Raw genomic sequence first — 57,671 nt, 5'->3', positions numbered from 1 at the left:
TAACGAGGGTAAATCGCTTTGTGGTAATGGCTGGCTCATAACGTCGCTTCCTGCGCATCATTTTTAGTGTTTTTAATAGCATTAGCTGCTTTAACGTTTTGGCCTTGGCGCAAGGTTTGCACCCCTTCAACAATCAGTTGATCATTAGGTGCTAACGCGCCAGAAACTAATAAACGACCACTTAAACGTTGCTGAATTTGTACATCAACTTGTTTGGCTTTGCCATCTTCGGCTAACCAAACATAAGCGCTAGTTGCGCCCCACATTAATGCCGCTTCAGGAATAACAGCATACTGCTCTTGGGCCAGTTGCATAGTCACTCGAAAACTCATACCTGGGCGATATAAGTCGTCTGCATTATCTAACAAAGCCCGTACCCGAAAACTTCGGTTAGCCAGATTAATACGTGAGTCAACTTCCACAATTTGCGCATCTATGGTTTTGGCTTGACCTTGCCAAGGCTCTAATTTCACACTGGCATTACCTTGTAATATGGCTAAGGCCGTTTCTGGTGCATTAAAATTAATTAACAGCTGCTTACGATCATCAATAGTCGTAATTGCGGTTTGCACATTAATTCTGTCGCCTCGCTGAACATCGGTTAAGCCTACTACACCGGAAAAAGGGGCTCTTACCGTTCTATCGTCTAGTTCCGTTTTTACTTCTACTAGCTGCACTTTTAATAAGTCACGCGCAGTAATAGCATCATCCAGCTCGCTTTGCGCTATAGCGCCTTTATTACGGCTTTCTTGCAAACGCGTTACCGTACGCTCTGCATCGGCTAATTGAATAGTCACCCTATCTAAAGCAACTTTTTGCCGCCGCGAATCTAACTCGACTAAAATATCATTAGTCATCACCTGTTGGCCGGGAACAAAATGTACCGCAGTGACTTTATCGGCAACAGCAGGATAAACAACAACTGAATGAATAGCTTCAGCTGTTCCTACCGCTTCTACTTTATTGATTTTTTGTTCAAATTTAATAGGGGCCGTAATAACCTGAGCTGCGCGTCCAGCTCGAGACTCTTGAGCTTGTGCTGTGCCGACTGAAGTTAGCGTTCCAATTGAAAGCATAAATAAAAGCCAGACTGCATGGCGTTTCAATAGCATTTTATGTCCTTTAAACGATGAGATTTTTTGATTGGATCTTAAAAACGCATTGCTACATTTTTAAATACGTCAATTATCTGGCTAACTATACGGATTTTTTTCCCTAATTCATCATCAGCAACTGTAAATTTACGGTAAAGCCGAGGCAAAATGGGATAATTGCCTATCAAGTGACTATTTAACCTAACTATTTGGCCTTGTAGCTTATTTAAACTTGTTTATCGTCTAAGCTGTCCACATAGTTAAATTAATAACCAATACTTAACGCACTATGGCAACATAGCAAATAGCTAAGGAGCATTTATGTCGCACATATATACGCCACCTAAAGTTTGGACTTGGGATAAACAAAACGGAGGCAAGTTTGCAAGTACAAATCGCCCAGTCTCTGGCGCAACGAAAGAGGTTGCCGTACCAATAGGCAAACATCCTTTACAGCTTTATTCTTTAGCTACTCCTAATGGCATAAAAGTAACCATTATGCTTGAAGAGTTGTTAGCCGCAGGCCATAACGCAGAATATGATGCTTGGTTAATTGATATCTCACAAGGGGATCAATTTGGCAGCGGCTTTGTAGACATTAACCCTAATAGCAAGATCCCCGCTTTAATGGACCATAGCACTGAGCAGCCAACACCCGTGTTTGAATCTGGTTCAATCCTAGTTTATTTAGCTGAAAAATTTAATGCTTTTTTACCTAGTTCTGGTCTTAAGCGTACTCAAGTCATGAATTGGTTATTCTGGCAAATGGGCAGCGCGCCTTTTGTTGGTGGTGGTTTTGGCCACTTTTATGCTTACGCCCCTGAAAAATTTGAATACCCTATTGATCGCTATGCAATGGAAACTAAGCGTCAGCTAGATGTATTAGATAAACAACTGGCAAATAACGAATTTATTGCCGGTGATCAATACAGTATTGCTGATATGGCTATCTGGCCTTGGTATGGTGGTTTAGTCTTAGGCCGTTTATATGATGCGGCTGAATTTTTAGAGGTACAAAAATATAGCCATGTGCTGCGTTGGGCTAAACAACTAGACGCCCGTCCAGCGGTGAAACGAGGTTATATTGTCAATAGAAGCTTTGGTGATGGCCCGCAATTAACAGAGCGCCATAGTGCCGATGACTTTTTACCCTTTAATTTGTAATAGCTAACTGAGCGTTAACCGGCGCTTTTGGCTAAGCATCTGTGCTAGAATAAGCGCCGTTTTTATATGTATTAGGTAATAACAACTATGCGTTTTGTCTTTAAATTTATTCGACTTATTCTAACCCCTTTTATGCTGTTATCAGAAAAGTTAACCACACCTAAGGGCATTGAACGCGATCTAGCGAGCCAAGCTAAAGTAGATGCTGACTGCCAACAACTTGCCTTATATGAATTTAAAGCTTGTCCATTTTGCATCAAGGTGCGTAAAGAAATGGCAAGATTAAGCCTGAATATCAAAAAATGTGATGCCCAGAATAACCAAACGCATCGCCAAGCATTAGCAGGAGGGGGCGGCCGAGTAAAAGTGCCCTGCTTACGGATCAGCGATAATAACGGTGATGTACAGTGGTTATATGAATCAAATGATATAATTGCTTATTTACAGCAGCGTTTTGCCAATAATTAAGCTTATCTTCTTAACTAAAATTAATAGGGCTAACAATGTCTGAACAGTTTGCATTTTCCCAAGCCTGCGAGAATAACAAAGCACCTATTTTAGATGTGTTAGCCCCTATTTTGCAGCACAGTCGACGCGTATTAGAAGTTGGCGGTGGAACCGGACAACATGCCGTATTTTTTGGCCAACACTTTGCGACTAAGCGCAATGCGGATCAAGAGCCGCTAATATGGCAAAGCAGTGATCAAGCTGCTTATTTACCAGATTTAGCAGCCCGTATTAACCATGCAAATTTATCGAATTTGCTAAGTCCAATTGAGCTTGATGTTACAAGCTCAGCCTTTACAGTTGAAAAAGTTGACGCCGTTTTTAGCGCTAATACCTTACATATTATGTCGTGGCCGGTGGTACAGCGTTTTTTTCAACGCCTAGATGAGTTTTGTCACAAGAAAGCCCAATTGTGTATCTATGGCCCTTTTAATTATCAGGGGCAGTTTACCAGCGACAGTAATGTTAATTTTGATCAATATTTAAAACAGCGCGATCCATTAATGGGGATCCGCGATATTGAACAAGTTATCGCTTTGGCGCAACAGCTAGGTTTTACGTTAGAGCAAGATTATGCTATGCCAGCAAATAACCGGCTATTGCACTTTAAAAGGTAGTTTTTGCTTAACTTGTTGGTAATAATCAGTCACTGCAGCCCGCTCTTGCGCTATGTAGTTAGTGATTGCCGGGGTTAGCGCATTAGGTTGAAACTGATAAAAGCCTGATCGTATTACCGGTTCAAAACCGCGTTGAATTTTATGCTCACCTTGAGCACCGGCATCAAACACCTGTAACTGACGCTCAATACAGTATTCAATACCCGCATAATAACAACATTCAAAATGCAGTCGGTCAAACTCAGCCTTAGCCCCCCAATAACGGCCGTATAAATGGCTATTATCTTTAAAGCACAATGACGCCGCGACTATTTCACCCTCGTATTCGGCAACAAACAGCACTATTTTGTCGGCCATCGTTTGCCCCCAGCCAATAAAGGTTGCTTGGCTTAAATAACCTTGGTGGCCCGAGCGTTTTTGATAGGTTGCACTATAAAACTGATAAAATAGCTGCCAAATCTGTGGGGTTAGCTGTTCATTGGTTAAGGTGTTAATACTAATATTTTGCTTGGCGACTTTAGCTCGCTCTTGTTTAATTTGTTTGCGTTTTCTTGCAGTTAAATGCTGTAAAAAGTGGTCAAAATCTGTGTAATTTTTATTATGCCATTGAAACTGCACATCGAGTCGCTCTTGATAACCTAGCTGACGGTAAAGTTTCTGCTCAGCTGGCTCTGGATATAAAGCTTGGAACTGACTAAAGCCAAATTGCTCTGATAACTGCTCAATACCTTGAGTTAAGATTGCTAACACCGACGCTTTATCATAATTAGAGGCTACCGCAAAACGTGGCCCTTGGGCTGGTGTAAATGGAATGGCATTGACCAGTTTTGGATAAAATTCAAATCCTGAATGGTGATAGGCCTTAGCAAATTGCCAATCAAACAAATACTCGCCATAAGAATGTAACTTAATATATGCCGGCATAATAGCTATAAGCTGTTGATCGTGTCGCAGTACTAAATGCTGCACTAACCAACCGGAGTTTTCACCAATACTCGCGCCCTGCTCTAATGCGTGTAAAAACTCATATTGGCAAAATGGATAGTCACTATTAAATAAATTATTCCAATCCCTAGCATCAAGCTGGGCCATACTAGAGATAATTTCAAGCTGCATCTAAGATCTCAACTAAAAGCGCAGCTAAAAGTTAACTGCGCTTATAATATTTAAGTTAACCAATTAAATTGTTTTTTTAACCTCTTTAATCCAGTTATCTACTCGTTTTTCTAACACATTAAGCGGCAAAGCACCTCCACCTAACACGGTGTCATGAAAACCGCGAATATCGAAGTCTTCTCCTAACTCCTGTTCAGCTTTAGCACGCATTTTTAAAATAGCTATCATGCCAATTTTATATGCTGTTGCCTGGCCTGGCCAAACTATATAGCGACGAACTTCCGATTTAACTGCGCCTTCTGCAATGGGCGTTTTTGCTAAAAAGTACTCAACTGCTTCTTGTTCTGTCCAACCCTTGCTGTGCAAGCCTGTATCAACAACTAAACGCACTGCTCGCCACATTTCGGTAATTAAACGGCCAAAATCAGAGTATGGGTTTTTATATCCGCCCATCTCTTTTGCTAACAGCTCTGCATATAGCCCCCAGCCTTCACTATAAGCCGTAAAACTGGCTTGAGTTCTAAAAGTAGGTACTGTAGTAAGCTCTTGAGCAATTGATATTTGCATATGGTGTCCAGGATTACCTTCATGGTAAGCAATAGCTTCCATCTCATTTTTAGGCATAGACTTCATATCAGACAAATGGGCATAATAAATACCTGGTCTTGAACCATCAGCGGTACCTGGGAAGTAATGTTGCGCGGCTCCTGGTTGTTCTCTAAATGCTTCTACTCGCTTAACAATTAAGTCGGCTTTTGGAAGTAAACCAAAGTATTGTGGTAATTTTTCATTAATAGCAGCTAAATATTGTTCAGTATCAGTAATGTAGGCTTGGCGGCCTTCATCAGTATCTGGGTATGTAAATTGCTCATCTGTTTTTATAAAGGTAAAAAACTCTGCTAAGCTGCCTTTAAATCCGACTTTATTTTTAATTGCAATCATTTCATCGGTTATGCGCGCGACTTCATCTAAGCCTATTTGATGAATTTCATCGGCCGTTAGTGCTGTTGTCGTTGCTGCTTTAAGCTGATAATTATAAAAAGCCGTGCCATTAGGTTGCTTACCAACACCAGTAGCTATTTGGTCACTCTTTGTCATATCCTCTTCAAGCCATTGTTTAAGCTCGGTATAGGTAGGCAAAAAGTATTGCTCTAAGTGACTCTTTGCATTGTTAGTCAGCTCAGTTGCTTCTTTATCTGATACCTTATCATTCGCGACTAAGTTTGCAATTTTAGCTTTGGCATCTGCCCATAATGGTGAATCTTCGCTGCTATCGGTAAAGGGGGTGCCTGATATTAAATTAGTGACTTGCTCAATTACGCCACTATAGGCGAACTCAGGTGGTCTAACTCCTTTGTCAGCATTATGTTTAGCCCGTTTTAGTAATTCAGACATAGCCTGAGTAATACCAATTAAGCGTTTATTATAGGCTTGCATATCCTCCAGACTATCAACCTTATGGAAGTTGATCATAATTTGCGGTAAAAGTGAGTGCACCCCTTGCATTTGAGTAAAGATATACTGGTTATTTCTGAACTTAACACCTTCTTTCGCTAAATTATATTGATACAGCCAGATATCATAAGAGGTTTTTGCTTCTAAAGTTAACTTTTCATAATCGAACTGGCTGGTCATTTCTTCCACAGTCGCACCCAGCCAAGCAAGTTGTTTATCTTCAGCGGCTACAGAGACATTATCAATTTGATCATATTTATCCTTACGGCCTTGAAAGGTCATCTGAAGTGGACTTTGCTGCAGTTGCTCTTCGTACTTTTGTTCAAACCACGTATTTATGCGAGCCGTTTCTTGTTGGATTACGCTTTGATCAGTGATAACAGATTGACTTTGTTCAGATGAGGTTGAATTTATAGGATCAGAAGCAGTACTTGGTTCACAAGCACTAAGTAATCCGACAACGGCTAAAGCTATAAGTGATTTTTGCATAAAAACGACCTTATTAATTTATAGAAGTAACAAAACTCAGACTACGCTGAGTTTTGTATTTCGTCTAAATTAATTTGTAAGTATCTTTTACTAAAATAACATCTCTTATAAAGCTTATGCACTTACCCGCTTATATTGACGATATTCAGGGCGCCAGAAGTTATCTTCTATCCGCTTGGTTAACTCTTCATCATCAATACCTAACGCTAAACCTTGTTGCTGAGCCACTTTAGCTACGTTAAAAGCTATTAACTTGCTAAGCTCGGCTAATTCAGTAAAAGGTGGTAGTAAACCGCCCTCTCCGGTATTCGCTAAAGGCGACGCCCCTGCTAAAGTCTTACTGGCTGCTCTTAACATTTCATCACTAATTAAACGCGCTTTAACAGCTAAAACACCTAAACCAATACCTGGGAATATATAACTATTATTGCATTGCGCTATTGGGTATTGCTTATTATTGTAACTAACAGGTGCAAATGGACTGCCAGTGGCGATAATGACATCGCCATCTGTCCATTCAATAACCTGCTCTGGAGTTGCTTCAACTTGTTTCGAAGGATTACTTAATGGAAATATAATCGGCGTATCACAGCCTTGTTTCATGGCTCTGATGACCTGTTCAGTGAATAAACCTGCCTGACCAGATACCCCAATCAAAATACCAGGTTTAGCACAATGCATTACATCTAATAAGTTAGGGTAGTCGCCACTGTAACTCCAGGTTGCAATATCCTCGCTACGCTGCACTAACTGTTGCTGAAAATCGCGTAAGTTAGGCATAGTATCAGTTAATAAACCAAAACGATCGACCATATAAACTTGCTGTCTGGCTTGGCTTTCACTAATTCCCTCTGCCACCATTTGACTAATGACCTGCTCGGCAATACCGCAACCGGCAGAGCCAGCGCCAACAAAAGTCACATTTTGTGCCGAGAGCTTAACGCCTTTACTACGACAAGCTGCTAATAAAGTGCCTACGCTTACAGCTGCAGTTCCTTGAATATCGTCATTAAAACAACAAACTTCATTGCGATAACGGTTTAATATTGGCATAGCATTAGGTTGTGCAAAATCTTCAAATTGAATAATGGCATCAGGCCAACGCCGTTTAACCGCCTTAATAAAGACATCTACAAATTCATTGTATTGCTCACCCACAATACGTTTTTGCCGCAGCCCCATATACATAGGATCATTTAGCAAGGCTTCGTTGTTAGTACCTACATCAAGCATTACCGGTAATGTATAGGCTGGGCTTATACCACCACAAGCGGTATACAAAGACAGCTTACCTATAGAAATGCCCATGCCACCAATGCCTTGATCACCCAGACCAAGCACACGTTCACCATCGGTAACAACGATCACTTTTACTTTGCGTTTAGTTGCATTACGCAGTACATCATCTAATTGATCGCGATCGTCATAACTAACAAATAAGCCTCTAGCACTGCGATAAATATCGGAAAACTGCTCACAAGCATCGCCTACAGTAGGTGTATAAATAATCGGGATCATTTCCTCTAAGTGGCGCTGTAATAGTCGATAAAACAAGGTTTCGTTATTATCTTGAATCGCCCGAAGATAAATATGCTTGTTAATAGCTTCATCAAAGCTTTTGTATTGCATATAAGCGCGCTCAACCTGCTCTTCTATGGTTTCATAACGTGGGGGGAGCAAGCCGGTTAAATTAAATGCTTGTCTTTCTTGGGCGGTAAAGGCATTACCTTTGTTTAGTAATGGTGTTTCAAGTAAGGCGGAACCAGAATAAGCGGTATATAAAGCAGATTTGACTTTTGAACTGCGCATGTAAATTTCCCACAGTAGTTGCTAGCTAAGCCAGAGCTAAAGCTAGCATAAATTTAATAGATAGTGCTGATCCTCGGGTTAAGTACTGACAATAAAAACAAGCCTTCTGTGTTACAAAAATCAATGGCTTTAAGCACATCTGATTGGCTTAAATTTAGCAACTCTAACACAAGAGGATCAATTAAGTGTTTGGTTTGATATAACTCAGGATGTTGATTAGCTAAAGCTAATTTCACAGCTAAATGAATAATTAACTGTGGCAAGCGATTATGATCAAATTTCACACTATTTTGCAGCGCTATTGGTTCAACTATTATATCGGGTAATTGCCAAATGTTTAGGAGTTCAGCACCACACTCAGCGTAAGTAAAACCCAGTTCGTCGTGTTGTAACTTCCAAGGAAGCGTTTCTGAATCATAAGCTTGACAGCGAAAAGCGAGTTCAGGGTCATTTTGTAGAACAACTAATTCACCAATATTATGCAATAAACCCGCAACATAGAAAGACTCACTTGGTTTAACACCACAACAATCAGCTAAATACTTGCCAATTAAAGCTGCATTAACGCTTTGCTCCCAAAAACGTTCTAAATCAATAACAGACGTATCTAACTTACAATAAGCCGCAGCAACACCAATACTCAATGCTAAATTATAAACTTGGTTTTGTCCCACAACTAATAAGGCTTTATTAATAGATGGAACCTGGAATGAGAAATTATATAAGGCACTATTAGCAAGCTTAAGGAGTTTCGCTGTTAATATAGGATCAAGTGAAATTACCTCAGCTATATCATCTAAGCTAGCCGTTTTTGAATCCATAAGCTCTCTTAACCTGATGCAACTTTCTGGTAAAGCAAGCAGGTCTGACGCATTTTGAGCATATTGCAAGGCTTTCATTAAATGAAATCTCCCCTTGTTAGCAAACGTTTTGCTGTCGCTAACATTAAGTTTTACTACAACTTATGATTTTACTCGTTTTAGCTAAGATTTATTAGTCATTTTTACTATTTAACGTTAATAAAATAAAAAAACCGAACAAGATCGGTTTTTTATAAATTAAATATGCATTTAATTAACTTTCATTTGTTATTCAACAGAACTACGTAACATCCATGCTGTTTTTTCGTGCACTGTCATGCGTTGAGTTAGTATATCTAAGCTAACTTCATCAGAGGCATTTTCAGCAACAGGAACAATACTGCGCGCAGTTTTAGCAATTGCCTCATGGCCTTTGACTAAATCTTTAATCATTTCTTCAGCGCTTGGAATACCTTCAGCTTCTTCTATTGTGGTTAATTTTGCAAACTCTTTATATGAGCCAGGTGCAAATTCACCTAAAGCACGAATACGCTCTGCAATATCATCAACAGCTACGGCTAACTCTTGATATTGCTCTTCAAACAAGGTGTGTAAAGACTGAAATTGTGGGCCAGTAACATTCCAATGATAATTATGTGTTTTTAAATACAATGTATAAGAGTCTGCAAGTAATACCGCTAAACCCTCTGCAATTAATTTACGTTGCTCTTCACTAATACCAATATTTACTTTCATAAATCGCCTCTTTAGATTAATCAATATTTACAATAATAAACTCGTACAGGCTCCTGCTGATAGAATAGCCCAAAGTAACTTAATACTAAAGACTAGTTTATATTGACCTATTAAAGATATGGAGATGATTTTAGTAAAAACAACCCTTTACTAAATAATGGTTTAAGAAACGTAAAGCGAGTATTTAGATAATACCTAACCCGGTAAATTAAGCGACCTTGTTGGTGAATTATTTATTACCAACAAAGCCGATTTTACACCTTAGTTTAATAACTAAGTTTGATTAGTTTGCTTGTGCAACAAGATACTCTTCATAAGTACCAACAAAGTTACGCACATCTTGGTCCGTAATTTCAATGATACGGCTTGCTAATGAAGAAACAAACTCACGGTCATGACTGACAAATATTAAGGTGCCTTTATAGTGCTCTAAGGCAAGATTTAATGACTCAATAGATTCCATATCTAAGTGGTTAGTTGGCTCATCCATCACTAATATATTTGGCTTTAATAGCATTAATTTACCAAATAACATCCGGCCTTTTTCACCACCCGATAATACACTGGTCGATTTTTTAATATCATCTTGCGAAAACAGCAAACGACCTAAAATACCTCTTACAACTTGCTCATCATCTGTTGGGCTTTTCCATTGGCTCATCCAGTCGAACAAAGTCATATTGTCTTTAAATTCATACTCATGATCTTGCGCATAGTAGCCCACTTTGGCATTTTCAGACCATTTAACCGTACCAGATTCTGGGCTTAACTCACCCATTAAGCATTTAAGTAAAGTTGTTTTACCAATACCATTAGTACCTAGAATAGCGACTTTCTCACCCACTTCTATGGTTAAGTTTAAGTTTTTAAATAACTGCAGTTCATCGAAACTTTTGTTTAAGCCTTCAACTTCTAAAGCTAAACGATATAACTGTTTTTGTTGCTCGAAGCGAATAAAAGGATTAACACGGCTAGACGCTTTAACTTCTTCTAGCTGAATTTTTTCTATTTGCTTAGCCCGTGACGTCGCTTGTTTAGCCTTAGAAGCATTAGCAGAGAAACGACTAACAAAAGTCTGAAGTTCTGCTATTTGCGATTTTTTCTTGGCATTATCGGCCAATAAACGCTCGCGAGCTTGAGTTGCAGCAAACATATATTCATCATAGTTGCCAGGATATAAACGTAACTCACCATAATCTAAATCAGCCATATGAGTACAAACACTGTTTAAAAAGTGTCTATCATGCGAAATAATTACCATAGTACTGTTACGTTCAGTTAATACGTTCTCTAACCAACGAATTGTATTAATATCTAAGTTGTTCGTAGGCTCATCTAGCAACATCACTTCTGGCTCAGCAAATAACACTTGAGCTAACAATACCCGCAATTTAAAGCCAGGCGCTATAGATGACATTAAGTCAAAATGTTGCTCTACAGGGATGCCAACACCTATTAATAATTCACCGGCACGAGACTCTGCGGTGTAACCATCCATCTCACCAAAAGCGACTTCAAGATCGGCGACTTTCATGCCATCTTCTTCGCTCATCTCAGCACTGCTATAGATGCGGTCGCGCTCTTGTTTAACAGACCATAATTCAGCATGGCCCATTATTACAGTGTCAATAACTGTATATTGCTCAAAGGCGAATTGATCTTGGTGTAACTTAGCAACTCGATGGTTAGGTTCAACAAAGACATTACCCGCGCTAGGCTCTAACTCGCGGCTAAGAATTTTCATAAATGTTGATTTACCGCAACCATTAGCGCCAATTAAGCCATAGCGGTTACCCTCGCCAAATTTAATCGAAATATTTTCAAATAACGGCTTAGCGCCGAATTGCATGGTAATGTTTGAAGTTGAGATCACAGTGTGTTCCAGAACAGGTTAAGCTAGACAGCCAAATACAAAAAGTGCGTCACTATACGCACTTTGCCAGCTAATTTCAAAGCTTCAGCCTACTTTGTCTACTTTGTTCTATGGCCTTTACCACTTTAGGCATTAAACCAAGATGCTTAATTATTAATTGTTAATTGTTAATTGTTAATTGTTAGTATGTTTAGTTATTGGCCAATTGAATTGCTGCGGCACTTAATTCGGTTATGCGTAACCAATTTTTATCCGTAATTAACTGCTTTGTCGTTAACCAAGAGCCTCCAACGCAATCAACGTTAGGTAACGACAAATACGCCTTAGCATTATTAGGGGTAATGCCACCCGTTGGACAAAACCTAACCTGTGAAAATGGTCCATAAAATGAGGCTAAAGCTTTAACGCCACCAGACGTTTCTGCTGGAAAAAACTTAAAATGGTTATAACCATATGCAATGCCTTGCATTAATTCAGAGCTAGTCGCAATGCCAGGAATTAGTGGTATCGCTGCGGCTTTACCTGCTGCAAGCAACTCTGCAGTTAAACCTGGGCTGATGGCAAATTTAGCGCCAGCAAAAATTGCCTGTTGCAACTGTTGTGCATTAATTATGGTGCCCGCGCCAATGATAGCGTCTGGAAATTTTTCTGACAGCAAACGAATAACATCTAATGCCACTGGTGTACGTAATGTAACTTCTAAAACACCTATACCACCGTCAATAATCGCTTGTGCCATTGGAATAGCATCGGCTAAATTGTTCACTTCCACAACAGGGATCACTGCGCTTTGTTGAAATAAAATATCTGGTTGTAAGGCCCAGTTAGCAAATGCCATAGCTTATTCCTTATGCTTATTAAAAATATCTTGTTCCGTAAATAAGCTACAGGCACCTTGCTCTGCCCCTGTTAATTGACTACGCAGAGCTGCAAACATTTCTCTGCCCATGCCATAGATAACACTAGGGTTTTCTGCATGGTCAAAGCGAGCGGCCTCTCTTTGCTCAAGCTCAGCTTCAGATACCAGCAATGATAATTGACCAAGTTCAGCATCAACTAACATCATATCGCCAGTTTGAATTTTAGCTAGTAATCCGCCATCTAATGCTTCAGGCGTAACATGAATAGCTGCAGGCACTTTACCTGATGCGCCAGACATACGACCATCGGTTACTAAAGCAACTTTAAAGCCTCTATCTTGTAAAACGCCTAAAGCGGGAGTGAGCTTATGTAGCTCAGGCATGCCACAGGCTTTGGGGCCTTGAAAGCGCACAACCACAACGCAGTCTTTATCTAATTCGCCAGCTTTAAATGCAGCCTCTAATTGATGCTGATTGGAAAACACTACTGCAGATGCCTTTATTAGTGAAGCACCTTGACGTAGCGCAGAGGTTTTCATTACCGCGCGGCCTAAATTACCTGATAATACTTGTAAACCACCATGCTCTTTAAACGGCTCAGTACTAGAACTTAAAACGGTTAAATCTGTTGAAATTGCAGGCGCATCTTGCCAAATAAGTGAACCGTCTTTTATTAACGGCTCTTGGCAATAACGACGCAAACCTTCACCTGCTATGGTATGCACATCCTCATGGAGTAAACCCGCATCTAATAATGTTCTAATTAATACCGCCATACCACCCGCTTGTTGGAAATGATTAATATCTGCTTGTCCGTTGGGATATATACGCGTTAATAACGGCGTAGCAGCTGATAGCTGCGCAAAGTCATCCCAATTAACAATATAACCAGCAGCACGGGCAATCGCGATTAAATGCATAGTATGATTGGTAGAACCACCAGTGGCTAATAGCCCAACAATACCGTTAACAATCGCTTTAGCATCGATTATTTTACTGATAGGTAGATAGTTATCGCCTAAGTCAGTTAACCGTGTTACTTGCCTAGCCGCAGCTTTAGTTAAGGCATCACGTAATGGCGTACCAGGATTAACAAAAGATGCACCTGGTAAATGTAGCCCCATAATTTCAACCACTAGCTGGTTAGAGTTTGCTGTACCATAAAAAGTACAGGTGCCTGGTGCATGATAAGATGCAGTTTCAGCAGCTAATAGCTGCTCTTTTGTTACTTTACCCTGGGCATAATTTTGCCGTACCCGTGCTTTTTCCTTATTTGGGATCCCTGATGGCATAGGCCCTGCTGGTATAAATACGAAGGGTAAATGGCCAAAACTAAGGGCCGCTAATAACAAGCCAGGGACAATTTTATCGCAAATCCCCAACATTACGCCGCCATCAAACATATTATGAGATAAACCTACAGCAGCAGACATTGCAATAATATCGCGGCTTAATAAGCTTAACTCCATACCCGGTTGGCCTTGGGTTACACCATCACACATCGCAGGCACACCAGAAGCAAATTGGGCTACACTGCCAACTTCACTAACAGCCTGCTTAATTAGCGTTGGATATGTTTCGTAAGGTTGATGGGCTGATAAGATGTCGTTATAGGCTGAAACAATACCAATATTAGCTTTGATTAAACTGCGTAAATCAGCTTTATCTTGGGCATTACAAGCCGCAAAGCCATGTGCTAGATTTCCACAGCTTAATGTAGCACGATGTGGCCCTTGCTGACGAGCTTGCTCCATACGCTGTAAATACTTAGCTCGACTAGCGCGGCTACGCTGAGTAATATTATTAGTGACTGTTAGAATTTCTGGATGCATGGCGTATTTAAATTCCTTAATGTCATACTAACTGCGACTAAAGCACACTCATTGTTCAGCGTACATTACCTCTACGGTTAGACATGGATGCTGTAAAAACGCCCGTATTGGCATTTCCATATGATCGTCACCTTGCATGGCCTTATCTAATACTGTTTTCTTACTACTCCCTACTAAGTGCAAAAACAGATGACGCGTATTTTCAAGTCTCGCCTTAGAAAGGCTGATCCTTTCATAGGGTGCTGTTGTTGGTTTAACAGCTAAAACAGCTTGTGACTCATCAGCTAGACCAGCAGCAATCTGTTCGCTACAAGGGAATAAAGACGCTGTATGGCCGTCTTCACCCATGCCTAGAATAACAGCATCAAAAGTTGGTAGGCTTACAATACGGTTTAATACCTGTTCGGCCCCTGCAAAGGCAGACTCAGCATTGCTATATAAACTGATAAACCTAGCTTTAGCAGCTTTATTTTGCAGTAAAGCCGTTTTTACTAACCGCTCATTACTATCTGGGTGACTGTTATCTATCCAGCGATCATCAGCTAATAACACTGTCACTTTTTGCCATTCTAGATCTGTTTTATTAAGTAGGCTAAATAAAGCCTGAGGAGTACGACCACCAGAGACGACTAAATAAGCCTCACCTCGCTGTACTATAGCCTGTTTCATTATGCTAATTAGTTTAGCCGCAAATTGGCTATTTAGCTCAGCACTATCGGCGAACTGATTAAATTTCATCATCATTATTCCTCCCAATTTCGATTATCACGCGCCATCATCGAAATTGATGCCACTGGCCCCCAACTCCCAGCAGGATAGCTTTTAGGCGGCTCATTACTTTGCTGCCAGGCATTCATAATGCTATCCACCCACTTCCATGCCTGCTCAACTTCATCACGTCGAACAAATAAATATTGGTTACCTAACATAGCCTCTAATAACAAACGCTCATAAGCGTCGGCAATGCGTTGTGATTTAAAGGTTTCATCAAAACTTAAATCAAGCTTTGATTCTTGTAACCGCATGGTTTCACCTAAGCCTGGAATTTTGTTTAAAACTTGAATTTCTACCCCTTCATCGGGCTGCAAGCGAATAATCAACTTATTTGCTGGTAAATGCTGGTAGGTTTCATGAAAAATATTATGTGGTTGCGGTTTAAAGCAAATGACCACTTCACTTAATTTACTGGCCATACGCTTGCCTGTACGCAAATAAAACGGCACGCCAGCCCAACGCCAGTTATCTATATCAACTTTTAACGCCACAAAGGTTTCAGCACTACTATTAGCTTTCGCCCCTACTTCTTGTAAATACCCAGGCACAGCATTGCCTAAAACAAACCCAGCAGCGTATTGACCACGCACTGTTTTTTGTTGAATATTACTGGCATCAATTCGACGTAAGGCTTTTAATACTTTAAGTTTTTCGTCACGAATACTATCTGCATCTAATCTAGCCGGTGGCTCCATAGCAATTAGGCTTAGCACTTGCAATAAATGGTTTTGCACCATATCACGCATTTGCCCTGCATCATCGTAATAGCTCCAGCGCCCTTCCACACCAACCGCTTCGGCTACCGTGATCTGGACATGATCAATCGAATTATGATCCCAATTACTTGCAAAAATGGCATTGGCAAAACGCAAAGCTAATAAATTAAGAACGGTTTCTTTACCTAAATAATGATCAATTCGATAAATTTGCTGCTCGAAGAAGTATTGAGCAACGTGATCATTAATTTGTTTAGAAGATGCTAAGTCGTGGCCTATCGGTTTTTCAAGCACAACACGTGTTATCGGTATAGCCAGTTCAGCTGCTGCTAAGCCTTTACAAATAGCCGCATATAGGCTCGGTGGTGTTGCAAAGTAGCACACGGGCACACGCTGCGTAACATCGACTAGATTTTTTAACTTGCTAAACTCATCCAGGTTATTTAAATCAATTTGGCGATAAATTAATTTTGTTTGTAAGGATTGCCACACCTCTTGTTCAATAGGCTGTTTTATAAACTGCTGCAAGCTATCAAATACAAACTGCTGATATTGCTCAGTTGATAAACTATCTCGGGCAACACCGATAATCCGCGTATCAGAACAAAGTAAATTTGCTTTTTCTAGTTGATATAATGCGGGTAAAAGTTTGCGCTTAGCTAAATCCCCTTTGGTACCAAACAATATAAAATCTGATGCAGCGTTTTGCGCTGTAGTTGCTGCCATAATGGCCCCTTATGTATGTAACTTTACAACATATATGGTATATAAAGCCCAGTAAAGGCTGTTGTAAACTGCACTAAATGTAAGTAAATTACAGTTAATATTTTTAGCTATAAGAATATGGCAAACTTAGCCATAAGTTAACCTATTCCATCAGAACTTAGGTACATTCGCATGAACGTGTTAGAAAAAATCATAACCAACGGTCAAAGCTTTAGTAAGTCTGAGCGTAAGGTTGCCGAAGCCATTTTACAAAATCCTCAAGCGGCGATTCATAGCAGTATAGCCACTTTAGCTAAGGTTGCTGATGTAAGTGAACCTACTGTTAATCGCTTTTGTCGTCGACTTGATACTAAAGGTTTTCCAGATTTTAAGCTACACTTAGCGCAAAGCTTAGCTAACGGCACCCCTTATGTTAATAGGCATGTTGAAGAAACCGATGGTCCCGAAGCCTATACTGCAAAGATTTTTGAATCAACAATGGCGGCTTTAGACAACGCTAGGCAAAAAATAGATATTAATAATATTAATCGTGCCGTTGATATATTAACTCAAGCTAACAAAATTTCATTCTTCGGTTTAGGTGCCTCTGCTTCAGTTGCTCATGATGCGCAAAATAAGTTTTTACGTTTTAATATCCCCGTTGTCTGTTTCGACGATATTGTGATGCAACGAATGAGCGCAATTAATAGTACCGAAGCAGATGTTGTTGTATGTATCAGTCATACTGGTCGCACCAAAAACTTATGTGAGATTGCTGCTATTGCTAAAGAGAATGATGCTACCGTAATCGGTATAACAGCAGCAAACAGCCCTTTAGCTACAGAGTGTTCATTAGTCTTATCGCTTGATGTATCTGAAGATACCGATATGTACATGCCTATGGCATCTAGGGTGGCCCAACTTGTTCTTATAGATATTTTAGCCACGGGTTTTACCTTAAGACGCGGTGCTAAATTTCGTGAGAATTTGAAAAAAGTAAAAGAAAGTTTACGTGATTCAAGATTTGAAAAGAAATCGCCTTAACTCAGTACAAACAGTAGCTTTCATTTAGTGCTTCACGATACAATGTAATAAAATTACAACAGTCAATTGCTAGTCTATACACTGTATTTTCGCCATAATCAGGAGTCCTCCATGCACAGAAGAACCAAAATTGTTGCTACACTTGGTCCAGCAACTAACAGCCTTAACGCAATTGAAAAACTGATTAAAGCTGGCGCTTCGGTATTTCGTCTTAACTTCTCTCATGGCAATGCTGATGATCATAAAGAGCGTGCAGCTATGGTGCGCCAAGCTGCTGAAAACCTAAAAGTCCATGTTGCCATCTTAGGCGACTTACAAGGCCCAAAAATTCGTGTTTCTACCTTTAAAGACAACGCGGTAACCTTAGAAGAAGGACAAGCCTTTGTTTTAGATGCCAAGCTGGCGAAAGGCGAAGGTGATCAGCATCAGGTTGGTATTGATTATAAAAAATTACCACAAGATGTGTCTGCTGGTGACTTATTATTACTTGACGATGGCCGCATTCAGCTTCAAGTAGACAGTATAGAGGGCGATAAAGTACTCACCACCGTCACTGTAGGCGGCGTACTTAGCAATAATAAAGGTATAAATCGTCAAGGTGGAGGGTTAACTGCGCCGGCCTTAACAGAAAAAGATAAGCAAGATATTTTAACAGCCGCAGAAATTAAGGTCGACTTCTTGGCTGTGTCTTTTCCTCGTAGCGGCGATGATATGCGCTTGGCTCGTGACTTAGCACAAAAAGCAGGTTCAAATGCCCGCTTAATGGCTAAAATTGAACGTGCTGAAGCCGTTGCTGATGATGAAACCTTAGATGATATTATTCGTGCATCTGATGCAGTAATGGTTGCGCGAGGTGATTTAGGTGTTGAAATAGGCGATGCCGAACTAGTTGGTCAGCAAAAGCGTATTATATCTCGCTCACGCCAATTAAATCGTGTAGTAGTTACCGCTACTCAGATGATGGAAAGCATGATTGAAAGCCCAATGCCAACCCGTGCTGAAGTTATGGACGTTGCCAATGCAGTCTTAGACGGCACAGATGCTGTTATGTTATCAGCAGAAACAGCAGCAGGTAAATATCCAACAGAAACCGTACGAGCCATGGCCAGAGTATGTGAAGGGGCAGAAAAACACCCAAGCGTGCAAATTTCAAAACACCGCATGGACTCTGCTTTTACTGAAGTAAGTGAGACCATTGCATTATCAGCAATGTATGCAGCAAATCATCTAAGTGGCATTAAAGCAATTATTGCCTTAACTGAGTCTGGCTACACAGCTAAACTAATGTCACGTATTACCTCACCACAGCCTATATACGCTTTATCGCGTCATGATAAAGCGCTTAATCAAATGGCCTTGTATCGTGGTGTTTATCCTGCTTTCTTTGATAGTACAACTGTTGGAGATGAAGCTTTAGCCGATGCCGCTATTGATACCATTAAGCACAAAGCAAATTTGCAAAGTGGTGATCTAGTTATTATCACTCATGGTGACGTTATGGAAACCGTAGGTGCATCTAATACTTGTCGAATTGTTCAAGTTAAATAAGCCTAAATAGTTAAACTTAACTCACTGCTTATATCTTTGTATTTATCAGGAAAAACAGCGGCAATTGCCGCTGTTTTACTTAAAGCACGTCTCGTTGTAATTTTCTAACTCGCCTAGCCGCTCGATACTCAACAAACTGTGGTGCTAAAGCTGTCACTGCCGAGCCGGTAACCACTAATATAGCCCCTAGCCAAGACCAAATATTTAATTGCTCTGGCTGAATAAAATCAGGCCAAATAAAAGCAATAATATTGGCTGATACAATTGTTACTAAAGGCGTTAAAGCTAATACTGCACTTACTTTTGAAGCTTCCCAGTGGTGCAAAGCCTCCGCAAAAGCCCCGTAGCCCACTACAGTATTTAAACAACAGAAAATCAACAAAGCCCAGTGCAGAGCTGTCATCGTTTGTAACGGGCTTAACTCTGCAACAGGGAAAAAACAAATACTGCCAGCAAAATATAGTATGTACATAATTTGTTTTGAACTAAAGTTAACTAATAATTGCTTTTGGGCTAAAGCATAAGCCGCCCAAGTAATAGCCGCAGCTACAATAGACAAGACCCCTAAGGTTTCACCACTAACTTGACTAACAAGTTCAATTAAACGTTGATTAAAAAATAATAACAAACCAGTAATTAATATTACCGCACCAACCTTCTGCCACAGTAACAACCGCTCTTTAAAAATATAAACACCCCCTATTAACATTAAAAAAGGAGCCAGTTGGATCAAGGTTTGCCCTGTTTCTGCGGTTAAAAACTCAAGACCGGTTAAATACAAAATATAATTAGACAATAAGCCAATAATAGCAACGAGCATTAATACACTAACTTTTAACTGTTTAAACACGGCTAAAGAAGGTAATTTACCTCTTGCGGACAGCCAAAGCCCAACAATAATGGCTGCGGCCAAAAAGCGAATAAAAGTAATCGTATTGGCGGTTAACACACTTAATAGCACTTTTAACGCTATAGGTAACACACCCCAAAGCACAGCTGTAGTAAGGGCTAATAAAAAACCTGCTAGGCTTTTGCCAGTAATTTCGTGCATGAAGTCGCTTCCAGTGAGTTAAAGTGTATATGGCTTAAAATGGTTTCAAGTGCTTAGGCAATGATTACCTAAGCGGTTGTCTATTTTCGCTTATTTAATGGCATACTGTCTTTAGTTTTATAACCAGATACGACCAATAGACATTCAGTTGCGGCATATCAATTTAGTTAGCTTAAATAACACCTATACTGCGCTTAGATATTAAAAGCCAGGTTAAACGGAGTTTATATGATCAGACGTATTGGTATTTTAACTTCAGGTGGTGATGCACCTGGCATGAACGCCTGTATTAGAGCCATAGTACTTACTGCTTCAGCTTATAACCTTGAAGTCATTGGTTTTCATCATGGGTTTAATGGTTTATTAGAAGAAGATTATCAAACCTTACTGCTCCATCATGTGCAAGACATTATTCAACGCGGTGGCACTATTTTAAAAAGTGCCCGCTGTAAAGCCTTAAAAACCAAAGAAGGTGCAGTTCAAGCCGCTAAGGTGCTACAAAAATTACATCTTGATGCTTTAATTATTATTGGCGGTGACGGCAGCTTTAAAGGGGCTTTAGCTATAGCTGAGCATTATCAAGGCCAAATACTTGGCGTGCCTGGCACTATTGATAACGATATTGATGGTACTGATTACACTATTGGCTTTGCGACTGCTATAGACACAGCCTTAGATGCTATAGATAAAATCCGTGATACCGCTGATGCCTTTGAACGTATATTTTTAGTTGAACTAATGGGCCGGCATTCTGGTTACATTACCTTATCGGCCGGCATAGCCGCCGGAGCCGAACAAATTATTTGTCCTGAATTTGCTACCGTCAATAAAAACCAGCTTTCAGCGCTGGTTGGCCCTATTCAAAATGCGCAATTATTACGCGGCAAAAGTAGCTATATTATTGTAGTGGCAGAAAATAGCTACCCTGGCGGCACTACAGCCTTGGCAGATGATTTAGCCGCAGAGCTTGGCACCGAATGCAGAGCTTGTATTTTAGGCCATATGCAGCGTGGCGGAAGACCTGTAGGAGCTGATCGCATTTTAGCCACTAAGTTAGGCGCTTTTGCTGTAGAGCAATTAAAAAATGGGGCTAACTTAATGATGGTAGGCGAAGTTAATCAGCAAGCCACACTGTTCCCGCTTGAGAAAACCTGTGAAAGAAATAAGAAAATTGATCCCTACTTAGTGCGCTGGCAACAGAGGATTGCTCGCGACTAAGCAGAATCAGAAAGAAAATAACTTATTGATTAAAAACCTGCTTAACGCGATCTTTATAGCTGCGGCTTACTTTTACAGCTTGGCCATTGGTAAGCATTATTTGGTGCTCACCATTAGCTAACATTTGCAGTTTAGCAATAGTGTGGACATTAACAATAGCAGAGCGATGTACCCGAACAAAAAGCCTAGGATCTAACTCTTGCTCCAACTCTTTCATTGTGCGACGTAAAATATGAGTTTGCCCATCTTGAGTATGAATACACATATAATCGCCAGCAGCATCGACCCATTCAATAGCGGTAACAGGAACACGGGTAATTTCACCACTATCTTTAATGCTAATTGCATCAGGATAACGCTCATTTACCACAGGCTCTGCATTATCTAACCGGTTTAATATCTGATTGGCATCATCGCCCGTTAGCTTCGCTACCGCTTCAGCAAGCTGACCTTTATGTTTATGCGTATCTTGGGCTTGGTGCAGTTTAATTACCTTTTCTACTGTTTGCTTTAACCGCTCTGGTTCAACTGGTTTTAATACATAGTCCAGCGCATTTACTTCAAAAGCATTATAAGCATAATGATCATAGGCGGTAACAAAAACAATATAGGGTAAATTTACCTTATTGGCTTGAAGTTTTTTAAGTACAGCAAAGCCGTCCATCCCTGGCATTTCAACATCTAAAAACACTAAATCAGGCTCTAACTCGCTAATACAGCTAACTGCTTGATCACCATTACTGCATTCAGCAATCACTTCTAGCTGAGCAAACTCAGCCAAACGAAAAAGCATGCCCTTTCGAGCTAAAGGTTCATCATCAACTACTATTACCTTAAGCATATGTCAGTTCCATTTATTCTAGTTGTAGTGGAATACGAATATTTACTTTTAAACCGGTTGGCTGATTATGCGTTAAAACTAAGGCAAAATCATTATCATATAATGCTGCTAAACGCTCTTTTGTATTAACTAAACCAACACCACTTTCAGAGTTAACATTCTTTACATTATTTTGCGGTAAACCATTAATTATAGCCATACCAGGGCCATTATCTGCTACTTCTAACAGTAAATCATTGCCAAATCTTTTGGCTGTAATCGCAATTTCACCACCATCGACTTGACTGGCAACGGCATATTTAATGGCATTTTCAATTAAAGGCTGCAAAATTAAACTAGGTACTTTCGCTTTCTCTATGCAGGGTTCAATATCAAACACTATGGATAACCGCTCTGAAAAACGCACTTTTTCAATCTCTAAATAAAGCCTAGCTGCATATAGCTCTTGTTCTAGAGCAACTTTATTTATCGGATCTTTATACAGAGAATAACGTAAAAAGTCGCTAAGTCTTGAAAGCATTTTATTTGCAGTATCAGACTCATTAATAAGCACTAAGGTAGAAATAGCATTTAAAGTATTAAATAAAAAGTGCGGGTTTAATTGATACCGCAACATTTTTAATTGGGCCTGATGAGCCTTATTGGTCGCCGTAAGTGATTTTTGTTTTTCTAACTGTAAAGTCTGGTAATACTTAATACCAAAATATAAACCACACCAACTTAGAATGACATAAAAGGCAACAGGCGTATCACGAATATATTTCACCCAGTCGCCAGGTCTGGCGCCATGACGGTAAATTTCCCAGTAATTAAAGTTACGTACTGCTGTCCAAACGGCCGCAACTAAGAAAGCCATTAATAGAACAGAAATCACCATCTTCCAGGGTGGCCAAAACCAAATTCGTTGAAAAGCATAACGAAGCGGAATAGTAATTAGCCAGCCAACATAAGCGTCTAGAGCAATGACAATTAAATAAGCATCACGGGTTTCTTGTACTAAAGAGCCTAAATAATTAACAATAGCAAAACCTAGCCAGCCTAGGGTATGTAATAGCCAAAATTGCCGAGCGCGATCTTCAAAAAATTTATACAAATCAATTATCCGCAGATAAATTCAACTAATTAATAGACAGATTATAACCAAAGCTAAGCTTTACAACCCAGTGACTGAGCCTATTTCATCTTGTGTTAATCGCATTCTTTATATCAAATCTTTTAATAGTTAATATTAAAACGACGATAAATAAATCCTAACAACCAAGCTGGGCCTATAAGCAAAAACTGTACATCTTGAAAAAATGACGGCTTTTTACCTTCAATTTTATGGCCAATAAACTGTAGCACCCACATAACAACAAATACTATTAACGACATTACCCAAACATCTAAGGTGAAGCTCTGCTGATACCAGCGCAGCATCATTACACATAAAGCTGTAAATAGGGTCATGCCCACGCCAAGTGAAAAAGATAAATTAAAATAAAATAATAAAATAGGCCCAGCAATGATTAATGACCAAGTGACTTCTTGCTCAGCAAATGTAGTAAAAGGCATAGGAATTTGCCACAACAAGCCTAAAACACAGAAATAAATAACCGGTACCGCTAACCAGTGAATCGCCTTATTAATACTGTTTTTATGGCTATGGCCATATTCATCGAACCATTGTTGTGCTGTTTTCATCTTAACGCCTCTCTACATGCTTAGCTGGCTATGAAGTTAACTATGATAACACTGGCGTCGGTTTACGATCAGGGCCAAGCGCAACAAAAGTAAAGTTGCCAGAGATGGCTTGGTGCTGATTATCGTTATACATATGCTCAACAAAAATATCGACTTGCACCTTAATACTAGTGCGGCCAACGTGCACCACTTTTGCCACGATTTCCACAATAGTGCCAGCGGGAATGGCTTCTTTAAAATCCACTCTATCTGAGTTAATGGTAACTAAAGGCTTACGACAAAAGCGGGTAGCAGCAATAAAAGCAGCCTCATCCATCCATGCTAAAGCTTCACCACCAAAAAGCGTATTATGATGATTAGTACGCCCAGGAAACACAGTGCGTGTTACACGGGTAATAGCATGCTCCATTCGTTTAGCAATTAAGGCTTCATTTCTCATTGATGTCTCCAAATTTTTATCTAGTAGCAGTTAAAAGGGCTAAACATTAGTAATTATATTAAACCGTCTCTGCAATAGCCCCTTTACCTACCCCTTCATAAGCAATCACTTTATAAGTTTTGCTGGCATCAATTTTTTTTAGTTCAGCAACAATATACTCAGCTAAACACTCAACCGTAGTGTCCGTATTCATTATTTCGCAATGCACTTTAGGCATAGTTAACTCAAAAGGCCCCTGTTCGGCTTGGTAACGAAAACAAATATCGCTATCTAGTTCAGGATTAATCATTTTTAGTTGTTCAGGAGTACAAACATCTTCAGTACTACCTAAATAGATATCTTGCCAACGCTCAGACCAATATTTATTTAAGCGCGGCGATAGCATACCGTCAGCATAAATTTGAATAGTAGAACGATGGCCGTGGGCAATACGCTGACAATTCCCCTGATGCTTCTTTAAGCCATGACTATAATGATAATAAAAACCACTAATAGCTTCTGGGCGCAATGTAAACACCAACTTTTCTACATTAGCTGGCATTAAAGGCATAATATGCTGCATTAAAAAGGCAGTAATACTATTAGGAACTATGGTCTTTGCTGCAATTGAAGCTATCGCTTCTGCTGGCGCCGCCATATTAATTTGGCCCCGTTTTGAGTTAAATTTAAGCCGTGTGCCTTGTTCAGTTACATCCAACTCAACACCTGAAGCTAAAGTAGGTATTGCTAACTTATGATCTACTAATTGATCTATAGCGTGTTTAATGGTTTTTTTCACTAAAGAAAAATCAAGTACCATTGAGATCTCATCTAATTTGCCGTGTAACTCAACATCAACAATATAGCTTTCACCTAACATACCGCGCTCTGTACATAGATAAGAAAAATCAATTACGGTTAAGTCACGCACAAACAAAATCATTTACAGCTCTCTGGTTTATTTACTATCTAGGACACTATTATACCTAGCAATGCAGTTGAACTACAGTCTAAAGCCGCTTTAATCTTATTAACGTTTATGATCAGTCAACCAAGTATGCAACAGACCTACTTGACCACATTTATGCGCCGCATACATTAGCCTAATAGCGTTACTTAATAATAAACTGTCATTCCAATCTGTTTTCTGTTGGATCTCGTTATAACAAGCTAAGGCTTCTGGAGTTAAGTAGCCTCTGAGCTCCTTTTTACCCGATTTTTTTTGTTTTGAACGATAGCGTTGCTGTTTTTCAGCATTAGTTAAAGGCTTACCTGTAGTATCCGTCATTGGGCTACCCTTTTTGAATATTAACAAAGCTAAATAGTGAACTTTACTGCAAATATATTAGCCATTTTATCAAATGAAATAGAAATCGGACTTGTTTAGCGTACAAGTGTTCGCTAAAGTGAGCCAGAATTTATATTGGATTAAACATACATGACAAAGAATAGCTTTACAAAAGAAGATTTAATTGCCTGTGGTAATGGCGAATTGTTCGGCGAAGGGAACAGTCAGTTACCTTCAGATAATATGCTAATGATGGATCGCATTACCCATATTTCAGAAGAAGGCGGTTTATACGGCAAAGGTCAAATTATTGCTGAATTAGATATTACGCCAGATCTATGGTTTTTTGCTTGCCACTTTAAAGGCGATCCAGTTATGCCAGGTTGCCTTGGCTTAGATGCAATGTGGCAACTGGTAGGTTTCTTTTTAGGTTGGTCTGGTGGCCCAGGCAAAGGCCGTGCTTTAGGCGTAGGTGAAGTTAAGTTCACTGGCCAAATTGTGCCTACAGCAAAAAAAGTAACTTATACCTTAAATATGAAGCGGGTTATTAAGCGCAAATTATTTATGGGTATTGCTGATGGCGTAGTTAGCGTAGATGGTCGTGAAATTTATACAGCTCAAGATTTGAAAGTCGGTCTTTTCCAAGATACATCTAGTTTCTAATAGCTGACTTTTAGCTTACCTAAACGACAAAAGCCCCGTAATTGCATCGGGGCTTAGTTGTTAAATTAGCTATAGAAAGTTATAGCCCTCGGTTAAACAAACCAACGTTTCGATCTTCAATTGCATCGCGCCACCCTCCTAACCATTGCGAGCGCGTATCTAAATTCTGATAAGGGCAAAGTTCTTTAGATCGTCCCGTAACACCAGCACGATAACCTTGAGCATGAGCACGTTCTAGACGATCACGTTTTTGTCTTTTCATACGGCAGTCTTCCTCAACTTTATTTAATAGAGTAACCGAAATGGCGGATAATTAACTATCCTATGAATGTATCTCTCGGTCACCTCTATATTGATAGCCCAGACCTAACAAAGGTTCAATAACAATTATTAACTTTAACGCTTGACAAAAGCTAACAACATGAAGACTTGAGACATTTAGTTTTATTATTTTTTGTTTATTTTAAAACCAAGGCTAACATAGCGCATTATGCTAGGCTTTAGCATAAAAATTAAACGGGTGAACAGTGAGAATTAAAATAAAAAAGCTACTGTTAATAAAGGTGCTGTATCGCCAATATTAGCGATAACAACCTTTATTATTCAGTAGCTTTATTATTGTACGCCAGTTTTTTACAAATTTAGCGGCATATTAACGCTGTAAACGGCGCCAACCTATAAAGAAAAAACCTAATAACCAGGCAAATGAAAAGCTACCACTTTTACGCTTGTAGCTAGTATCATCTCCAGAACATACTTCAGCTTCACCATTAGCAATTGGAATTAACTTTACTGTCGTCGTAACATTCTCTGTTTGTGCTACACCATTGCTATCAAGAACAATTTCACCTTTAATATCTCTTAGTGATTTTTTCACAATAGCTGTTGCTAAAATTTCACCGTGGTTATTAATAGAGTTAGCGTCTACTAAAGTAAAAGGCGAATCACAGCTTACTAATGTATTGAGATCTACGAAGCTATTATCAGTTAAATCCATAACAAAAGCGCGTGGACGACGGATCAATGTATTATTTAAAATAGCTTCAGTTGTACCTACAGCTATATTATTATCATTAATATCTCGAGGGAAGGTATTAGCGCTAGCAAAAAAGCTTTCAACAAAGTTTGTAGTTCCAAGATTATAATCGTGGATAAACATCCTAGTACGTACTTCATTGTTTATTACTTTTAAAGCACCGCCAATAATAATGTTATTATTATTGATGGCAATTGCACTACTGCGGAGCCAGTCGTTCGGTTCAACTAAAGGTAACGCTTGACCATCAGTAAATAAGCTTGCATGAAAGGTTCTAAAAATACCCTTAACATAATTACCGTTAACGGTCTGGTCTAAATAAACTTCTTGAGTTGAATCAGTATATACTGATGCTCCAACTGCTAATCCGTTATCATTAATATCATAGGGTGTGCTAAAGTAGCTTACTCTGTTAAGTTCTTCTCCATCAAAAGCGATGCCCGTATTTAAATCTCCCAAAAAGCCAAGCATTGTTGGTTCGCTTAGCATATTATCAGCAAAGTGCCACATCATTCCTGCAGGCTGATAATAATGATCAGATAGCAACAACCGTCCTGTCTGCTGGCCTGGACTTAACGGGTTAATAACGACAGGTGTATTCATGATAAGTTTATTGCGACAAAATGTTTCTGATTCATTTTTGCCATCACACTTTTCAGCTATTTTAGCTTCATCAATAATGGAGGTACTGGCCATTCCAACGATATAACCATTATTATTAATAGCATAAGCTAACGAGTATCCTCCACCTGAATTTTGATATGGAGCTGGAATTGTTGTCACTATACCGTCTTTTACGACCGAGCCTAACACCATGGGTCCGTCAAACAGCCACTCATACTTAGTGGCGGGTTCTGGAACTGCTTCAGTTGGCTCTGGCGTAAAGCTTTGCCGCGTAAATGAAGTGGATGCAACGCCTATCGCTACAGATTGATTATTTATGTCGTATAGATACTCACTATTTCCGCGCATAGGTGCAGTTGTTTCATCTCTCAAAACAACATTTTCAGCTTCCGCATTAACAGTTTTTATATAGGGTAAAGCCAAACCTATAGGTTGCAAGGCTGGATTGTAATTAAGCAAATAATTTAAAGTGAAAGCATCGGTTACACCGTTTTGCGCATCTGCTAATTGCTCATCTGATAACGCATTTTTTATAATTTCAGATGTAAAATCTATTAAGCTTAAATCTAATGGAAAATTATAATACCCATTAGCGTCACCTGAGGAGAAGCGCTTATAGGTATATCCGGCTTCAGTTGCTGCAGATGTACTGTACTCACTAATACCACCATTAAAAACCACTTCACCTGCATCGTTAATTGCCGCTGCAGCAGTTGTTTTAACCTCTGCTACATCGCCTACTTCCACAACATCATATACTGCAGCCTGAACTGCGCTTAGGCTTAACATGGGTATTAGCGCTATGCTAATAACTGATAACTTCATTCGGTGCCCCTAAATTTTACTTCTAATTATGCGTCTAATTCTTCCCAGCGCGCAAATGCTTGCGCCAGCTTCGACTCGGTTTCTGCTAATTGGTTCAGTGTAGCTTGTGTTTGCTCTGCACTGCCTTTAAAAAACTCAGGCTTATTCACCTCAGCTTGCAGCTTAGCTAAAGATTGCTCTAGTTGTTCAATTTGCAAAGGTAAAGATTCTAATTCACGCTGCTCTTTGTATGATAACTTCTTTTTAACTGGCTCAGTAGTTGTAGCTTTAGTTACTGTGTCAGTTTTTTGTGAAGAAGTGTTAACCTTAGTGGCTGATTTAGCTGTTGATTGGCTAGCCGCTTTCGCTTGTTGTCTTTGCTGATAGGCTAACACATCATCATAACCGCCGGTAATTTCTACAATTTTACCATCACCTACAAATAACAATGAACTCGTTACCGTATTATTAACAAACTCTCGGTCATGGCTAACTAATAACACGGTACCTTGGTATTGCTGCAATATATCTTCTAGTAGCTCAAGTGTTTCAACGTCTAGATCGTTAGTTGGCTCATCCAGAATAAGTAAGTTACTAGGCCTAGCAAATAACTTGGCGAGTAATAAACGGTTTTTCTCACCACCCGATAACGCCTTCACCGGTGTTCTAGCACGTGCGGGTGGAAATAAAAAGTCTTGTAAGTAACTTAATACATGCCGCGTTTTACCATTTTGAGTAATTTCTTGTTTACCGTCAGCTACGTTATCTTGCACTGTCGCTTCTAAATCAAGTGCCATCCTGTGTTGATCAAAATAAGCTACTTCAATATTAGTGCCGCGTTTTACTTCACCTGCTGAATGGGTGTAATCACCAAGCAACAACTTGATTAATGTCGATTTACCTACACCATTAGGCCCCACTAACGCGATACGATCGCCACGCATCACCAGTAAATTTAAGTCTTTTATAACTTTATTATCACCAAATTGCTGTGAAACAGCTTTAGCTTCAAATACCAGCTTGCCTGATCTATCAGCCTGCTCAATATTAAAATCGACTTTACCCAGTTTATCTAATCGTGCTGCTCGCTCTTTACGTAATTCTTTTAAAGCGCGCACTCGACCTTCATTACGGGTACGCCTAGCCTTAATGCCTTGGCGGATCCACACTTCTTCTTCAGCTAAACGCTTATCAAATAAGGCATTATGTTGTTGCTCATCTTCGAGCATTTTTTGCTTACGCTCTAAATAAGTCTCGTAATTGCCAGGGTGTGAGGTTAATTCACCGCGATCTAAGTCAATAATCCGCGTCGCTAGGGCACGAATAAAGGCCCTATCATGCGAAATAAACATAATAGCACCGTTAAAATTCAATAAAAATTGCTCTAACCATTGAATGGCAGCAACATCTAAATGGTTCGTTGGCTCATCAAGCAACAGCACATCTGGCTTAGCAATTAAGGCCCGAGCCAAAGCGGCTTTACGCAACCAACCGCCAGATAAAGTACTTAAACTGGCTTCTGGGTCCATATTGAATTGCTGACAAATATCAATAACTCGAGACTCTAAGCTCCAGCCGTCACGCGTATCCATTTCAGACTGTAATTGTTCAAATAAGCGATACTCAGCATCACCTGCGCCATCAAGGTTTTCAGATAAAGTATAAAACTGCTGCAATTTTTCGGCTAAATCCCCCGCGCCTTCACGAATAAAATCAGCTATTTTAACATCCATTTTGGCCGGCGGATCTTGCTCTAAGCGGCTTAATACCACCCCGGTATTAACCACTATCTGACCATCATCTAAATTTTGCTGTCCGGTCAGCAATTTCATAAATGAAGATTTACCGGCGCCATTACGACCCACTAAACAAACGCGCTCACCACTAAAAAGGCTAAAATCAACATGATCCAATATAGGATGGGTACCAAAAGCCAAACACGCCTGTTGAAAACGTAATAATTCCACTATTTTACTTCCTTAAGCCAAATTGCTAATTGCTCAGCATCAAATGGCCAATTTAATTCTTTATCTCCTGCGCTAATAACAGGAATAAGTAATCGATATTTTTCAAATGCGTTAGCATCATCAACAATATCCACTACGGTATAAGTTTGCTCTACTTGTTTTAATAGTGCCTCAGCACTGTCACATAAATGGCAGCCCCAAGTGCTATATAAAATAATTGATTGCTTAGTGCTCATTTTGTCGCTTATCGGCTTAATTCAAAACAAACATGAATATGCGGATTACGCTTATAGTCATCCGGTAAAGTTGCCGCAGAAATATCTTTTATCTGCCAACCAGCGTCAATCAGCTGCTCGGTATCTAATTTAAACTTACGTTTATTATTAGAGAAAATCACTTTGCCGCCCACAGCTAAACGTGGAATCAATTTATTTAACAAACCAGCATGATCACGTTGCACGTCCCAGCTGTCTTGCATCCGCTTCGAGTTAGAAAACGTTGGCGGATCAACAAAGATTAAATCAAATTGCTCGCGACAACGGCTTAACCATTGCAAGCAATCTGCTTGTTCAAACTTATATTGTGAGCCCGTTAAACCATTAATAGTAAAGTTCTTCTTAGCCCAGTCTAAATAAGTATTAGACATATCAACGGTAGTAACACTGCGCGCCCCACCAATGGCAGCATGCACCGACGCTGTGCCCGTGTAAGCAAACAAGTTTAATACCGATTTTCCCTTAGCCTGTTGCTGGATCATGCGTCGCGTAATGCGGTGATCTAAAAACAAGCCGGTATCTAAGTAATCGCGTAAATTAACTAAAAACTTAGCGCCATACTCAACCACTTCTTTATATTGGCCCGCTTTTTTCGCTAAGGCTTGATACTGCGAAGTGCCCTTTTGCTTTTCACGCACTTTTAAAATCATATTATCTGATGTAATACCTAATACCGGCGGCACTTGGTTTACAACATCAAATAAACGTTTTTGAGCAACTTGTTCATCAACCGTACTCGGCGCGGCGTATTCATGCACCACAACCTCACCGTCGTACCAATCAACAGCAACGTTATATTCAGGGATATCGGCATCATATAGCCGATAGCAATTAATTTGCTCACGCTTAGCCCATTTACGCAGCTGCTTTAAATTCTTAGCTAACCTATTACCAAAGGCACTACTTTCTTGGAAAAATAAAGATGGCGCATCAGAGCTTACGGCGACTTGTTTTTCAGTTAAGTCAAATAAGGTAAACTCACAATCTAAAGGCCCATTGGTAAACTTATAAGTTTTAGAGCGTGATAAACGCAAGGCCCGCAGTAAGTCAGCGTTCGAGGTAATAATAGCTAAACGCCAGCCTTGATAATGCTGTTTTAAGGCAACAGAAAACTGACTATACAACGGAATTAAAGTAGGTAACTCACCTAAGCGCTCACCATAAGGCGGGTTAGTAACAATCATACCTGCACTACTAGACACTGCCGTATTTAACTTAGTGGCATCGCCATAACTAAACTGGGTAATTGAACTAATACCAGCCTTAGCAGCATTTTGTTTCGCTTTAGCTAAAGCCCGCTCATCAGTATCAGAGCCATAAAACTGAATGCTTTCAGGCAATGGCTTTTCAGCCGCTTTGGCTTCATCTTTTAGCTCACGCCATATAGCATCACGATGGCCAGGCCAGCTTTCAAAAGCAAAGCGCTCACGGGCTAAGCCCGGAGCCTTATTTAAAGCAAATAAAGCCGCTTCTATTACTAAAGTACCGCTACCACAAAAAGGGTCAAAAAACGGCTGATCAACTTGCCAACCTGAACGTTTAATTAAAGCTGCCGCTAAATGTTCTTTTAACGGTGCTTCACCCTGACCACTTCTATAACCGCGCTGGTGTAAAGACGGGCCCGAGAAATCTTGTAAAAAGTGGAAATGGTTTCTATCTAAACGCACCTGAAAACGCACATCCGGGTTCATCCGGTCAACATCTGGTCGATGGCCAGTTTCTTCACGAAACTGATCAACAATGGCATCTTTTAAGCGAATAGCACCAAATTGGGTATTATCAATTTTGGCATGCTTACCTACACAATCTACTGCTAAGGTATTTCTAAGCGCCATCTGCTGTGGCCAATCTATTTTAGACGCCACTTGGTATAAATCGCTATCGGCAGTAATCGGCTCAGACTGGATCAAACGCATAATACGCGTAGCCATACGCGACCATAAACATAATTGATACGCAGTACGCAGCTCCGCTTTAAAACGTACTACACCCATCGTCATTTTAATGACCTCACCACCGTGCAAACGTATTTCATCTGCAACTAACTCTTCAACACCTTTAGACGTTAACGCCCAGAATTCCAGCATGCTAACCAAACCCTTATTAAAATTGGCAATTAGTATATCAGAATGTACCAGCAACACAGATCAAGTTTTGCTATTCACATCAAAAATGTACAAACAAAAGCCAATTTGCACACAATTTCAGCAAACGAATATAATTACCATAATAAAACATGACAAAGGCTTGCAAGGTGTTAATAAAACCAATACTATGCGCTCCGCAATGACGGACGCGGGATGGAGCAGCCTGGTAGCTCGTCGGGCTCATAACCCGAAGGTCGTCGGTTCAAATCCGGCTCCCGCAACCAATTGTGACTTGTTTAGCCTAAAGGTCATAAATTAACGTCTTGCAAATCAACACATTACCTTCTCTGCTCAAGGGTAATACATGGACGCGGGATGGAGCAGCCTGGTAGCTCGTCGGGCTCATAACCCGAAGGTCGTCGGTTCAAATCCGGCTCCCGCAACCAACTTTCAAGATTCATAAATCATTGAAAAATAAAGCATTCCCTTTAATGGGAATTTTTTATGCCTGAAATTCGTCATTCTGTGACAAATCTGTGACAAAATTTTCCAGTGTTTCAAAATTCTAATTTTTATTTGTCCCCATAAAAGCTGTTTTTTGACCTTTACATTAAAAGCCCCAACCATAAAGCATTGTCACAGAATTCTGTGACAAAATAATACTTTAATTGCCCTTAATAGATATTAAATACAATAGCTAACTCTCACTAAATACGCATAGTAATTAATAACTTATGCTATTGAGGGGCTTTTAAGGCGGTGATTTTAACGGGTGCGGTTTTGTGACAAAGTTGAACTAAAACAAGCTTTACAAGTAAATCCCCTACTCGAGGGTTAGCCGGGATTCGGGAAATTTCTCATATAATGATGACTAAGAATATGTTTTTTATGAAATTCATTATTTCGCCATTTACTCACTTTCAAACCGATGCTCCGAGTACAGTCTGCTTCATCTGGGAGCAAACATGATCACTGCCATGCCTGCGAGCATTAGCACCACGCCAGCCAGATCCCAGCGGTGTGGTTGAATGCCATCTACTCCCCACAACCAGACTATTGCTATTGTTACGTATACTCCGCCATAAGCCGCGTAAACACGTCCAGCAGCCGTTGGGTGAAGCGTTAACAACCAGGCAAATAATGCCAGACTGATTGCAGCAGGTAACAGCACCCAGGCTGAAGCTCCTTTTTTCAGCCACAAGTAAGGCAAATAGGGGTTTTGCGCCCATCCCCTCGAAATTAACCTTAGCTTGAATTTTCACGCTTAGAGTAACTTTTCGTACCATTGGACTTCACCCCTTGAATAACACAGTTTGTATTATTTAGCCCATCCCCTCGAAATCGGCATTAGTATTCTTAAGTAATAATACACAGTGGTAAACTATCTTATGAAAAGTTTACCACTTTAGTCGCTTAAATCGGCTTTATGGTAATGTTAAGCAGTTGACTGGTAAACATTAACCTCATTGATTAAGGTATGCTGATTAAAAATAACAAGAAAGGCTTACCACTATTTCTTCATCAAACACCAAGCGTATACAAATACTCAGCGAATCAGAAATCAACGAACTCTATGCCTTACCCAATTTTAACCGTAAAGATCGTGATGATTATTTTTCGTTAGATAGTGAAACTCAAAGGCTCGTCAACGAATTAAGACGTATTGAAACCAGAGTGTATTTTATCTTACTGCTTGGTTACTTTAGGTCACGGCCAATAGTATTTAATTTCTCATTTACTCAAGTCAGTAATGATTTAGATTATGTAAGATCCAAGTATTTCAGCGATAAAGATATGTCTCTTGAGGATTTATCACCAACAACAAAAACTAAGCTGATTAATAAGTTATTAAAATATACAGGGTTTACAGCATACCAAAGCAAGTTAGATAAAGAGCCGCTATTAAAAAGGCTTAACGATGTTGTAAAAATCAACCTTGAACCAAGGTATGTTTTTGATGAATGTATTGCTTATTTTGGTCAAAACAGAATAGCGCTAGCTGGTTATACAACGCTGCAAGACACTATTTCTACGGTATTATCAAATGAGCGTAACCGAATTGAAATGGTGCTGCTTGATAGTTTGTCTTCAGGTACCAGAAAAACATTACTTAAATTACTTGAGTCAAATAATACCTTTACTGACTTAGCCAAGTTAAAGAAAATGGCTAAGGACTTTTCAACGAGCCAAATCACCCAAGAGCTGAAGACGCATAAAATTATACGCTCGCTTTATCCAGAAATTAAGTCACTGATTGCTGAACTGGAGCTATCACCTAAAAATCTTGAATACTATGCTTCACTGGTAAAGCACAAGTCCGTTTATAAGCTTAGAAAACACGCAGATAGCCAAACTATTTTATATCTCGTTTGTTACTTGTTCTTCAGGTACCGAGAGACTAACGACAATCTTGTTGCTGCATTTATTTACTTGGTAAGGAAGTTAACCGAATCAGCTAAAGGCTATGCAAAGCAGCGTATTGTTGAAGATGTAACCATTGTAAGAACCAAATTAAAATCCGCTGGTAGTTTATTAAAGTACTTCATCGATACCGATATGGACGATGATTTAAGCTTTGGTGATGTACGTAAAAAAGCCTTTGAATTGATCCCTGCTGACAGTATTAAACTGTTAAGTGATCACTTAGATAATAACGACTTTGATGGCCGTCAGTACGAATGGCAATTTATTGATAAACAATCCAGTAAAATTAAAAAACTTATCCGCTCATTATTTATGTCTATCGATATTGAGTTCATTCATTTAAAGGATGAACTCCATGAGCAGTATGTTATGGCACATTCTGAACTTAGTGAATTAAAGGCTATCCAAACCCATTAACATCGATGTGGTACCTAAACATGACCGAGAGTATTTAGAGGGAGAAAATACCAAATTAATTGCTAATCGATTTGAGTATTTCCTTTATCGTAAAGCCGAACAATTATTTCACAGTAATAGCTTAACGGTGAAAGAAAGCGTTAATAACCGTAGTTTAACGTCAGATCTTATACAACCTAAAGAATGGCAGCAAAAAGAGACAATCATTGAAAACACTGGCCTTGATAAGCTGGCAACACCGATTAACCAAACACTCGCAGATAAGAGCCAACAATTAGAAGTTAAGCTGAAGGAAGCAAGCGAGCATATCTTTAGTGGTGATAATAAGTATGTTGAGTTTATTCCTGGCAAAGCCGAACTCAAGTGGTCAATTCCTAACAGCCGTTGGCAACAAACAATTGAAAACCCGCTCTACAATCAAATTCAACACATGGGTATCGTTGAACTCATGTTGTTTGTTGATCAAAAGACAGGTTACTTAAATTCATTTACACACATATCAGCAACTAAAGAAAAATCACCAGTAAATAAAGAAGATCTGATCGCCTGTATATTGGCAAACGGCACCAATTACGGCCTATATAAAATGGCGAATATCTCTGACCGTTCAATGGGTAAATTACGCAGTGTAGATGATAGTTATGTCAGATATGAAACACTCAAAACGTCTAATGATCAGGTTTCTAATGCTATAGCCACGTTGCCAATATTTGCCTATTACCATGTGGACGATAATCAGTTGTTTTCAAGCATTGATGGTCAAAAATTTGAGTGTCGCATAAATACGTTTAAGGCTCGGTATTCGTCTAAGTACTTCTCCAAAGGTAAAGGTGTTTCAGCATTAACATTGGTTTCTAATCATGTTCCGGTGAGTACGCAAGTCATTGGCGCTAACGAATATGAAGGTCACTTTGCTTTTGACTTACTCTATAACAACTCTTCAGATATACAGCCTAATACCTTATCGACCGATACGCATGGTACCAATAATGTTAACTTCGCTATATTAGATTTCTTTGGTTACACATTCGCCCCTCAATACGCGAAAATGAAAAAGGTGTTTTTTGAGCTATTTGAAGTGACTGAAGAGAACGGAGGCCGTATTCAATTAAAGAAAGATATTAATCATAAGCTAATTGCTGAAGAATGGGACAATATTCAGCATATTGTTTGTTCATTGAGTCGTAAAACCACCACTCAAAGCACAATCATTAGAAAGTTGAGTAACGGCAAGAGCCGAAGATTGTCAGCATTGCATGAGTACGACCGTTTAATTAAATCTATTTATGTTTTGGAGTATGTTGATAATTCAACGTTGCGTCATTACGTCCAGCAAGCCTTGAACAGAGGTGAAGCATACCATCAGTTAAAACGTGCTATTACTTCAGTTAATGGCAATAAATTTCGTGGGGGGAATGATTACCAAGTATCACAATGGAACGATTGTGCTCGACTCATTTCAAATTGCATTATTTATTATAATTCCGCGTTACTATCGGCATTTTTACAAATCCAAGAGAGGAACGGTAGGCAAGATGTGGTTGATGTTATTTCTCGGCTTTCACCTGTTGCTTGGCAACACATTAATCTAAATGGGGAATATGCCTTTAATAAAGACCGCAAAGAAATCGACTTAGCTGGTTTACTTAGTGATGTAGAATCAATAAGTTAAAGAATGCCATCTGTTTGTATTTCTAATTCAAAAGGTACTGCGCATCAAAGTGCCATTAAAAATTGGAGGTGTTGATATTCTATATGCTTGATATATACAAGCTAACATTGATAGAAAACAGATAAGCTAACAAGTTTTTAGTCGAGCCATGAACTGTTCTATAATTGTTCTAATTGCAAAACTCTTCAATTTGGTTTGTTACTAGATTTAAAAATACTTTTCTATGCTCGATTTTAGTAAGTAGCAGCTTTTGGATGTCTTCAGGAACTTTTCTTTCTCCTGCATCTATTGCCATTAGTAATGGCTTGATATCAACTACAAGAAGACCTGCCGCCCTTGCTGCTCGAATGAACTTTAATCTCTTTAATGCACATAAGCCGTAAAGTGAATGGCCTGACTTAGTTTTTTCTTCGCAGTGTACTAAGTTCTCAAGAACATAATTTCTTACCGTATGGACAGATGTTTGTGCAGCTAGTGCCAGTTGAGAAATACTCAAAGGAAAATCCAACGCATCATCATCACTACTAATGAACTTATTGATGTCAGGTATCTCTGTCAAAAAACTGACTTCACCAACAGGAATGTTTTCAACCTTAGATTTAATCATGATTTAGCATGCTTCCAATTTGTGTTGTTAATGGAATGCCTTAAGATATCTTGATTACATTCAATCAATTGGCACTCCATTAACATTTCTGTAAGTACATTACCGTTAAATGATTACCCTGCGCAGCAAGATAGCTCTTTAACGTCTTTGCTAAAGGTTTGAGCGCATAACTTCAATCCTTCAACCATCGTCAAATACGGAAATAGTTGACCTGCCAATTCTTCGACTGTCATTTTATTATGAATAGCAAGAGCCGCACTTTGAATCAGTTCTCCGCCTTCATGGGCTAAAATTTGTGCGCCTATCAGTTTTCCCGTGGATTCTTCAGCTACCAACTTGATAAAACCATCCGTTTCAAAATTTGCTAAAGCTCTTGGTACGTTTTCCATATCAAGTACACGACTTATCGTATTTATTCCTACCGCTGAAGCTTGTACTTCGGTTAGACCTACCGTAGCAACTTGTGGGTCGGTGAATATAACAGCAGGCATGGTAGATAAGTCGAGTTGCGCATTTCCACCTGTCATATTAATTCCAGCCCTACTTCCGGCAGCAGCAGCAACATAAACAAATTGTGGCATATTGGAGCAATCTCCAGCGGCATAAATGTTAGCTGTTGATGTTTCCATCATACTATTAACAACAATGGCACCACTTTTATCTGTTTCAACACCAACATTTTCTAAACCAAGCTTTCCAGTATTTGCATGGCGACCCGTAGAGATAAGCAATTTTTCAGCGATTAATGTTCCTTCGTTAGTTTCCAATGAAAAACCATTGCTATCATAAGAAACATGACTTGCTTGCGTATTATTAAGTACCCTAATACCTTCTTTTTCAAAGCACTCTGCCAGTTTTTCACCTAATAACGGATCTTCAGCATATAAAAGGGTATGTCTGGCTAGAATTGTCACACGGCTACCTAAACGGGCATAAGCTTGCGCAATTTCCAGAGCAACAACGGAGGAGCCGATGACAACTAGACTACTCGGTAACTCTTCTGCAAATAAGGCTTCTGTTGATGTCCAATAAGGTGTATCAACTAAACCCTTAATTGGCGGAATGCTTGGTGTAGAGCCTGTTGCAATTAAAATGCGATCTGCAACCAGCTCTTCTTCACTACCATCAGACTTGTGAACTAGCAAGGTATTTTGATTTTTAAAACGTGCATAACCTTTAAGTAAAGATAGCGCGGGATTACTCTCTAAAATACGTTGATATTTAGCATCGCGTAGTTCTTCGACGCGAGCGTTTTGCTGATGTGCTAATAAGGAGCGGCTAAGTTGTGGCTGAATATTTTCTAAACCATCAAACGGGTTAGTACGTTGCTGATGCGCTAATTGCGCAGCACGGATCAATATTTTTGAAGGAACACAGCCGACATTTACACAGCAACCTCCGATTACATCGGCTCCTTCAATGATAGTAACTCTTGCTCCGCCTTCTGCTGCTTTAATCGCACAGGCAAAGGCCCCTGAACCACTACCAATAATGGCTACATGTAATTGTTCTGGCTGGATGTCATTTGACGAGCAACAACTATTCGTTGACATATTTTATTCCTCTTAAAAAGTTAAGCGGTACAAGTTTCATCATCACAGCGTTTATTCGCAGGAGAAACCATGTCCCAAATTGATACAGCAACCATTAGTCCTAGCCCCGTATAAGTAACGTATGAACTCCACCCGTACTGGAACCAAGGGTATAAAGAGAGTAAAACCAAAATGGGGCCAATTGAACCGATAAAACTACGGTGCCATTAACGATGGCTAAACCAGCCTAAGATATTCATTGCCAGCGCTAATACTGCAAACAGTGGTAACAACGTATTGATAAATACCCCTTCCCACTGACTAAGAAATCCCATCCCAATTGCCGCACCAAGACTAGCTATCGCGGGAAAACACATGGCGCATCCCATTGCCGAAACAAGTGCACCTATAGAGCCTGCTTTATCTCCGATACGCGTAACTAGTTCTAAGGGGCTAAACATTACTTATTTTCACTTTTTAAATTTGAAGGGTAGCCAGCGTTGGTAGTCGCTGCAATTAATGCATTGATGTTGGTTTTAGTGTCATCAAAAGAAACAACAGCTAGCTTAGGCTTGTAGGTAACTTTCGCATTTTCAACGCCATCAACATTTTCTAATGACTTTTTAACTGTGATTGGACATGTCGCACAGTTCATCGTTGGCACTTCCAGTGTAACTGTTTTTACTTCAGCAAAAGCACCAAAACTAGAAAGTGAAAGCAGTGCGGTTAATAATAATTTTTTCATAATTAGCTCCAAATTTTAAAATGTTATAAATTTCTTGATCTGTATATTAAGCAAACAAAAGTATCCAATAATTACTGGTCACTAAAATTGTCGCAACTATAGCGCTCAGCCAGAAAATGACTTTTCGTTGTTGCTGTTTCTTAGGAATTGCACAGGCCGTTCCCGGCTCACACTCTTCTACAGGACGGTAAATTTTCCAACCTGAGTAACCAAACAACAACACTACAAATGCGATAAATAATGGCCTATAGGGTTCAAATGCAGTTAAATTACCAATCCATGAGCCACTTACCCCAAGTAATAACAGGAGCAAAGGACCTACACAGCATACGCCTGCGCCTAATGCTGCTATGATGCCTCCTATCATTGGAAGGTTTGATTCTTTTTGATTCATATAGATACCTCATTAAGTGATAATGCAAGTGTATTGCATGTACCTAAGTACGGAGTCAAGGGTGATTTATAAAAAATTTATCTTTGATAATCTGCTACGACAGATACGGGGAATAAGCTAACTTGAATTAAGGCGCAGAAGTAAAATTGGATATGCTGTTTTAGTGGGAAATGGTAGTTAAGTGAATCATTTACTTCGGTTGCAACGAATCAATTATTGGGCAGTGGCTATCGTCATCATTATTTTGGCATTGTCCTAAATGTTCTTCCAAAGCGTGTTCTAACAACAACAAGTCAGCCATCTTTTTTTGTACTGCGATCAGTTTTTTATTAGCTAATTCTTGTACTTTACTACATGGACTATCGTTTAACGCAAGTAACCCTTCAATCTCATTTAGCGTAAAACCTAATTCTTGAGAACGCTTGATAAAATGTATTCTATTTACCGTTTCTTTCGGGTAATGTCTATAGCCCTGCATAGGCTTTGGTGGTTGTTTAATTAAGCCTTTGCGTTCATAAAAGCGAATTGTTTCGACATTTACACTCAGTTCTTTAGCCAACATACTTATGGTTCGTTTAGACACGTTATCAATTACCTTACTGACTTTTTGTTTACTTACTTTATATCTAATTAAAGTGACCATCAATGAATACCAGTTTAAACATCGCTAATTGATTTTGTTTTTTCTTCTATTAAATAAGTAAAGTTACCGTTGTTACAACAATATTAAACCACAACATTTAGATCTACCAACCAGTCATTTAACATTTGGCAGTTTTCCAAGTGATGATTTTATGAGATCAATACTTAGTGCTATTAATAATATGCTGTTAGAAATATTAGCGGCCAGTGCATATAAAGAATATCGAGAACGTGAACGTAAGCAAAAAGAAGGTATTGTAAAAGCACAGCAAAAGGGACTTTATCACGGTCGTCAGCCTGATTTAGAGGCTCATGATAGGATTGCCTCGTTTACTGAAGCTGGATTTAGTATTAATAAAACGGCTGAAGCAGTTGGAGTTAGTCGAAGTACGGTAATTAGAGTTAGAAAAAAGCTTAAAAATTTAGACTAAGGTTAATTTCGAGGGGATGGGCGCAAAACCCCTATCTGGCGCGGCTTGCAGAAATAAACGCGCAGTTGTGCTGAGGTTTCGTAAAACATTAACCAAAATAAATAAGGTGAAACCAATAGAAAGCAAAGGGTCAAGGATAGGCCAATCCACAAATTGCAGCACAATAGCCACAACCAAAACTGCAACCCACCCAAGAACGTCTTCAAGCAAATGCCAATTCAGCACTTTTTCATTCAGTGTATTTCCTTTGCTCAAGCGGTAAGCGGCAAAGCCATTGACTGCAACACCCAGCACAGCTAAAGCCAGCATTCCCTCTGTCACTGGCATTACCGGGTTAGCCAGCCGCGGTATTGCCTCAGTCAGTACCCAAACCGATCCGGCAATCAATACCAAGCCGTTAATTAAGGCGCCAAACAATGACAATCTGCGGTAGCCGTAAGTAAATTGTCGGTTTGCAGACTTTCGGCCAAGCCGGTTCAACAGCCATGCACTGCCAATAGATAAGCTATCACCCAGGTCATGCACTGCATCTGCCATAATTGCTGTGCTGTTGGTTAACCAACCGCCGATAAACTCAATTAGGGTAAAACCCACATTAAGAAAAAAAGCCATAGCGATCCGGTTGTCGCTGTCGTCTTTGATATGTGAATGGTTGTGCTGGTGCATTAAGACTCACCTATTTATTGCTGATAACAACTTAGTTGGTTTGACTAACGGCTTCATTCAATTGTTTTAAAATACCACAGTGCTCTACCGTGCGCTTCGAGTTGCAGCTAAGACGTAAAGCCTTTAGTTGTTTATTAAGCTGCGTTAAATCCGCAATGCGACGTTCTACCTGCTCGATATGCTGTTCAATCATCTGATTAACATCATCACACTGCGACATTGGCGAGTCATTCAAACTCAGTAACTGACGAATTTCTGCCAAACTCAGATCTAAACTCCGGCAGTGTTTAATAAATAGCAACCGCTCGATATCAGCGTGATCGTAGAGGCGGAAATTACCATCGCTACGTAATTTCGCCGCAAGAAGCTGCTCCTTTTCATAGTGACGGATGGTTTGCACAGAACAGCCAGAGATTTTTGCCAGCTCTCCAATCTTGATCATCTCGATACTGCCTATTGACTCTATAGTAACTACAGAGTTTAAACTAGGTTTCATATCAACCCAAGGTTTATCGGTTATGAATGCAAAATGCTGTTCCAATGATAAGTGTAGCGAAACGGGCAACAGTGAAAATAGCGCCGTTGATGCACCTGATAAGCATGCAAAATATGCCTACCTTAGTGAATTTAGGGTGCCTAAAATGGACTGCCCTGCCGAAGAGCGTTTGATCCGTATGGCGCTGGAAACAGTTGAGCCCGGTGTTCTGTTACAGTTTGATATCCGACAAAGGCAGGTTCGCGTTTTTCACACGGTGAATGCCAATGAAATTACAACAAAAATGCACAGCTTAGGGCTGGGCGCATCGCTGACAAAGACCGGGCCGGTGAAACCCGAAGAGGTAACGCAGGCCAGACAATCCACAGCATCAGGTTCGCTGCGTGAGGAGTTAATTTTAAAATGGTTGCTGGGCATTAACGCGGTGATGTTTGCAGTAGAGTTTGTGACCGGTTGGCTGGCTCAATCAACCGGGTTAATAGCCGACTCTTTGGATATGTTTGCCGATGCAGCGGTATACGGGGTTGCGCTATACGCAGTCGGGCGTAGTAGCAAGGTTCAATTAAACGCCGCACAGCTTGCCGGCTGGCTGCAATTAATTTTAGCTTTTGGGGTGATCAGTGAGGTGATACGGCGCTACCTGTTTGGTAGCGAGCCTGTGTCGACGTTGATGTTAATTATGGGCGCTATTGCTTTGGTTGCTAATGTGATCTGTCTTTCGTTAATTCATCAACAAAAAGAAAGCGGCGCGCATATGAAAGCCAGTTGGATTTTTTCTGCAAATGACGTTATCGCAAATGCTGGGGTGATTTTGGCCGGATTATTAGTCACCTGGACCGGGTCACGCTATCCGGATCTGGTAATAGGGTTCATCATTGGATTAGTTGTACTCAATGGTGCGCGCAGGATTTTACAGCTAAAAGCGTAGCTTGTTGTTAAGTCGCAATAGCGCTACCTTAGCGCTAACTTACTGAGGGATTTATGTTAGGTCGTACATCAGGCTTATTATTACTGTTGCTGATTATGCTGGATCATGCCGTGATGGCCTGTGATGCGTTAGTTATGCATTTGCCTGATCATGCCCATGCCTACACTGACCTGCAACATGAACACTGCCACTCAGATACCCTTTTCGACGTAAGCAGTGAGCAAGTCACTGCACATAACGTTGCACATAACTCTGAGCATGATGCCGACGAACACAGTAATCATGCTCATGTGACCTGCTATATCGCTTTTTTTCAGGGCATGGAACTGCTTAACTTCCGTGACAGTGTTATAGCCGCTACCCAACCAGGGTTAAACCTCATTAGCTATCGCCCACCGGTGCCGCCGCCAAATATCTGATCCTGCTTGTTTATCTTTTTTTATTAACGATTAACTTTCAGGAGCATACCCATGCGTATGAGACTAATGCTGCCAGCAATACTGGCGGCGGTATTTTGCGCGCTTCCGCTACGTGCAGAGCCGCAAGCACTGACATTACAACAGGCAATAGATAAAACACTGCAACACAACCCGCAGCTGCATCAGTTTAAATTTACCCAACAGCGACTGCTGGCAGAGCGTGATGTGCAAAGCCTTAAACCCGGTTATCAACTCGGTGTAGAGCTTGAGAACGTTGCGGGCACCGGAGAGGCCAGAGGGCTGGCCGGTGCTGAGCTGACAGTCGCCTTATCTTCCGTGATAGAGCTGGATAACAAAGCTCAGTGGCGCGCTGCGGTAGTAGACGCCAGGCTCAATACTCTTGATTGGCAGCAACAAGCGCAAACCCTCGATGTGCTGGCCGAACTTACCCGCAACTACATTAATCTGCTAGCCAGCCAGCAGGAATTGACACTGACAGAAGAGGCAGTAGAGCTCTCAGAAGCCCTGCTGCAAAGCGCTGAAAAACGTGCCGCCAGCGGTGCCTTGTCAGATGCTGAAATCATGCGGGCAAAGGCGCAACTGGCTCAGGTTCAGATCGGGCGGGACGCCCTGTTGCAGCGCATTGAGCGGCAAAAGATAGCCATAGCACGTTTTTGGGGTGATACCAGCGCCAACTTTAACGTTGTGGCAGGTAATTTGTTTGCTTTTGGTCAAAGCCGCCCTTTTGCCGAGCTGTATCAGCGGCTGCAACAATCGCCGGCGTTAACCATTTTTGCCTCTGAACGTCGGTTAAAAGACGCTGAAGTGCGACTGGCGCAAAGCCAAAACCGCGCAGATCTGAGTTGGCAAGTAGGGGTAAGACGCTATCAGGCCAGTGACGATACAGGCCTTACCTTTGGTATCTCAGTGCCATTATTTGCTGAACGTCGCAATAGTGCAGCCATCGAAGCTGCGCTGGCAGAGCGAAACAATGTCGAGTATCGGCAGCAGGATAGCTTACTGATCCTGCATGAACGCTTGTTTGATGCCTACTCGCAACGACAGCAATTTATTACCAGTCACCAACAGTTGGCGCAGTACGTGATCCCCAACCTGGAACAAGCGCTGGATCTTACGCGTGATGCATACCAGCGCGGGCGCTCAAATTATCAAGATTGGCTTAATGCCCAGCAAGAATTGTTGCAGGCAAAAAGACAAATACTGGAAACCGCCACTGCGGTGCTATTGAGCCAGGCGACGATTGAACAGCTTACCGCCGAGCCGGTAACGCAGTAACTGACAAGATTATTGCCCCGGTGCCGCACTTCATTAACTGTGCGACGTGGCAAACAGAATATACAGGAAGATAGCATTATGAAGTCACATCTAACACTGGCAATGTTTATTGCAGCCTGGCTGATGCCGATGCAAGTAATGGCCGCCAATGAGCAAGAACATGCGCATGTCCATGCCAAAGAGCAAGCGGTAAAACCGCAATCTGACGCTAAGAAAAATGAAGAGCACGAAAAACACGGCGAGAACGAAGAACATGAAGAACATGAAGAACACAATGAGCATGAAGGGCACGACGAAAACGACGAGCATGAACACAATGAAACCCTGAGCAGCCGCATTAGTGATGATATGGCTACGGCGGTAAATATTGTCACAGACCGTGCTGACAGCCAGCGATTACGCCAACATCAGGTTGTTTATGGCAAGCTTAGCGCTGATCCAAACCGCATCAGCCATGTTAATGCCCGTTTTCCCGGTATTCTTACCTCGGTGAAATTCTCGCTGGGTGACAGCGTAAAAGCAGGCGATGTACTGGCCGTTGTTGAGTCAAATGAGAGCTTAAATACCTATGCCATTAAAGCACCAATTGACGGCGTTATTATTCAGCGCAGCGCCAATGTTGGTGAGGTCGCACAGCAGCAGACGCTATTCAGCATTGCTGATTTTGGCAGCCTGTGGGCAGATTTTCGCCTGTACCCGTCACAACAAGTTGCTGTCGCGACAGGACAAAACGTGGTCATTCTGGCCGCTGACACTGAGATTAACGGCGTAATTGCACATATCATCCCGTCATTAACCCAGCCCTATCAACTGGCCAGAGTTAAGCTGGATAACCGTGACGGTAAACTGTCGTCCGGGCAATTAATCGAGGGTGCTGTAATAAGCGGTGAATTCAACGTTGAGCTTGCCGTTAAAAAATCGGCCATTCAAATACTGGACAATCAAAGCGGTGTCTTCGTGAAAAACAATACCGAATATGTCTTTACCCCATTGCAGCTTGGCCGTAGCGACATGGATTATGTCGAAGTGATTGCCGGTTTAAAGCCCGGCCAGTGGTATGTCACTACAAACAGCTATCTGTTAAAAGCGGATCTTGAGAAATCTGAAGCCGAGCACGCGCATTAAGGGGGCACTATGATTGAATCCATGTTGCGCCTGGCTATTGCGAGGCGGTATCTATTTTTAACGCTGACACTGTTGATTATTGCCATTGGTAGCTGGAGCTACCAACAGTTACCGATTGATGCAGTGCCGGATATTACTAACGTTCAGGTGCAAATAAACACGGCGGCGCCAGGTTATTCGCCACTTGAAGCAGAGCAGCGTATTACCTATCCGGTAGAAACTGCCCTGTATGGCTTACCCAATTTAAGTTATACCCGCTCATTGTCACGCTATGGCTTGTCACAGGTAACGGTGGTGTTTGAAGAAGGCACGGACATCTACTTTGCCCGCAATTTAATCAACACCCGGTTGGGCGCTATCAAGGATATGTTGCCTGAGGGCATAGAGCCTGAAATGGGCCCTATTTCAACCGGGCTTGGTGAAATCTTTATGTATACCGTGCAGGCCAAACCGGGTGCACTGCAACAAAATGGTTCACCTTACGATGCCATGGCACTGCGGGAAATCCAGGACTGGATAATAAAACCTCAGCTGGCACAAGTTAAAGGTGTGGTGGAAGTAAACAGCATTGGTGGCTACAACAAGCAATACCATGTGTTACCCGACCCACTGAAACTGCTTAATTATGGCCTGAGTATTAAGGATGTTGAACTGGCCCTGCAAGCCAACAATGACAACCGGGGTGCCGGTTATATTGAACGTGAGGGCATGCAACTGCTGGTACGCTCGCCCGGTCAGTTAACCTCTCTGGATGACATTGCTAATGTCATTATTACGCAATACGACACCATACCGGTAAAGCTGAGTGACGTTGCCGATGTTGCCATTGGCAAAGAGCTGCGAACCGGTGCGGCAACTCAGGATGGTAAAGAAGCTGTGCTGGGTACAGCCATGATGTTAATTGGTGAAAACTCACGCACAGTGGCACGCGATGTCGCGCAAAAGCTGGAGCAGATCAAAAGCTCTCTGCCAGAGGGTATTATTGCTGAAGCCGTATATGATCGCACCACCTTAGTGGATAAAGCCATTGCAACCGTCAGTAAAAACCTGCTGGAAGGCGCATTACTGGTGATCGTAGTGTTGTTTATCCTGCTGGGCAACCTGCGGGCGGCGTTAATCACTGCGGCGGTGATCCCGCTATCAATGCTGATGACCATTACCGGCATGGTACAAGCCGGCGTTTCTGCCAACCTGATGAGCCTGGGTGCGCTGGATTTTGGCTTAATTGTTGATGGTACGGTGATTATTGTCGAGAATGCGGTTCGCCGCCTGGCGCAGGCACAGCACAACGGCCGTATCCAACCGCTAAAAGAGCGCTTAAATACGGTGTATCTGGCAACTGCAGAGGTTATCCGGCCCAGTTTGTTCGGTGTGGCCATTATTACTATCGTGTATATCCCTATTTTTTCGCTGACCGGTGTCGAAGGTAAAATGTTTCATCCTATGGCAGCGACTGTGGTGATGGCCCTGTTATCCGCTATGGTGTTGTCACTGACCATTGTACCTGCCGCTGTGGCGGTGTTCTTAAATGGTAAAATCAGTGAAAAAGAAAGTGCGGTTATCAGAAGCACTAAAACTTTGTACGCACCGCTATTAGCGCTGGCACTGAAATTTCGCTGGCTGGTGATTGGTTTGGCCAGTGCTCTGGTTGGTGTGTGTCTGTGGTTGGCGACCACGTTGGGGGCAGAGTTTGTGCCTCAGCTTGATGAGGGCGATATCGCTTTACATGCCATGCGTATTCCGGGCACCGGCTTAGAACAAGCCGTTGCAATGCAGGAAATTCTGGAGCAGAAGATCAAAACCTTTGCTGAGGTTGATAAAGTGTTTGCCAGAATTGGTACCCCAGAAGTGGCGACCGATCCGATGCCACCCAATGTGGCTGACAACTTTGTGATATTAAAACCGCGCAGTGAATGGCCCAATCCGGATAAAACCAAAGCCCAATTGGTCGCTGAAATGGAGGCTGCTTTGGCGACATTGCCTGGCAATAACTATGAATTTACCCAACCTATTCAGATGCGTTTTAATGAACTGATTTCCGGTGTACGAGCTGATCTGGCTATTAAGGTATTTGGCGATGATTTAGATCAGCTGGTTACAAGCGCTAATCAAATTCTGCAAGCGGTCAACAAGGTGCAAGGTGCTGCGGATACTAAAGTGGAACAAGTCACTGGTTTGCCAACCTTGTCGGTGATCCCCAACCGAACCGCGCTTGCCCGTTACGGCTTGAATGTGGTTGAACTACAGGACTGGGTATCGGCGGCAATTGGTGGTACGTCGGCCGGTATTCTGTATGAAGGCGACAGACGCTTTGAGCTGATAGTGCGCTTGCCGGAAACCCTGCGTCGCGATCTGGACAAACTGGCAGTGTTACCGGTGCCATTGCCAAATGGGGACTTTGTACCGTTACAGGAAGTGGCTACCTTAGATGTGTCGCCTGCGCCGGCGCAAATTAGTCGTGAAAATGGCAAACGCCGGGTAGTGGTAACCGCGAATGTGCGCGGGCGAGACCTTGGTAGTTTTGTAGAAGAGGTAAAGGCCCAAATCAACCGTGACGTTACATTACCAGCCGGTTACTGGCTGGACTATGGTGGTACTTTTGAGCAGCTGGAGTCCGCCAGTCAGCGCCTTAGCATCGTGGTGCCTGTTACGTTGCTGCTGATTTTAGGTATTCTGGTGATGGCTTTTGCGTCATTTAAAGATGCGTTGATTATCTTCAGCGGTGTGCCGTTGGCGCTCACCGGTGGTGTGTTGGCCTTGTATTTGAGGGGTATGCCTTTATCAATCTCTGCTGGCATTGGCTTTATCGCCTTATCAGGCGTAGCGGTGTTGAACGGTCTGGTGATGCTGAGCTTTATTCGCGATCTCTGGCGTGAGAAAGGTGACTTGCTGTTAGCGATAACGGAAGGCGCGCTTACCCGGTTGCGCCCTGTGCTAATGACCGCTTTGGTCGCTAGCCTCGGTTTTGTGCCGATGGCGATTAATATTGGCACCGGTGCTGAAGTGCAGCGCCCGCTGGCGACAGTGGTGATTGGCGGTATTATTTCGTCAACCTTGCTGACATTGTTGGTATTGCCCGTGTTATATCATTGGGTGCACAAAAACGATAACCGCAAACAGCAAACGGAATAATCATTAACCTGCTTCGCTGCAGCATTGGGCTGCAGCGAAGAACGTTTTGGCAATAGTATGGGTGTTTATGCTAATACGATTAAAACGATAACCGCGTAAATAGTCAGCCGTATTAAGACGTCCCGCCAAATGGGGCTGTCAGCTAGCAAGGGTTGCAAGTCAGTTGGCAAGGGCACTGGCTTTAAAGCAGAGATATTCGCGCCTCCAGGATTTCCCCTTGGAACCCAACCAAATATAAAACCCGGAACCGTTGCTATCAAACGGACGATCTGACCAATAACCTCGCGATTATCATTGCGTTTGAGCCCAATCCGCAACATCTGCCAGTGCGTCGCTATATGCGGTATAAAATATCTCTGCCCTAAAATATGCGCTCTTTCAAGAGACTTAAACGCATTGTCTAAATCATTGATTTCTTCAGCCTCCTGGGCTGAGCGTATGCTGAGTTGGTACTCATGTTTAATTTTTTTATTCATTTACTTTTATGGACCGTACGTTGTAATTGATGTGAACAGTTTTTAGTGTTTTGATGCATTGATGGATAACTACTGATTGTGCTGCATTATATGCCACTGGCCATTGTCGGCCAGTAACAATGATAATGTCAGGTTATGCCAGTCTCAGGAGCCTTTCTGGTAAGGTATAGGTCTCGCCGTCAAAACTCACAGAATACTTCACAGTGTCGCCCTTTTTCACGCAGCGCTCGACCTGGCCAATGCGATCATATAAGGCATGATCCGCATCGACCACAATAACGTCTTCGCCTTTGGCATATTGGGCTGGCGTCGAAATGGCGTTGACTGTAGAGAATGTCTGCCAGAGTTGCTGCTGGGTACTGAGCGACGCGGATAAAGCCGCTTTTTCCTGCAGCCAGGCTTGCTCTTTTTCTTGCAAACTGGCAACTTTAGCCGCCGCTTCCGCATACTGTTGCTGCAAGTCTTCGTGTTGCTTTTGTAATCTGTTTAGCTCGGTATCTTTACGATAGAGTTTTTGCTCCGTTTGTTGTTGGCTGTTCTGGATCCCCAATAATTGTTGCTCAATCTTACTGAATCGCCCCGTGTTTGCCAGAGACTCAATAACTTGAGAAACTGGAACTATGAAAAAATCAAATCGCTATACATCAGAATTTCGTGAACGTGCAATTAGGCTTGTTACCACACAACAGCATGAATACCCTTCTCTTTGGGCTGCGCTAGTATCGATTTCAGATAAACTGGGATGTACCCCAGAAACACTTAGAGCATGGGTCAAGAAATCTCAAGCTCAACCGTCTAAACCCTCTTCTAATACGCAATCAACTGAAGAACGCCTTGCCGCCTTAGAGCGCGAGAATAAAGAGCTCAAGCGAACGAATGATATCCTGAGGCAAGCTGCCGCTTTTTTCGACCAAGCGGAGCTCGACCGCAAACAGAAGTAATGTAAGCGTCTAGCAAAGTGCACCTACCAGTAACTCATCAAATCTCTTAGGCTATTTCCACGTTTCAATGAGGAGATAACCATGAGGAAATCACGTAGCCTTGCGCAGTGGCGCAACATTATCGAAGAGCAACAAGCTAGCGGGTTAACGGTCGCTGAGTATTGCCAACAACATGCTTTATCAAAAACCACGTTTTATGCCACAAAAAACAAACTTAGTGCATCATCGGGTCATTTTATTCGTGCCAAAATCACCAAACAAATCGACGTTATCGAGCGGCAACAGCCGTTCACTCGTTAGCTAGACGCTTACCAAGCAACAGCTATTTCCCGTAAAGTACCAACGATAAAACCGTCACTCACTACATATCCGAAAATCGATTCGCAGTTTGCACCATTCGTTTTATTTCATTTTCTTCAACGCTCTTTACCGTTTCTAACAGCTCTTTTGCGCTGTCTATATCAACACGGGAATATAGGTGTTCATACAACTCAATGACTTGCTCATGATGGTTTACAATGTTCTCCATAATGTGATCAGTATCTAACTCTTTAAAAGGCGAATCACAGTGTCCATGCTCAACGATGGGATGTTTCCCAATATAGTCATAACACCAAGTGTCTAATGCATTTCGGTTTGCTGTACTCAAAAAACCTTCGACCATTCGCTCTAAGCTAGCCTCATGACCCGACACGTAGTTTAGAATCATCCGAGCTCGTTCATCTTGGTTTTGTTTAGAGCAGTGAGTAACACACTCCTTCAGGTTTTTGTGGAAATCAACGGTCCAACTCAGCACATCTTTGATTGTTTCTATTTGCATTTTTTACTCCTTACCTATAATTAATCGTTACTTTCGTTTGCTTTTGTTAACTGGCGGACTTCTATGACAACTCCACGGTGTATGTTCCGAATTATCTTTAATATTTTGGTCAATAAACTTGTAGTACTCTTCTTTCAGATGAGTCCACCACCCACTATTTATTTCAACACCAAACTTCCTGAGCTTTTCCTCTATAACATTGAGATCCACTTTAGAGGCATCATAAGCTACCAATAACAAGTTACGCTCAGAGTCATAGGCAACGCTATCGAGACCAACCAACAAGTCAATTTCTTTGATAGCTTTGCGAACTTCTTTCACACTCTCTGCGTTTAGCTTTAAAGTGCGGTTTACTAAGTTAATTCCCCGCACTCCTGCTCTATGATCGTTATTTGACATCAATACTGTCCTGTTAATTAAAACTACCAATACGTTTCAGGCAACATTTGCTCGGTGTTAACTTTGTAACGAAAGCTCTTTATTAGTGGCTGCTCGTTTATCGTGAACCCAGAACAATTCATCGATTGGCGAGATAGAAACTAATCCCTCGTTAGATACCCCAGTATGGGCCGCTTCAACTACCAAGAGGGCAACATCACGCGCATCATCACTGTTCACATAAACTTCAAGCTGTACGTGATCAACTAAGTGATCATCGTTATAGCTATCGAAGTAGTAACCCCGTCCTCGCACAGGAAACAGCGTAAAGCCGCTAACGCCACGGCCGATGAGAGCCTCTTCCACTGAGTCTTGTCGAAGTTGATCAAAAATAGCGGTAATTTTAGATAGGTTCATATACCCCCCTAAAAGCCCTAAAGCATAAGCAGTCGTCAATGACAGATTGCTCACTTTCATCGCAATGAAAGTTATCTTTGCTTTCGTTGCTAACATCCAAATGGCTAACACTTTTTTCGAGCTGTACATTGGAAGCAGTGTTATAAGCAGGAGCGGCTGGGAAGGATAGCTGTATCACTATTCCTAACATAAGCACAACTAAAAATTTTGCTTGAAACATATGTGCGCTCCTATTGCCATACTATAAATTGGCATACTACCCCCTGCACATCATTGATCGAGATCAAAGGTGCGCAGGTGATATTTACAGAGTAAGGTATCATCTAACCTTAACGTCTTTCTTTCGCCACAAATAGTAAACAGCAGGTAATACGAGCAAGGTTAAGATAACAGCGCTGATCATTCCTCCAACCATTGGCGCCGCTATTCTACTAACCACCTCAGCCCCAGTCCCTGTACTAAACATTATAGGCAATAAACCAGCAATTGTAGAAACGGCCGTCATCATGACGGGGCGAACACGAAGTCCTGCCCCTTCCATTACGGCAAGAGAGAGACCCTCTTTCGTTAATGCTTTACCATGCTCTAACTGACTTTTTTCATATTCATTATAGGACTGGTTTAGGTAAGTCAGCATTAGTATTCCTATTTCTACAGTGACACCTGCTAGAGCTATAAAACCAACCGCTACAGCAACTGAGAAATTATAATCTAAAAGATACATTAGCCAGATTGCCCCCACCAATGCGAGAGGCAAAGTTCCCAATATAATGGCTATTTCTGTAGCGTTTCGAAAGTTCATATATAAAAGAACGATAATAATCGCGAGCGTTAACGGAATCACGTAAGTCAGTTTTTCCTTTGCCCTTTCCATATATTCGTACTGCCCGGACCAGGTAACTGAATACCCTGCTGGCAACTCGAGTTCTTGTTCTACAACCTTCATTGCTTTTTCAACATAAGTGCCGACATCAACTCCCTCAATGTCGACAAAAGTCCAGCCATTAAGTCTTGCGTTTTCGCTTTTAATTGCCGGCGGTCCAAGTTCAACGTAGACATCAGCCACATCCGCCAAACTAATACGCTGCCCGTTTGGCGTAACTAAAGGTAGCTTCTTTAATTCTTCCGGCGAATCACGGTAATCTTGAGGGTAGCGCAAGTTTATTGGGTAGCGTTCAAGCCCTTCAATGGTCTCTGAAACATTCATTCCGCCAATAGCCGTGGCAACAACCTGCTGAACATCCTCAATGTTCAAGCCATAACGTGCAGCCTGCTCTCTTTTTATGTCGACTTTGACATAGCGTCCACCAGCCACTCGCTCTGAATAAACAGAAGCCGTACCATCGACATCATCAAGTATCGTTTCAAGCTGCTGACCGATCTTCTGAATTTCATTAAGATCAGCTCCGGCAACTTTTATACCTACCGGCGTTTTTATACCTGTCGATAACATATCAATGCGAGTTTTAATGGGGTAAACCCACGCATTGGTCAGCCCCGGAAACTTTACAAGCGCATCCAGTTCTTTTTTCAACTTCTCAGTGGTCATACCGTCTCTCCACTGATCTTTCGGTTTCAGTTGAATAAAGGTTTCAATCATCGTTAGGGGTGCCGGATCAGTGGCGGTATCCGCTCGACCAATTTTGCCAAAAACCGTCTTCACTTCCGGTACCGTTTTTATGAGCTTGTCGGTTTGCTGCAACAGCTCCCTTGCTTTACCAATTGATAATCCGGGATAGGTAGTGGGCATATACATCAAATCGCCCTCATCCAAATCTGGAATAAATTCACTACCAATTTTGTCAATCGGCCAGACACCAACGGCCAGGATAACAAGCGCTCCGACAACTGCTGTCTTGGGGTATTTCAAAATGCCTTTTAAAAGCGGTTTATACCCGGCGATCAATAACCGATTAAGCGGGTTTTTCCCCTCAGGTGTTACCTTTCCTCTGATAAAATATCCCATCAACACGGGGATAACGGTAATCGCTAAGGCTGCACTGGCTGCCATTGCGTAAGTTTTCGTGAAAGCAAGCGGAGAAAACATCCGCCCTTCCTGGGCTTCTAAGGTAAATACCGGCATAAAGCTGACGGTAATAATGAGCAAGCTAAAGAAAAGAGCAGGGCCCACCTCTGAAGCAGAGGCGGCAACCACCCGCCAGCGGTTCTCTGCTGTCAGTGGCGTTTTTTCCATATGCTTATGCATATTTTCAATCATGACGATGGCACCATCGAGCATAGCGCCAATAGCGATTGCGATCCCTCCAAGTGACATAATATTCGCGTTAATTCCTTGCCAATACATGACAATAAACGCGGTTAAAATACCCAAAGGCAAGCTGATAACGGCAACCAGCGAGGAGCGGACATGGAAGAGAAATATCACACAGATAAACGCGACAATAGCGAGTTCTTCTATTAAACTTTTCCAGAGACTTTCCACGGCATCCGAGATAAGCCCCGAACGATCATAGACAGTGACTATATCGACACCTTCTGGTAGCCCAGACTTTAATTCTTCCAACTTTTGTTTAACGCCATCAATCGTTTTTTGGGCATTTTCTCCGAAACGCATTACCACAATACCACCCACGGCTTCTCCCTCACCGTTGAGTTCGGCGATACCGCGTCTCATTTGGGGGCCCACACCCACATCAGCAACGTCTTTAAGCAATAATGGCGTGCCATTTTCATCAACGCCAAGCGGGATACTCTCTAAGTCTGACACACCATCAATATAGCCTGAGGCCCGGACCATATACTCAGCTTCCGCCATTTCAACCACCGACGCCCCCACTTCCTGATTACCTCGCTGGATAGCATTTTGTATTTGAGCAAGAGGAATATCGAATGCGCGCAGCTTCTCCGGATCCACTTTCACCTGGTACTGCTTTACCATCCCGCCGAGGGCGGCAACTTCCGAAACCCCCTCGACCGTTTGCAGTTCATACTTTAAAAACCAATCCTGCATACTGCGTAACTCACTCAAATTGTGGTTACCCGTACGATCAACCAAGGCATACAAATACACCCAACCAACCCCTGTTGCATCAGGGCCTAATTGCGGTCTTGCATTAGAAGGCAGTTTCGGAGCAACCTGAGACAAATATTCCAGTACTCGCGAACGCGCCCAGTAAGCGTCTGTATCTTCGCCAAAAATGACATACACATAGGAGTCGCCGAAAAACGAATATCCACGGACGGTTTTAGCGCCGGGGACAGACAGCATAGCGGTTGTTAATGGATAGGTTACTTGATCTTCTACCACCTGCGGCGCTTGACCCGGATAGCTGGTTTTAATGATCACCTGGACATCCGACAAGTCCGGCAGTGCGTCTACGGGCGTATTCTTAACCGCAAAAGCACCAACACCCACGAGGATTAATGTCGCCAGAAGAACGAAAAAACGGTTACTCACTGACCATCGAATGACTGACTTAATCATGGTTATGCTCCTGCTCTGTCACTTGTTTTTGCTCAGGAATATGAATCGATGTGAGCTGGTACTGTTGCTTCCCGACTTGCGTTATTTCCGCATGCAAGGATAACCCCGTGCTAAGCTGAGAAAGTTTAACATCCGAAGCAACATCGAAGTCCATCGTCATTGCAGGCCAGTCCCATTCAGAAATCTCACCGTGCTCCAGCGTAACCATCGAGTGCTGAGGCATAACATTTTTAACGGTTGCTTCAACCCAGACAGCTTGAGCTGCTGCGTCACTTGACATACTGCCATGGCTCTCGTTATCAGTGTTAGAGTCGTGGTTCATACGTTTAAAGTCGGAAGACTTACTGGACTCAGAATCAATCAAAAACTGAGCTGAAGTAACGATGTCATCACCTGCCATAAGACCCGATAAAATTTCAACTCGCGAGCTCCCTAACCGCCCAACGTCAACATTAACTGATTTAAATTTCCCATCACCCAGTGCCAGTACAACTCGGTTCGAACCACCCATTCGGATAAGCGCTTCTTTAGGGATGATTAAGTTTTTGTCGCCTAAACCAGCCTTAATGTTAAGTTTCGCAAACATGCCCGGTTTTAAAAAACCATCTGGGTTGTCGAAGTGAATTCGAACTTGTCCCGTCCGAGTTTTAGGGTTAAGTGACGGATAGACATAATCAACCTTTCCTTGCCACTCTTTACCTGGAGCATACTCAAGGTTCATTTGAACGTCATTGCCTACCTCAACCTGGTTCAATTGCCGCTCAAAGACTTCTGCAATAACCCAAATTTTATCCAGTTGAGCAATGGTCATTAAATTCATACTCGGCGTTACAAACGCACCTTCACGCACAGTCAGTCTATCCAATACCCCGGACTGCTTTGCTTTTACCGTGATTGTTTTCTGAATTTTACGAGTTTCTTTTAACTTCTTAATCTCAGATTCAGAGACTTGCAGAGCTCTTAAGCGTTCTTCAGCGGCATCAATTAGCACCTGATTACCTCTTTGCGAGGCCAATACAAGCTCCTCTTGCGCATTAACCATTTCAGGAGAGTAAATACTGTATAAAGGCTCGCCGGCTTTAACCGAGTTACCAACCGCTTTTACGAAAAGCTTCTCAATCCAGCCTTCAACACGGGGACTTACTGTTAATACT

At 41.5% G+C, this 57,671-nt stretch carries 58 protein-coding genes and 2 tRNA genes (2 of these 60 cut by a window edge); 19 read left to right on the top strand and 41 right to left on the bottom strand.

The window, feature by feature from the left end:
- A protein-coding gene (locus ACRCA4_RS10055; protein ID WP_433187738.1) for an efflux RND transporter permease subunit crosses the window boundary here: on the bottom strand, positions 1–39 show its 5' end (the start). Its footprint begins 3,054 nt before the window's first position; 39 of the gene's 3,093 nt are visible here — the first part of the coding sequence; it begins with the start codon at positions 37–39; the stop codon falls past the left edge of the window.
- Positions 36–1,112 (bottom strand): efflux RND transporter periplasmic adaptor subunit, encoded by a 1,077-nt coding sequence (locus tag ACRCA4_RS10050; protein ID WP_433187735.1) that lies wholly within the window; start codon positions 1,110–1,112, stop codon positions 36–38. The genes ACRCA4_RS10055 and ACRCA4_RS10050 overlap by 4 nt, the downstream gene beginning before the upstream one ends.
- A gap of 303 nt (positions 1,113–1,415) precedes the next feature.
- Between ACRCA4_RS10050 and yghU the strand changes: the two genes are divergently transcribed.
- The 3 genes from yghU (at position 1,416) to ACRCA4_RS10035 (ending at position 3,382) form a co-directional block, all read left to right on the top strand.
- Positions 1,416–2,258 carry a glutathione-dependent disulfide-bond oxidoreductase gene (gene yghU / locus ACRCA4_RS10045; protein WP_433187732.1) on the top strand — a complete coding sequence of 281 codons (843 nt, stop codon included), beginning with the start codon at positions 1,416–1,418 and terminating at the stop codon, positions 2,256–2,258.
- 87 nt (positions 2,259–2,345) lie between these two features.
- Positions 2,346–2,726: a glutathione S-transferase N-terminal domain-containing protein gene (locus ACRCA4_RS10040; RefSeq protein WP_433187729.1), complete on the top strand. Its 381-nt coding sequence runs from the start codon at positions 2,346–2,348 to the stop codon at positions 2,724–2,726.
- 35 nt (positions 2,727–2,761) lie between these two features.
- Positions 2,762–3,382 carry a DUF938 domain-containing protein gene (locus ACRCA4_RS10035; protein ID WP_433187726.1) on the top strand — a complete coding sequence of 207 codons (621 nt, stop codon included), beginning with the start codon at positions 2,762–2,764 and terminating at the stop codon, positions 3,380–3,382.
- Here the strand turns inward: ACRCA4_RS10035 and ACRCA4_RS10030 are convergent.
- The 10 genes from ACRCA4_RS10030 to zwf all read right to left on the bottom strand — a co-directional run bounded on the left by ACRCA4_RS10030 (position 3,362) and on the right by zwf (position 16,588).
- The gene (locus ACRCA4_RS10030; RefSeq protein ID WP_433187723.1) at positions 3,362–4,498 is read right to left on the bottom strand and encodes a GNAT family N-acetyltransferase; all 1,137 of its coding nucleotides are present in this window, start codon (positions 4,496–4,498) and stop codon (positions 3,362–3,364) included. The genes ACRCA4_RS10035 and ACRCA4_RS10030 overlap by 21 nt on opposite strands.
- Positions 4,499–4,561: 63 nt before the next feature.
- On the bottom strand, positions 4,562–6,442 hold the full coding sequence (locus ACRCA4_RS10025) for a DUF885 domain-containing protein (protein ID WP_433187720.1): 1,881 nt from the start codon (positions 6,440–6,442) through the stop codon (positions 4,562–4,564).
- Between the two features lie 114 nt (positions 6,443–6,556).
- A complete protein-coding gene (locus ACRCA4_RS10020) occupies positions 6,557–8,251 on the bottom strand; it encodes an NAD-dependent malic enzyme (RefSeq protein WP_433187717.1) in 1,695 nt (564 codons plus the stop codon).
- A 53-nt stretch (positions 8,252–8,304) separates the two neighbouring features.
- Complete coding sequence (locus ACRCA4_RS10015; RefSeq protein WP_433187714.1) at positions 8,305–9,150, bottom strand: HDOD domain-containing protein; 846 nt, start codon at positions 9,148–9,150, stop codon at positions 8,305–8,307.
- A gap of 189 nt (positions 9,151–9,339) precedes the next feature.
- On the bottom strand, positions 9,340–9,807 hold the full coding sequence (locus ACRCA4_RS10010) for a Dps family protein (protein ID WP_433187711.1): 468 nt from the start codon (positions 9,805–9,807) through the stop codon (positions 9,340–9,342).
- Positions 9,808–10,090: 283 nt separating this feature from the next.
- Positions 10,091–11,680 carry an ABC-F family ATPase gene (locus ACRCA4_RS10005; protein ID WP_433187708.1) on the bottom strand — a complete coding sequence of 530 codons (1,590 nt, stop codon included), beginning with the start codon at positions 11,678–11,680 and terminating at the stop codon, positions 10,091–10,093.
- 190 nt (positions 11,681–11,870) lie between these two features.
- Positions 11,871–12,518: a bifunctional 4-hydroxy-2-oxoglutarate aldolase/2-dehydro-3-deoxy-phosphogluconate aldolase gene (locus ACRCA4_RS10000; protein WP_433187705.1), complete on the bottom strand. Its 648-nt coding sequence runs from the start codon at positions 12,516–12,518 to the stop codon at positions 11,871–11,873.
- Positions 12,519–12,521: 3 nt separating this feature from the next.
- Entirely contained in the window at positions 12,522–14,372 is a 1,851-nt protein-coding gene (gene edd / locus ACRCA4_RS09995) for a phosphogluconate dehydratase (protein WP_433187703.1), read from the bottom strand.
- Positions 14,373–14,420: 48 nt separating this feature from the next.
- Positions 14,421–15,116, bottom strand: coding sequence for a 6-phosphogluconolactonase (gene pgl, locus ACRCA4_RS09990; protein WP_433187700.1), 696 nt, complete (start codon positions 15,114–15,116; stop codon positions 14,421–14,423).
- Positions 15,116–16,588 carry a glucose-6-phosphate dehydrogenase gene (gene zwf, locus ACRCA4_RS09985; RefSeq protein ID WP_433187697.1) on the bottom strand — a complete coding sequence of 491 codons (1,473 nt, stop codon included), beginning with the start codon at positions 16,586–16,588 and terminating at the stop codon, positions 15,116–15,118. The genes pgl and zwf overlap by 1 nt, the downstream gene beginning before the upstream one ends.
- A gap of 171 nt (positions 16,589–16,759) precedes the next feature.
- On the opposite strand from zwf, the gene ACRCA4_RS09980 reads away from it, so the two are divergent.
- Both ACRCA4_RS09980 and pyk read left to right on the top strand, forming a co-directional pair.
- A complete protein-coding gene (locus ACRCA4_RS09980; protein WP_433187694.1) occupies positions 16,760–17,611 on the top strand; it encodes a MurR/RpiR family transcriptional regulator in 852 nt (283 codons plus the stop codon).
- A gap of 111 nt (positions 17,612–17,722) precedes the next feature.
- Positions 17,723–19,159, top strand: a complete 1,437-nt coding sequence (gene pyk / locus ACRCA4_RS09975; protein ID WP_433187691.1) for a pyruvate kinase — start codon at positions 17,723–17,725, stop codon at positions 19,157–19,159.
- Between the two features lie 79 nt (positions 19,160–19,238).
- On the opposite strand, the gene ACRCA4_RS09970 is transcribed toward pyk, so the two are convergent.
- Positions 19,239–20,210, bottom strand: coding sequence for a DMT family transporter (locus ACRCA4_RS09970; RefSeq protein ID WP_433187688.1), 972 nt, complete (start codon positions 20,208–20,210; stop codon positions 19,239–19,241).
- Between the two features lie 228 nt (positions 20,211–20,438).
- On the opposite strand from ACRCA4_RS09970, the gene ACRCA4_RS09965 reads away from it, so the two are divergent.
- The gene (locus tag ACRCA4_RS09965) at positions 20,439–21,428 is read left to right on the top strand and encodes an ATP-dependent 6-phosphofructokinase (RefSeq protein ID WP_433187686.1); all 990 of its coding nucleotides are present in this window, start codon (positions 20,439–20,441) and stop codon (positions 21,426–21,428) included.
- 22 nt (positions 21,429–21,450) lie between these two features.
- Here ACRCA4_RS09965 and ACRCA4_RS09960 read toward each other — a convergent pair whose 3' ends face one another.
- The 6 genes from ACRCA4_RS09960 to ACRCA4_RS09935 all read right to left on the bottom strand — a co-directional run bounded on the left by ACRCA4_RS09960 (position 21,451) and on the right by ACRCA4_RS09935 (position 25,658).
- Positions 21,451–22,269: a LytR/AlgR family response regulator transcription factor gene (locus ACRCA4_RS09960; protein ID WP_433187683.1), complete on the bottom strand. Its 819-nt coding sequence runs from the start codon at positions 22,267–22,269 to the stop codon at positions 21,451–21,453.
- A gap of 13 nt (positions 22,270–22,282) precedes the next feature.
- Entirely contained in the window at positions 22,283–23,362 is a 1,080-nt protein-coding gene (locus ACRCA4_RS09955) for a sensor histidine kinase (RefSeq protein WP_433187680.1), read from the bottom strand.
- 122 nt (positions 23,363–23,484) lie between these two features.
- Positions 23,485–23,952: a DUF962 domain-containing protein gene (locus tag ACRCA4_RS09950; protein ID WP_433187678.1), complete on the bottom strand. Its 468-nt coding sequence runs from the start codon at positions 23,950–23,952 to the stop codon at positions 23,485–23,487.
- A 40-nt stretch (positions 23,953–23,992) separates the two neighbouring features.
- A complete protein-coding gene (locus ACRCA4_RS09945; RefSeq protein ID WP_433187675.1) occupies positions 23,993–24,391 on the bottom strand; it encodes an acyl-CoA thioesterase in 399 nt (132 codons plus the stop codon).
- Positions 24,392–24,449: 58 nt separating this feature from the next.
- The gene (locus tag ACRCA4_RS09940) at positions 24,450–25,313 is read right to left on the bottom strand and encodes a 6-carboxytetrahydropterin synthase (protein ID WP_433187672.1); all 864 of its coding nucleotides are present in this window, start codon (positions 25,311–25,313) and stop codon (positions 24,450–24,452) included.
- An 87-nt stretch (positions 25,314–25,400) separates the two neighbouring features.
- A complete protein-coding gene (locus ACRCA4_RS09935) occupies positions 25,401–25,658 on the bottom strand; it encodes a hypothetical protein (RefSeq protein WP_433187670.1) in 258 nt (85 codons plus the stop codon).
- A gap of 150 nt (positions 25,659–25,808) precedes the next feature.
- On the opposite strand from ACRCA4_RS09935, the gene fabA reads away from it, so the two are divergent.
- Entirely contained in the window at positions 25,809–26,321 is a 513-nt protein-coding gene (fabA, locus tag ACRCA4_RS09930; RefSeq protein ID WP_433187667.1) for a bifunctional 3-hydroxydecanoyl-ACP dehydratase/trans-2-decenoyl-ACP isomerase, read from the top strand.
- Between the two features lie 79 nt (positions 26,322–26,400).
- On the opposite strand, the gene rmf is transcribed toward fabA, so the two are convergent.
- The 5 genes from rmf to rlmKL form a co-directional block, all read right to left on the bottom strand.
- Entirely contained in the window at positions 26,401–26,583 is a 183-nt protein-coding gene (gene rmf, locus ACRCA4_RS09925; RefSeq protein ID WP_313909138.1) for a ribosome modulation factor, read from the bottom strand.
- 390 nt (positions 26,584–26,973) lie between these two features.
- Complete coding sequence (locus ACRCA4_RS09920; RefSeq protein ID WP_433187663.1) at positions 26,974–28,806, bottom strand: DUF3466 family protein; 1,833 nt, start codon at positions 28,804–28,806, stop codon at positions 26,974–26,976.
- 26 nt (positions 28,807–28,832) lie between these two features.
- Positions 28,833–30,752 carry an ATP-binding cassette ATPase Uup gene (gene uup, locus ACRCA4_RS09915; protein ID WP_433187660.1) on the bottom strand — a complete coding sequence of 640 codons (1,920 nt, stop codon included), beginning with the start codon at positions 30,750–30,752 and terminating at the stop codon, positions 28,833–28,835.
- A complete protein-coding gene (locus ACRCA4_RS09910) occupies positions 30,752–30,988 on the bottom strand; it encodes a glutaredoxin family protein (protein ID WP_433187657.1) in 237 nt (78 codons plus the stop codon). The genes uup and ACRCA4_RS09910 overlap by 1 nt, the downstream gene beginning before the upstream one ends.
- 8 nt (positions 30,989–30,996) lie before the next feature.
- Complete coding sequence (gene rlmKL / locus ACRCA4_RS09905; RefSeq protein WP_433187654.1) at positions 30,997–33,114, bottom strand: bifunctional 23S rRNA (guanine(2069)-N(7))-methyltransferase RlmK/23S rRNA (guanine(2445)-N(2))-methyltransferase RlmL; 2,118 nt, start codon at positions 33,112–33,114, stop codon at positions 30,997–30,999.
- A 207-nt stretch (positions 33,115–33,321) separates the two neighbouring features.
- Between rlmKL and ACRCA4_RS09900 the strand changes: the two genes are divergently transcribed.
- Together ACRCA4_RS09900 and ACRCA4_RS09895 are read left to right on the top strand one after the other, a co-directional pair.
- Positions 33,322–33,398: transfer RNA gene (locus ACRCA4_RS09900), tRNA-Met, on the top strand.
- An 85-nt stretch (positions 33,399–33,483) separates the two neighbouring features.
- Positions 33,484–33,560, top strand: a tRNA-Met gene (locus ACRCA4_RS09895).
- Between the two features lie 503 nt (positions 33,561–34,063).
- Here the strand turns inward: ACRCA4_RS09895 and ACRCA4_RS09890 are convergent.
- A complete protein-coding gene (locus ACRCA4_RS09890; protein ID WP_433187820.1) occupies positions 34,064–34,354 on the bottom strand; it encodes a YnfA family protein in 291 nt (96 codons plus the stop codon).
- Positions 34,355–34,626: 272 nt separating this feature from the next.
- Between ACRCA4_RS09890 and ACRCA4_RS09885 the strand changes: the two genes are divergently transcribed.
- Together ACRCA4_RS09885 and ACRCA4_RS09880 are read left to right on the top strand one after the other, a co-directional pair.
- The gene (locus ACRCA4_RS09885; protein ID WP_433187817.1) at positions 34,627–35,955 is read left to right on the top strand and encodes a DUF4158 domain-containing protein; all 1,329 of its coding nucleotides are present in this window, start codon (positions 34,627–34,629) and stop codon (positions 35,953–35,955) included.
- Between the two features lie 7 nt (positions 35,956–35,962).
- A complete protein-coding gene (locus ACRCA4_RS09880) occupies positions 35,963–37,627 on the top strand; it encodes a transposase (RefSeq protein WP_433187651.1) in 1,665 nt (554 codons plus the stop codon).
- Between the two features lie 169 nt (positions 37,628–37,796).
- Here ACRCA4_RS09880 and ACRCA4_RS09875 read toward each other — a convergent pair whose 3' ends face one another.
- The 6 genes from ACRCA4_RS09875 to merR all read right to left on the bottom strand — a co-directional run bounded on the left by ACRCA4_RS09875 (position 37,797) and on the right by merR (position 41,488).
- The gene (locus ACRCA4_RS09875; RefSeq protein ID WP_008110853.1) at positions 37,797–38,234 is read right to left on the bottom strand and encodes a MerR family transcriptional regulator; all 438 of its coding nucleotides are present in this window, start codon (positions 38,232–38,234) and stop codon (positions 37,797–37,799) included.
- Positions 38,235–38,347: 113 nt separating this feature from the next.
- Entirely contained in the window at positions 38,348–39,787 is a 1,440-nt protein-coding gene (gene merA, locus ACRCA4_RS09870) for a mercury(II) reductase (protein ID WP_433187648.1), read from the bottom strand.
- A gap of 206 nt (positions 39,788–39,993) precedes the next feature.
- Positions 39,994–40,227 (bottom strand): MerC family mercury resistance protein, encoded by a 234-nt coding sequence (locus tag ACRCA4_RS09865; RefSeq protein ID WP_433187645.1) that lies wholly within the window; start codon positions 40,225–40,227, stop codon positions 39,994–39,996.
- Positions 40,227–40,511: a mercury resistance system periplasmic binding protein MerP gene (merP, locus tag ACRCA4_RS09860; protein ID WP_008110847.1), complete on the bottom strand. Its 285-nt coding sequence runs from the start codon at positions 40,509–40,511 to the stop codon at positions 40,227–40,229. The genes ACRCA4_RS09865 and merP overlap by 1 nt, the downstream gene beginning before the upstream one ends.
- 46 nt (positions 40,512–40,557) lie before the next feature.
- Positions 40,558–40,905, bottom strand: a complete 348-nt coding sequence (locus tag ACRCA4_RS09855) for a mercuric transporter MerT family protein (RefSeq protein ID WP_016899520.1) — start codon at positions 40,903–40,905, stop codon at positions 40,558–40,560.
- A gap of 190 nt (positions 40,906–41,095) precedes the next feature.
- Positions 41,096–41,488 carry an Hg(II)-responsive transcriptional regulator gene (gene merR / locus ACRCA4_RS09850; RefSeq protein WP_286130766.1) on the bottom strand — a complete coding sequence of 131 codons (393 nt, stop codon included), beginning with the start codon at positions 41,486–41,488 and terminating at the stop codon, positions 41,096–41,098.
- Positions 41,489–41,699: 211 nt separating this feature from the next.
- Between merR and ACRCA4_RS09845 the strand changes: the two genes are divergently transcribed.
- The gene (locus ACRCA4_RS09845; protein WP_010555471.1) at positions 41,700–41,978 is read left to right on the top strand and encodes a helix-turn-helix domain-containing protein; all 279 of its coding nucleotides are present in this window, start codon (positions 41,700–41,702) and stop codon (positions 41,976–41,978) included.
- Here the strand turns inward: ACRCA4_RS09845 and ACRCA4_RS09840 are convergent.
- Together ACRCA4_RS09840 and cadR are read right to left on the bottom strand one after the other, a co-directional pair.
- Positions 41,970–42,644 (bottom strand): cation diffusion facilitator family transporter, encoded by a 675-nt coding sequence (locus tag ACRCA4_RS09840; protein WP_433187636.1) that lies wholly within the window; start codon positions 42,642–42,644, stop codon positions 41,970–41,972. The genes ACRCA4_RS09845 and ACRCA4_RS09840 overlap by 9 nt on opposite strands.
- Positions 42,645–42,675: 31 nt before the next feature.
- A complete protein-coding gene (cadR, locus tag ACRCA4_RS09835) occupies positions 42,676–43,140 on the bottom strand; it encodes a Cd(II)/Pb(II)-responsive transcriptional regulator (RefSeq protein ID WP_011788525.1) in 465 nt (154 codons plus the stop codon).
- 22 nt (positions 43,141–43,162) lie between these two features.
- Between cadR and ACRCA4_RS09830 the strand changes: the two genes are divergently transcribed.
- The 5 genes from ACRCA4_RS09830 (at position 43,163) to ACRCA4_RS09810 (ending at position 50,040) form a co-directional block, all read left to right on the top strand.
- Positions 43,163–44,068, top strand: coding sequence for a cation transporter (locus tag ACRCA4_RS09830; protein ID WP_433187633.1), 906 nt, complete (start codon positions 43,163–43,165; stop codon positions 44,066–44,068).
- Positions 44,069–44,121: 53 nt separating this feature from the next.
- Positions 44,122–44,487: a cobalt transporter gene (locus ACRCA4_RS09825; RefSeq protein WP_070049597.1), complete on the top strand. Its 366-nt coding sequence runs from the start codon at positions 44,122–44,124 to the stop codon at positions 44,485–44,487.
- A 51-nt stretch (positions 44,488–44,538) separates the two neighbouring features.
- Positions 44,539–45,783, top strand: a complete 1,245-nt coding sequence (locus ACRCA4_RS09820) for a TolC family protein (RefSeq protein ID WP_026349569.1) — start codon at positions 44,539–44,541, stop codon at positions 45,781–45,783.
- A 78-nt stretch (positions 45,784–45,861) separates the two neighbouring features.
- Positions 45,862–46,908 (top strand): efflux RND transporter periplasmic adaptor subunit, encoded by a 1,047-nt coding sequence (locus ACRCA4_RS09815; RefSeq protein ID WP_433187628.1) that lies wholly within the window; start codon positions 45,862–45,864, stop codon positions 46,906–46,908.
- A 9-nt stretch (positions 46,909–46,917) separates the two neighbouring features.
- The gene (locus ACRCA4_RS09810) at positions 46,918–50,040 is read left to right on the top strand and encodes an efflux RND transporter permease subunit (protein ID WP_433187626.1); all 3,123 of its coding nucleotides are present in this window, start codon (positions 46,918–46,920) and stop codon (positions 50,038–50,040) included.
- Between the two features lie 65 nt (positions 50,041–50,105).
- On the opposite strand, the gene ACRCA4_RS09805 is transcribed toward ACRCA4_RS09810, so the two are convergent.
- Both ACRCA4_RS09805 and ACRCA4_RS09800 read right to left on the bottom strand, forming a co-directional pair.
- Complete coding sequence (locus tag ACRCA4_RS09805; RefSeq protein ID WP_433187623.1) at positions 50,106–50,516, bottom strand: DUF3703 domain-containing protein; 411 nt, start codon at positions 50,514–50,516, stop codon at positions 50,106–50,108.
- A 133-nt stretch (positions 50,517–50,649) separates the two neighbouring features.
- The gene (locus tag ACRCA4_RS09800; protein WP_433187620.1) at positions 50,650–51,066 is read right to left on the bottom strand and encodes a hypothetical protein; all 417 of its coding nucleotides are present in this window, start codon (positions 51,064–51,066) and stop codon (positions 50,650–50,652) included.
- Positions 51,067–51,136: 70 nt separating this feature from the next.
- Between ACRCA4_RS09800 and ACRCA4_RS09795 the strand changes: the two genes are divergently transcribed.
- A complete protein-coding gene (locus tag ACRCA4_RS09795; protein ID WP_433187617.1) occupies positions 51,137–51,457 on the top strand; it encodes a transposase in 321 nt (106 codons plus the stop codon).
- Positions 51,458–51,538: 81 nt separating this feature from the next.
- Complete coding sequence (gene tnpA, locus ACRCA4_RS09790; protein WP_433187614.1) at positions 51,539–51,757, top strand: IS66 family insertion sequence element accessory protein TnpA; 219 nt, start codon at positions 51,539–51,541, stop codon at positions 51,755–51,757.
- A 61-nt stretch (positions 51,758–51,818) separates the two neighbouring features.
- Here the strand turns inward: tnpA and ACRCA4_RS09785 are convergent, their stop codons facing one another.
- From ACRCA4_RS09785 to ACRCA4_RS09760, 6 genes are all read right to left on the bottom strand, one after another.
- Positions 51,819–52,166 carry a hypothetical protein gene (locus ACRCA4_RS09785; RefSeq protein WP_433187611.1) on the bottom strand — a complete coding sequence of 116 codons (348 nt, stop codon included), beginning with the start codon at positions 52,164–52,166 and terminating at the stop codon, positions 51,819–51,821.
- Between the two features lie 138 nt (positions 52,167–52,304).
- Entirely contained in the window at positions 52,305–52,676 is a 372-nt protein-coding gene (locus ACRCA4_RS09780; RefSeq protein WP_011234471.1) for a cation transporter, read from the bottom strand.
- 57 nt (positions 52,677–52,733) lie between these two features.
- Positions 52,734–53,072 carry a P-II family nitrogen regulator gene (locus ACRCA4_RS09775; protein ID WP_006956222.1) on the bottom strand — a complete coding sequence of 113 codons (339 nt, stop codon included), beginning with the start codon at positions 53,070–53,072 and terminating at the stop codon, positions 52,734–52,736.
- The gene (locus tag ACRCA4_RS09770; RefSeq protein ID WP_433187607.1) at positions 53,059–53,292 is read right to left on the bottom strand and encodes a hypothetical protein; all 234 of its coding nucleotides are present in this window, start codon (positions 53,290–53,292) and stop codon (positions 53,059–53,061) included. The genes ACRCA4_RS09775 and ACRCA4_RS09770 overlap by 14 nt, the downstream gene beginning before the upstream one ends.
- A 99-nt stretch (positions 53,293–53,391) precedes the next feature.
- Positions 53,392–56,517 carry an efflux RND transporter permease subunit gene (locus tag ACRCA4_RS09765; RefSeq protein WP_433187604.1) on the bottom strand — a complete coding sequence of 1,042 codons (3,126 nt, stop codon included), beginning with the start codon at positions 56,515–56,517 and terminating at the stop codon, positions 53,392–53,394.
- Positions 56,510–57,671, bottom strand: partial view of an efflux RND transporter periplasmic adaptor subunit gene (locus tag ACRCA4_RS09760; protein ID WP_433187601.1) — the 3' portion only. The gene runs 365 nt beyond the window's last position; the window shows 1,162 of its 1,527 coding nt (coding positions 366–1,527); its start codon lies off the right edge, out of view; the stop codon is at positions 56,510–56,512. The genes ACRCA4_RS09765 and ACRCA4_RS09760 overlap by 8 nt, the downstream gene beginning before the upstream one ends.

It is taken from the genome of Rheinheimera sp. WS51, assembly GCF_050936095.1.
In the GTDB taxonomy this organism is placed as follows: Bacteria; Pseudomonadota; Gammaproteobacteria; order Enterobacterales; family Alteromonadaceae; genus Alishewanella.
This window is presented reverse-complemented; position numbering and strand designations above follow the sequence as displayed.

What these genes read in the sequence shown, in the direction of transcription:
- zwf (WP_433187697.1), bottom strand. Translation starts at nt 16,588, where the DNA reads ATGGCAGCAACTACAGCGCAAAACGCTGCATCAGATTTTATATTGTTT.
- ACRCA4_RS09940 (WP_433187672.1), bottom strand. Translation starts at nt 25,313, where the DNA reads ATGATTTTGTTTGTGCGTGACTTAACCGTAATTGATTTTTCTTATCTA.
- ACRCA4_RS09935 (WP_433187670.1), bottom strand. Translation starts at nt 25,658, where the DNA reads ATGACGGATACTACAGGTAAGCCTTTAACTAATGCTGAAAAACAGCAA.
- ACRCA4_RS10040 (WP_433187729.1), top strand. Translation starts at nt 2,346, where the DNA reads ATGCGTTTTGTCTTTAAATTTATTCGACTTATTCTAACCCCTTTTATG.
- cadR (WP_011788525.1), bottom strand. Translation starts at nt 43,140, where the DNA reads ATGAAACCTAGTTTAAACTCTGTAGTTACTATAGAGTCAATAGGCAGT.
- ACRCA4_RS09845 (WP_010555471.1), top strand. Translation starts at nt 41,700, where the DNA reads ATGAGATCAATACTTAGTGCTATTAATAATATGCTGTTAGAAATATTA.
- tnpA (WP_433187614.1), top strand. Translation starts at nt 51,539, where the DNA reads ATGAGGAAATCACGTAGCCTTGCGCAGTGGCGCAACATTATCGAAGAG.
- ACRCA4_RS10025 (WP_433187720.1), bottom strand. Translation starts at nt 6,442, where the DNA reads ATGCAAAAATCACTTATAGCTTTAGCCGTTGTCGGATTACTTAGTGCT.
- fabA (WP_433187667.1), top strand. Translation starts at nt 25,809, where the DNA reads ATGACAAAGAATAGCTTTACAAAAGAAGATTTAATTGCCTGTGGTAAT.
- ACRCA4_RS09795 (WP_433187617.1), top strand. Translation starts at nt 51,137, where the DNA reads ATGAAAAAATCAAATCGCTATACATCAGAATTTCGTGAACGTGCAATT.
- ACRCA4_RS09865 (WP_433187645.1), bottom strand. Translation starts at nt 40,227, where the DNA reads ATGTTTAGCCCCTTAGAACTAGTTACGCGTATCGGAGATAAAGCAGGC.
- ACRCA4_RS09765 (WP_433187604.1), bottom strand. Translation starts at nt 56,517, where the DNA reads ATGATTAAGTCAGTCATTCGATGGTCAGTGAGTAACCGTTTTTTCGTT.
- ACRCA4_RS09960 (WP_433187683.1), bottom strand. Translation starts at nt 22,269, where the DNA reads ATGCTTAAGGTAATAGTAGTTGATGATGAACCTTTAGCTCGAAAGGGC.
- yghU (WP_433187732.1), top strand. Translation starts at nt 1,416, where the DNA reads ATGTCGCACATATATACGCCACCTAAAGTTTGGACTTGGGATAAACAA.
- ACRCA4_RS09970 (WP_433187688.1), bottom strand. Translation starts at nt 20,210, where the DNA reads ATGCACGAAATTACTGGCAAAAGCCTAGCAGGTTTTTTATTAGCCCTT.
- ACRCA4_RS10010 (WP_433187711.1), bottom strand. Translation starts at nt 9,807, where the DNA reads ATGAAAGTAAATATTGGTATTAGTGAAGAGCAACGTAAATTAATTGCA.
- ACRCA4_RS09785 (WP_433187611.1), bottom strand. Translation starts at nt 52,166, where the DNA reads ATGATTCTAAACTACGTGTCGGGTCATGAGGCTAGCTTAGAGCGAATG.
- ACRCA4_RS09805 (WP_433187623.1), bottom strand. Translation starts at nt 50,516, where the DNA reads ATGAATAAAAAAATTAAACATGAGTACCAACTCAGCATACGCTCAGCC.
- merP (WP_008110847.1), bottom strand. Translation starts at nt 40,511, where the DNA reads ATGAAAAAATTATTATTAACCGCACTGCTTTCACTTTCTAGTTTTGGT.
- rlmKL (WP_433187654.1), bottom strand. Translation starts at nt 33,114, where the DNA reads ATGCTGGAATTCTGGGCGTTAACGTCTAAAGGTGTTGAAGAGTTAGTT.
- ACRCA4_RS09840 (WP_433187636.1), bottom strand. Translation starts at nt 42,644, where the DNA reads ATGCACCAGCACAACCATTCACATATCAAAGACGACAGCGACAACCGG.
- ACRCA4_RS10030 (WP_433187723.1), bottom strand. Translation starts at nt 4,498, where the DNA reads ATGCAGCTTGAAATTATCTCTAGTATGGCCCAGCTTGATGCTAGGGAT.
- ACRCA4_RS09855 (WP_016899520.1), bottom strand. Translation starts at nt 40,905, where the DNA reads ATGAATCAAAAAGAATCAAACCTTCCAATGATAGGAGGCATCATAGCA.
- pyk (WP_433187691.1), top strand. Translation starts at nt 17,723, where the DNA reads ATGCACAGAAGAACCAAAATTGTTGCTACACTTGGTCCAGCAACTAAC.
- ACRCA4_RS09910 (WP_433187657.1), bottom strand. Translation starts at nt 30,988, where the DNA reads ATGAGCACTAAGCAATCAATTATTTTATATAGCACTTGGGGCTGCCAT.
- ACRCA4_RS09815 (WP_433187628.1), top strand. Translation starts at nt 45,862, where the DNA reads ATGAAGTCACATCTAACACTGGCAATGTTTATTGCAGCCTGGCTGATG.
- ACRCA4_RS09825 (WP_070049597.1), top strand. Translation starts at nt 44,122, where the DNA reads ATGTTAGGTCGTACATCAGGCTTATTATTACTGTTGCTGATTATGCTG.
- ACRCA4_RS10015 (WP_433187714.1), bottom strand. Translation starts at nt 9,150, where the DNA reads ATGAAAGCCTTGCAATATGCTCAAAATGCGTCAGACCTGCTTGCTTTA.
- ACRCA4_RS09950 (WP_433187678.1), bottom strand. Translation starts at nt 23,952, where the DNA reads ATGAAAACAGCACAACAATGGTTCGATGAATATGGCCATAGCCATAAA.
- ACRCA4_RS09980 (WP_433187694.1), top strand. Translation starts at nt 16,760, where the DNA reads ATGAACGTGTTAGAAAAAATCATAACCAACGGTCAAAGCTTTAGTAAG.
- ACRCA4_RS10050 (WP_433187735.1), bottom strand. Translation starts at nt 1,112, where the DNA reads ATGCTATTGAAACGCCATGCAGTCTGGCTTTTATTTATGCTTTCAATT.
- ACRCA4_RS09770 (WP_433187607.1), bottom strand. Translation starts at nt 53,292, where the DNA reads ATGTTTCAAGCAAAATTTTTAGTTGTGCTTATGTTAGGAATAGTGATA.
- ACRCA4_RS09780 (WP_011234471.1), bottom strand. Translation starts at nt 52,676, where the DNA reads ATGTCAAATAACGATCATAGAGCAGGAGTGCGGGGAATTAACTTAGTA.
- ACRCA4_RS09820 (WP_026349569.1), top strand. Translation starts at nt 44,539, where the DNA reads ATGCGTATGAGACTAATGCTGCCAGCAATACTGGCGGCGGTATTTTGC.
- edd (WP_433187703.1), bottom strand. Translation starts at nt 14,372, where the DNA reads ATGCATCCAGAAATTCTAACAGTCACTAATAATATTACTCAGCGTAGC.
- ACRCA4_RS09920 (WP_433187663.1), bottom strand. Translation starts at nt 28,806, where the DNA reads ATGAAGTTATCAGTTATTAGCATAGCGCTAATACCCATGTTAAGCCTA.
- ACRCA4_RS09830 (WP_433187633.1), top strand. Translation starts at nt 43,163, where the DNA reads ATGAATGCAAAATGCTGTTCCAATGATAAGTGTAGCGAAACGGGCAAC.
- ACRCA4_RS09775 (WP_006956222.1), bottom strand. Translation starts at nt 53,072, where the DNA reads ATGAACCTATCTAAAATTACCGCTATTTTTGATCAACTTCGACAAGAC.
- ACRCA4_RS10000 (WP_433187705.1), bottom strand. Translation starts at nt 12,518, where the DNA reads ATGGCATTTGCTAACTGGGCCTTACAACCAGATATTTTATTTCAACAA.
- pgl (WP_433187700.1), bottom strand. Translation starts at nt 15,116, where the DNA reads ATGATGATGAAATTTAATCAGTTCGCCGATAGTGCTGAGCTAAATAGC.
- merA (WP_433187648.1), bottom strand. Translation starts at nt 39,787, where the DNA reads ATGTCAACGAATAGTTGTTGCTCGTCAAATGACATCCAGCCAGAACAA.
- ACRCA4_RS10020 (WP_433187717.1), bottom strand. Translation starts at nt 8,251, where the DNA reads ATGCGCAGTTCAAAAGTCAAATCTGCTTTATATACCGCTTATTCTGGT.
- rmf (WP_313909138.1), bottom strand. Translation starts at nt 26,583, where the DNA reads ATGAAAAGACAAAAACGTGATCGTCTAGAACGTGCTCATGCTCAAGGT.
- ACRCA4_RS09945 (WP_433187675.1), bottom strand. Translation starts at nt 24,391, where the DNA reads ATGAGAAATGAAGCCTTAATTGCTAAACGAATGGAGCATGCTATTACC.
- ACRCA4_RS09810 (WP_433187626.1), top strand. Translation starts at nt 46,918, where the DNA reads ATGATTGAATCCATGTTGCGCCTGGCTATTGCGAGGCGGTATCTATTT.
- ACRCA4_RS09875 (WP_008110853.1), bottom strand. Translation starts at nt 38,234, where the DNA reads ATGATTAAATCTAAGGTTGAAAACATTCCTGTTGGTGAAGTCAGTTTT.
- ACRCA4_RS09965 (WP_433187686.1), top strand. Translation starts at nt 20,439, where the DNA reads ATGATCAGACGTATTGGTATTTTAACTTCAGGTGGTGATGCACCTGGC.
- ACRCA4_RS10035 (WP_433187726.1), top strand. Translation starts at nt 2,762, where the DNA reads ATGTCTGAACAGTTTGCATTTTCCCAAGCCTGCGAGAATAACAAAGCA.